The sequence below is a fragment of the Enterococcus sp. S53 genome, assembly GCF_016516865.1.
Taxonomy (GTDB): domain Bacteria; phylum Bacillota; class Bacilli; order Lactobacillales; family Enterococcaceae; genus Enterococcus_D; species Enterococcus_D innesii.
The window spans coordinates 230686-286752 of sequence record NZ_JACVUH010000002.1; the positions used below are offsets into that span (position 1 = coordinate 230686).

Here is a 56067-nt window from a genome sequence, read left to right on the forward strand (position 1 = left end):
AGAAGATTATCTTCGTTGATCATATGTACAAGCCCGCCAAAGCGGGCTATTTATTTACCATGGAAGCTTATTGTTGTTCAATGCTACTTGCAATGATTTTACCATATTAGAAGTCGGGCTGATGACGCCATCTTGCGTTGTGCTCAAAGCTTTCTGCATTGCTTTGATTGTGTTTTTACCGCATAGACCATCAACTGCACCATTGTAGAAACCTTTTGCTTTCAAGCCCTTCTGGATAGCGCGAATCAAGTCAGATCCGATCAATGTCGTATCAAATTGAGCCGAATACAAATTAGCGTTACAAGCTTCTTTGTATTGGTGACTTACTTCTCCGTCCTTATAGGTGTCGTGATACTCTTGCAGACGTGTTGTTACTGCTGGTCCCCATTTACCGTCAACTGACAATTTTGTAAACTGCTCAACGATGTTCGATGATGTATTACCAGATAGCAAGCTGTTCACTTTGTTTTGGACTTTTGTCGCATCGTATCCCGCAGACTTCAATGCCGCATTACGTTTGTCTCCATTTTCCCACAAGCCGTTGATCACTTCTTTGGCAACTGTTTCAATAGATTTTCCGCCCGTTGCTGTGCTTTCTGTTGCTACAATACGGTAGAAATGATGTGTCAGCCGAGTGCTCATGTATGAATCGTGGCTATCAGTATGGATTCCGTTCCAATAATATGAACAATGAATGAAACTCTTATTGTTTAGAAAAATACCTGTATGGCCTCCTGATCCGTTGGATTGACCAGGAGTACCAGCAACAAAAATATCTCCACGTTTCACTTCTGATCGGTTGATTTTTTTCAACTTAGTACCTGACATTGCAAACAATGTTTCTGTGTTCCCCATTGATCCACTAGGCAGAAAACTTCCAGCAATCATAGCCAAAAATACTGCAGATGAACAGTCGTAACTTTTTGGACCCAATCGACTCGTCATTGAGTAGGTTACCTTACCTTCACGGTCATTCATCCATTTAATCATTTGTTCAATACTCATTTTTATTTCCTCCTTTTGACAATATTTTTTTGCTATAATCTCCTTATCAGCAAGTGGTCTGTTGAAATAATTGATAAGGAGGTGTAACTTATGTCTTTAACGAATGAACAACGTGCTCATGATTTGGCTATTGCCGTTGCAAAAGATATTTTAAAAAATCCCTCTTATTTACAATCTGAGGAAACTAAAAATTTTTATGCGATTTATCTAACGGCTTATAAACAATGTTTGACTAATATCAATGCCGATTTTCCAGAAACGGAAACACCTCCGAAAAGTTAACGCTGATATTTTTCTCATAAATATTGCTAGGATCGTGGATAATTTTTACCAACTGTTGCTCTAAGTTGTTTCCGACAGCTTGGAGCAATTTTGCTATTTCCTCTGGTGTTGCTTCGATTACGATTTTCATATCGATCATCCTTTCAAATTAAAAAGAGCAGCCAATTGGCTACTCCTTCTTTTCTGTGAATTCTTGGCCATCGCCGTAATCTGGTTTTTCTTCAGTTGGAATTTCGTTGTTTACTTTTAATCGTTTCATAATAGGATCAAATATATTTGTTCCAACGCCCAGCTTGTTTAAATTCTCTAAGATACTGATTAATTCATTTACCATTTCTAAGGTATAAACACTAATAATCACGGTGACTGAAACAATTCCGGGCAACACTACTGTTAAAGGAACGATCGCTACCATAACCAATAGCAAGGCAAATTTCTTCAATAACCCTGTACTCATCTTTCCTGACTTCAAATCATGATTGGTGTAAGCCTGAATAAATCCTGTCAATACATCAATCGCCATCAGTACTAAAATAAATACCAGCCAAATCACAATTTTCCCATATTCATCTTTCATCATTTCCTGTGCCCACAACAACATTTTCATATCCATATATCTCACTTTCCTTTTCTATTTTTGACATTAAGCAACATAAAAAGAGCAAGCATTACGCTTGCTCCTCCACTTCATTTAATAAGTCATCCTCAATTGCCCAGACTTTTTCTTGAAACTCGTCAACATCCTTACGGCACTCCACGCGATTTTGTCGATACAAATCTTGATTTTCAATCTGTTGATTGATATTCGTATTGCCAGCTGAGTCTGTCGTTACTGTTGCCGAAAAATAAATTACACGTTGACCGTTGATCCTTGAATCTCCAGTGATACTAATTGCTTTTTTAACTCCTAATGCCATGATAGTTTCCTCCAATATTTTTTATTTCAAAAGGGACACTGCTTACTCAGCATCCTTTTTTTCAAATTCATCTAACAATCGATCATAAACTTCGGCATCTTTTCCTGATAGCATGCCATCATAGTCTTTCAAGATTCGAGGAATCTCGTCAAAATTTCGGGCATACATGCCGCCTTCAATAACAACTTCTTCCTCCATGAGGATCGCTTGTTCCTTATTGAATCCAGCTACATCTTTCGCATCCTGATCATCGCCATCTTTTAGTTGCCCATTTTCATCCAACAAACTGAATTTTTCCATGAGTGCCTTTTCTTCATCTGACAATTCTTTGAACGCTTCTCGAATCTGCTTGACTAATTTTGTACGATGACGACTGTCCTTATTTGCTTTGAGCGTCATACTTTCTAAGAAATTGATTGCTGGCGCTAACTCGTTGTTCTTCAATGTGATTTTCATTTGAATTCCTCCATAAAATAAGAGCTAAAAGCTATGCAGCCTCTAACTCTCTTACTTTGTTTTTTAATTGATCGACTTCGTTTTTTAGAGATTGAATTTCTTGCTCATGATCACTAAGGATAACATTTTGATACATGGTTAAACGATCATAAGCTAAACCTTCAACTTGACCAGAAGATCCATACAAAACAACTTCTTTTAATCCTTTTAAATCAAAATCATCAGCCACGAACCCATAATACCTTTGTGCTTTACCACCTCGAGCAATTTCAGCTTTGTCGTACCAAGAAGAAGGTAAAATAGACAAAAATCGTTTTGCTTTAGAAATTACTTCGTCGGCAACTTGAATATCTTCTTTATACTTTCTTGCTGATGTTGACCGGCCTATCGTTCCAGCACTTGTGATAAACATATTTGATGCACTAGAATATGTTCGATTATAAATGGCCATACTCCAAATTCTTGGCGTGCTATCCATTCCTAGTGTTACACCTGCAGGTGCGTTGGAATAATAGCTATCTCCGCCATTGTTTAACTCCAATCGATCGGTTTTCAAGGTCATGTTCGCACCTGAAGTAACGTTTAAATTAATAGTAGTAGTCGTGGCAATTTTGGTATTGTTATATCTTGCTTCAATTGGCGTATATAGTGTTCCTGCTTGATTATGTTTTATACGAACTCCATATTCTCCTTCTATTGATAAATAGTTATTCCCATCAAGTTGCATGACGTAGGTGTCTTTATTACCTGTGACGATTCTTCTTGCTTCAACGGTATTCGTACTAACAAATCTAAGTTTTGCGTTAACTGTGTTGTTGAAATTTACTATGGCGTCCACATTTCCCACACCATACATCTTCCACTCCATATTCGTTCGTGAAGACGTATCTGGAATTTGAAAAATTGGCATAGAAGTTGTATCAGTTGCTGAACCGGTATTTATTGAAAATACCTCTCCTGGCATCTGTACAATAGCTAATCCCACAGGTTCTTTCGAAATATAAATAGGCTGAATTCTAGCTAATTCGTTTGTGCTTCTTCTAAAGTAGATGCTTCCTTTTAGAAGTTCCATACTATATTCACCGGAATCTGACTGAGTAATTTTCCCACCAGTCAAATCAATTGCATTTAAAGTGCCCGACACAATACTATTCGCATTCAAGTTGATAATGTTCACATTCGCTGCATTAAGCGTTCCTGTGGTAATCTTAGTCGCTGAAAGACTACCGATTTTAGCATCAGTGATCGCTGCATCTGCAATCTGTGCAGTGCTAACTGCGAGATTTGCTATCTGCGCTCTACCTATAACACCGTCTTCAATATACGTCTGGCCAGTAATTTGGACTTTGTTACCTGAAATCAAAATACCATCTGTCGAGATATTAATTTGATTTACTACATCATCTTTTGATACTTTTAAATTAATGGTATCCGACAATTGGGTGATCTGGGATTGGTTAGAATTAGTAATATCAAACACTTCAAATTTTGCAACATACCATCGGAATGGAGCTTCAGGCGTAGGATTATCACCAGCAACAGATTGGATATATTGGAATCCAAACGTACTAAATGTTCCACCAGTACCACACTGTACTAAATATGCATACTCAGACCATGTTCCAGTACCTTGTCTAGGCGTTAACCAACGAACTGAACTGCCATCACCTACTTGATTATGTGCATGATACACCGTTCTACCAAATGGTATATTTGCTATAAACCTTATAATGAATTTAGCATTTACACGTGCATCTAGCCGATAATAGAATCCACCAAGTGCTGGACTTGAAGGGCCTTTTGTTTCTATCATCATTCGATAGGCACTGCCAGTGGGTTGAGTTCCACCTGAAGCTAATGGTATATTCTGGCGTGTAAGAACAACCGAACCTCCCGCAGTGTTGTTGTAAGGGATTAGGTTATTTGATCCTTTAAGGAATGTGGGATCCGCTGATAGTTGTAACGATCCTGCCACTCTGCCTTTCCAATCCGTATTCACAGCGGTAGTATTCATTTCGGATACAGTAGAGGTCAATCCATTAGCCGTTGCTTCAACTTGTGTAGCTTTAGTTAAAGCAGAGTTTGCAGTTGTCTCAACGCTTGATATGGTAGTTTTCAGGCCATTCGCTGTTGTTTCGACTTGCGTTGCTTTAGTAAGTGCTGAATCAGCAGTATTCTTGACACTAGCTACTGTTTGAATGGTTCCCTCAACTGTTGACTCAATTTGATTGACTTTAGTAACAGTAGCTACGTTGTCTGGGTCAGGAAACCAACCTAAGTATTTGTTTCCTTCGACAATTACAAACTCTTTGATTCTTACGATACAAGTAATGTTTGCTTGCAATGCTATTGTTATTTGAGGATTGTTCACCCACGTGTCAGTCCTTGTCCTACCGGTGCCTTTTACAATTTGCCATTCGCCTACTTTAGTGAAATCAATATGCCCCATCGGTGCATCCAGCATCGCACCGTTGTTAGTTCTCAAGAAGACGTTGGACCCTGTAGAAGTAGCATTGTTAGAAACTGATTCCACGTAGACCATAATCCCCAATGTGTATTGAGTGTCTGGCTTAAATCTTCCATCTGTGATGTTACGTGATATAGTTGATCTGTTTGTGGATGTACTTTCCTTAACAACTCGTGTGTATGACCCATTTGATGTAATGCTTGTGATAAGCGAGGCTCCCCACCCAATGCTATCATCATAAAAGGAGCTGTTGGGCACTAGATTTCTTGCAGAAATATTGAAGTCATTTTGCCATTCTTCTACACTGGTCAACGTCTGCTTAACACCATCAACGGTTGATTCCAGAACGTTCGCCTTACTCAAGGCGCTATTTGCAGTGTTCGTCACCGTCGCTATGGTTTGTTTTTGCCCATCCACTGTGACGACTAATTCATTTAATTTCTTTGTGGTGCTTGTTGATGTCGTCTCAATATCTGTAATACACCCAGTTAATCCAGTGACTGAGGTTTCAAGCATTGCTGTTCTACTTTCGACAGCATTCGCCTTATTATAGGCTTCGTTAGCTTTACTACTAATAGAATTAACTGTCCCATTGATCGTAGTAACATCAGAAACAAGCCCATTGACATCAATCTGGATTTTATCGGCTTTAGCCTGTGCAGACTGTGCATCAGCTTTTGCTTTATCAGCGGCTTCTTGAGCCTTTTCTCCGGCTTGTTTTGCCTGTTCGATTTCTTTCACCAAATCAGGATCTGTTGCAGTGGATACTTTAAACACCCAATCCAATTCTCCAGAACTATTTTTCTCATATACCCAAATTTCAGTATCTACACCATTTGGCTTAAACCAAATATCGCCTTCTTTTGGATCTATAGGCTCTGTTTGATCGTAGTAATTGCTGTTCCATTTATTGGCACTTAGAAGAGATTCAACATAATCCACTCGTTGATTTAAAGGACCACGGTATCTATAAGTTGCCTGTGAACTTGAATTGGTATTTGCTTTTGATTCTGAAGACATTCCACCATTAAAGGTGATATTGTACGACAGATTAGGGACAGAATATCTAGTACCGTCTTTATCAACAATATAGATCCAGTCTCCTGCTTCCAAAATGGGACTTCCACGCCACTTCAATTCGTAAGGAAAATAATTAAGTGTCTTGACTAGTTCCCACATTTGATTCAAATGTGTTTGAGTCATCACTTTATTCTCAAGCTCAACTTGTGATCCATTGGTAGAACCAACGCGAATGACATCCGTTTCTTCTTCACCGGTTTTAACCGTGATGCCACCAATTCGATAGCTGTTCTCATTTTTAGTAAATCCCTTTAACATGTATGATTCTGGAGTGATTTCAAAGTTTGTGGGGGCTAGTCTTTTTATTGTTAATTCACCCTTGCGATTAAAGCTAGCAAAACCACCTTCAAACTGAGCGATTAAACCGATTGCTTGGCGAAACGTATATCCTACAGGTTTCTGAACCCACTCAGTTCCAAGAGAAGCAAATGAGGCTTGATCAATTTCAACACCTGCTAAATTAGCTATTTCTAACGCAACTTCCCGATATGGCTTAGGATAGGTTAATTTTGATTCATATATTCCTTCCATATATATCATTTTGTCATTTGCAGTAATTATAGTCTTATTACTGTTTCTATCACGCTCAAAGTCTGTTATAAAAAAATGACCTAATTTAGTGAACTGATATTCACCATTAATTAAAATCCCCAACTCTGGTTCAATTTCTAAATCTTCTTTCACTGTTTCAATAATTGTTGGAAAAGCTACCTGAACCGAATTCAGAGGGGTTGAACCAATCTGAAACACTTCACCCGATATACTGCCAGAATTAAAAGAGAGTGAGGTAATTTCCTCACTCCCATAGGTGATATCATTCATTTTTAATCTGATTGACAATTGCCTTGATGTATTAAGCCAAGCAGCTTGAATTTCTTCACTTGTGGCTAACAAATTTCCTCACCTACCTCTCAATAAAACTCATCGTTAAGCCTTCCCACTTTGGCAGTTTATCATGCCAAGAGTATGCTGGAGCCGTTCGATCACCGACATAGAATGTTTTTGTAACAATGCCACCTTCCATGGGATCTGGATAAGTGACTTCAAAAAATACCGGCATCACCGCTTTTAAAATTGGTGAAATTTCTGCATCAGTTAGCGGACCCCACTCAAGGTCCATTTTCCTTTTTGTGGTTAGATAATCACGGGTCATATCACCTTTGGCGTTACGACCAGAATCACCATCAACCGCTTGGATACCAGCTGTAAACTTTTTAGGATTCTTGATCGTAACACCATTTATTTTTAAATATCCAGCCATAAAACCACTCCTTCCTATATGTTTAACTCGGTATACCCAAGCTGTTGATGGTATTTGTTGATTTCTTTAACTGCAATACGTCCGAATTCTTTACCGCCAATATTAATGACAATATCACCATTTGGCGCTTGTGTTGGCGTTGCTCCCAATGCAGAAATAGCATTCATCAATGTGGTTACCATAGATGAAGTGAAGTCTTTCATACCGCCACCTTCATAGTTCATTTGATTGTTGTTACTAAACGTACTGTTAGACGGTGTGAACGTTGGTTCTTGGAACATTTCCGGCAACACTATACTTGAATTGAACATATCCAGCCCAAGATACTTAACGGCTTGTTGAATCAATTCAGCGGCACGTTGTGGTTTCTCTAGTGGAATAACCATCTCTTTCTTGTTTCCTTCGCCCATACGGTATAAACCGTCTTGATTGACTATGCCGCCGTTTTCATAACCTACAATTCTTCGACCAGTTGGTCCCCAACCTCTGTGACCATAAGGTAGGTCATAACGCCAATTTGAATTATTGAAGAAAGCTAACAATTGATGATAGCCATTAAAAATATTTTCATAGCCGCGAAGTTTATAAGCATTAAACGTGGACGGGATATATTGAAGCAGCCCTCTTGCTGGGTTCCCATTTGCCATGTTTATATCCCACACAGCTGAGCTTTGAGTAATACTCTGATTACCACCAGACTCTCTTTGAATTTGAGCGAGAACTCCATTAATTTCAGAACTGCTAATCCGCTGTCCTAGTTTGCTTGCAGCCTGTTTGATTTTCGATGTCCATCCACCATTGCCTACAGCAGCACCACCGATTGCACCAAACAAAGCATTTTTGTCGATATCGCTTGTTCCAAGAGATCCATTGATATGCAAGTGATCGTAGTGGTCATTCTGCGGCCATCTTACCCAACTGCCACTTGATCCAGTACCAGACATTCCTTTACGGTCTCGAACTTTCCCTTGAGTGATTACGTAAGCTACTTTTGATGCAAAGTTATCAAAAACCCAATTGGCAGGAGCCATGTATTTAGATGATCCATTCATACTTGCTGGATACGCAACGTCAATTGCCTGATGCTTCCCATGGGAATGAGGGTCTCCTGGTCTGAAACCAGAGGTGATTCGCATACCTGGATATCGATCGACAGTCTTTTTAGCGATATCGTATAGGTATTTGTATACACCCCAACTTCCCATTGATCCATCAAACGAACTATTTTGTGCTTCATGTCCTGCATCAAATTTTGATTTAAACCATTCATAGGAACCCTCAGCAACAGTTCCAACAGCTCCTTTAGCCATTGATAATGCTGGCTCAAAAGCATTACTTAAATTAACAAATTTGGAAACTGCAGCATTCAATAACTTTTTAGGATTAGATGCATACGACCAAATGTCTGAAGCAATTTCTTTTGCTCCATCCCATTTCTCTTTTAACCATTCGCCTACACCGTTTGCGTAGGCAGGTACGCCATACATTGCGGCAGTCTTTGGACCACTCAACACAGATGTTCCTTTTGGCAAATTTACCATCAAATTTCGCTGTGCCGGGAAGATACCTGTGCGACCGTCTGGCGTACGATAGGCTTCTTGATAGTTAGATCCTAATCCATCATTGACTAAAGCCATTCCACCCGGATGATAATTAGTACCTTTTACGTAATTTGGATATTTAGGTACAGTCCAAGTTTTCATAGCTTCAGCTGCAGAACTTGCGCCAACTTTATTAAGAACCCATTTTATTCCCTTAATTACACCGTTAACTCCGCCTCCGATAACACCAACAATTCCATCAAAGATTTTTCCTGCGCCTTCTTTAACAGACTTAACACCATCTCCCAAGCCTTTACCGATTTTTTCACCAAGTCCTGTAGCCCACCCAGTGATTTTATCGAAAGCTTCAGAAGCATTTTTCTTCATTGTTTCAAATGATCCGCCCATGCTATCTTTTAAATTAGTAAAGGCTGTGCTAGCTTTTGACTTTGCATTGCCTGCTGCTGTTGTAACTTTGTCTTGAATTTCATTCCATTTTTCAACAGTGTTCTTTTTGACATTATTCCATCGATCAGAAACATTCGTTCTCAGTTCTTGCAGACGATTTGATACATTATCTTTAGCTGTTCTTGCTTTGTTTGATACATCTGTAGAAAAAGTGTCCCAAGTTTCTTTTGTATTCTTCTTGATGTCACTCCATCGACCACTAACATTCTTCCAAATATCAGAAGCCTTGTCAGTAACTGTTTTCTTTGCGTTGGTCCAAGTATCACCGGTCCACTTTTGGATGTTCCCCCAAGTATCAGATACAGTTTTCATTATTTTTCCAAATCGATCATCGATTACATCTTTAAGTTCGCCAATAGCTTTTTTAGGATTTTTAACTGCATTTGCAACTTTTCCTAGTACTTCAGCGAGAAACTCAAGGCCTTTAGTCAATGCCTCTAATTGAGTAAGAATTAAAAACTTAGCTACTTGGGATAAAGGAACAATCACGACATCCCAGAACCATTTAAAGATCGGTTTGAAAATCTCAATCACTTGATTTAAAACTTTCAATGCCGCTGAGAACATATCAAAGTATTTAGGAACATAGTCTTCAATGAAGAAGCTTGCTAAAGGTAGTAGAACATTTTTATACAACCACTCAAGACCATCTCCGACATTTTTCAAGATAGGCCGAATCGATTTGAATAACCCATCTATTGCTTTGAGTAATGGTGTGAAATCAAGATTCTTCGCCCATTTTTCTGTGGCTTTGGTCATGCCGTTGATATTACCTAATAAATCATCTACTGCGTCGAGGATCGTTCCGAAGATTGATTCTCCAACTTCCCCTTCTTTCCATGCCTTTTTAAGCTGCTCTGCAATATTACCGATCGTGTTGAAGATATTCGTATAGATTTCAAGGATATTGGCAGCTATACTTTCTCCACGGCCATCGTTCCATGCATTACGAAAAGCAACAGCAACTTCGTTAAGCAATTCAAGGATTCGGTTCCACATATCAAAAATGGATTGAATCAAGCGTGTTCCTCGTCCGTTGTCTTCCCAAGCTCGTTTGAAAGCACCAGCGATATCACCGATTATTCCGAGTATATCTGCAAGCAGGATCAATATATTTTCTATGAAAAGCTGTCCGGTTCCGTTGGTCCAAACTTCCATAAATGACTTGCCGATAGCAGAAGCCAAACCTATTACTTCACCTAATGCATACTTCCAGGCATTGATCACTCTTTGTCCTTGGTTTTTCCACGCATCCTGAAATGGTTTGAAGAAATTCTTTAAAATATTTTGAATATCCTTCATCCATTTAGGCGTAGAATAAGTGCCTGTCGCTGAACCAAAATCAATACCAGGAGCAGAATCTTCTTTCTTTTCATCATCTGTATCCATCGTTAGCTTGTTGATTTGGTCAAATCCCATGAGAGACTTTTGTAGTTTCTTCACTTTCTCATTGGCTTTATTTGCAGAAGACCCAGTATCGTTTAACGCTTGGATATTGTCATACAGTCCACTAGCGCCTTGTTTTGCTGCATCATAGGTTTTCCCGAATAGCATCGTAACAAAGGAAGCCAACTGCCCTGTGAGTTGAGCTACTGTACTCATTAACATATTTAATGCTGGTAAGATTGCCGTGTATATTGGATAAAATGCCGTCATAAGGTTGACTTTGATCTGATTCAACGAAGCACTGAATTGATCGTTCGTTTTCAATGCTGACATCATACCGCTAGCCAGTTTAGTAATTGCGCCACCTAACAGCTGATAAACGACCAATGAAGGTAATAGATATTTCATCGACTGACCAAAAGCATTCGTGCTTCCGGTCATTCGATTCGTTCCAGCTGTAACTTTGTTGGAATTACTAGAAAATAGACTTCCAAACTTTCCAATAAATCCAAGAGAGTTACTCAAGCCATTTCCAACGCTCCCAAATCCGTGTGAAACTGCATTGGACATACGGTTGAATACTCCGCCATATTTAGAAACAGCTCTCTCAGATTGCTTCAACCCTGTGCCTGTCATACTTGCACCCTTAGAAGCATTACCAGTTTGAATGGAGGATTGGCCTAATGCAGAGTTGACTCGTTGGAGAGCCTTCCTCAGCGCTTCTGCACGATCTTCTGTTTGGGAATACTCCTTCTGTAGACGATCATTATCACTGATTAATTTATTCATCTTGATTGATTGTTTTTGAATCTCACCGGACGTTTTCAGTGATTCAGGTGTATCCTCATAGTTCTTGAATCCAGATGTAAAGCTGCCAGTTGGTACGCGTTGATCGTTGTACTCTGCCTTCAACGTCCGAATTCGTTTTCTCATCGCTTCGATTTGTGCTTCGTTTTGGCTCATGCCTTTTGTAATGTTGCCCAGTGAAGAAGGAACTGCATCAAGTTCGCGTTTGATGGTATTCCCCAATCCAGCTGCTTGATCTTTGAACTTCGTCATTTGCGCTTGCGCACGTGCGATTTGTTCATCGTATTTAACGACTTTGCCTGTATCCCCTTGACTCGATGCCGTTTGTCTTTGCGATTTCAGATAAGCAACCTTTTCTTGCGCTGCTTTCGCTTGGCCCATTTTAGCGTTGATCTCATTGACCATCGCATCGATTTCCTTAGTCACTTTCGGGCGAGCTTTGCGGATCCCAGAAGAAAAGTTATCACCAACGGTTTCGGATGTTTGCTTTGTCGATCGTTCGAAGTTGTTAAGCGACTTCTCAAGCAATTGAGTCATCTTGTCTAATTGTTTAGAAAAGTTGTTCGTCCCTTTTTCGATATCCATATTTTTCTCAGTACGATCCATAGAGTTACCGGACATTTGTTGGATTCGACTCATAGCACTTTCGATTTGTGGCAGCACTCGTTCCAAAGACTGCTCAACTCTTGCAGTATTAATATCGAGGAGTACCTCAAGCGTTTCTAATTCCATGCTTTTTCACCTACCTTTCTTCTATGAGTTTTCTTCTCTTTCGTGTTGCATTGATCGCTTGTGCTTGAGCTAAGAATATTTCTTGATCACGCTTCATCGCGTTTTGCTTTGATTCCTCTTCTGTTTTGGCTTCCTCAACGGCTTGCTCAATCTTTTTGATAAAAGGATAAGCATCTTCGAACCCAGGCATGTGTTTAGGGTCGTTAAAAGCATAGATTGATAATTTTTGCTGCGCATAATCAAAATATGCCCTCTCTCTCATTTCATTTTCTTTTATCCGCTTGTTCGCTTGGACTTGTATCATGATTTCCTCAAGAGTCATTCCCCAATACTCAGTAGAGGGGATTCCTGCTTCAACCGCTTGAGGATACATGTGCTCAAGCATTTCAGATAAATTAGAGAAGTTTTTTACAGAAGACTGTCTTCGCTGTTCGTCTGATCCAAAGATTCCCCATCTGTCACTTCGTTCTCCGTCTCTTTCTTTCCGAAAAAACCAGCTTCATCCAAAAATTCATTCACTTCACCAAATAGATCCATAGTCGTTTTCCCAGAATCTAGGTATTGTTCGAATGCTTCAGTGATAACTTTATCCGTTACACCGCTTGTTTTATTTGCCCCTTGCAACACGATCAGCAAACTATTTGATGGAGGCAATTTGATTTCTCCTTGTTTCTTAACGAATAAGCCCATGATGCCTTCATCTAATCGTTTTTCAATTGCTAAAACGGCTTTACCATCCAATCGCAGTTGTAAAGTTAGATCACCTAGTTCGAATGGTGTTGTGTGTGGAAATTGTGCAATATTGTTTTTTGACATAGTTGTTTTCCTCCTAAGATAAAAAGGCTAGTCTTTCGACTAACCTTCTTCTGGTTCTGTTACTGCTAAAACGTGTGTGTCTGTTTTATTTCCGGTGCTTGTTGTCCCTGTGGTTGTATAGGTTCCTGGCGGCACCTCTGCAGTCCAGGTAATATTCCCGGTGTTCGATACGGCCAAACCTGCAGTAGTTGGTGCAATTGTATATTTAACAGTTTTATCAGTAGCATCACTAGGTGTTACAGTTGCTGTCAATTGACGATTTGATGCAGTCCCCGCAACTGCGGTAGATGTCTTCGGTGACAAAGTAACCGACTCGGGGTTGATTACTTTGCCGGCGCAGGTGTCATAGTCGGCCCTTCACTAACAACCACACCTAAGTTAAACCCAATGGCTTGATTGACTTCTGCACCATCAAATTTATAATATGGTTCACCAGTAAATTCTGATTTTAAGCCATCTGGATATGTGATTGTCCAATCGACCGATTTATTCGCTTCAACCAAGGCGTGAATATCACGGAAGTTATCTCCTTGATATACGATCGCAAATTCTAAGTTGTCAGTATCTTCGATACCTTTGATATAAGCTTTCTTTTCTGATCCTAAGTGTGTTACATCCACTTTTTCTGGGTCACTACCCAAAGCTGGGATAGATTTAACTGCTGCTACAGTTTTAGTTGTTGCACCATCTTTGTAGGTTAAGACGGTACCCTTTGATAATAGTCCTGCAAAATCCATGTGTAATTCCTCCTATTTTTTGTAAACATATTTCGTAACATTATCAACTACAGCTGTTACTTCAACGATGATTCGCTTTAGATCAGCTGTGTTAGCATCTTTAGTGGTGCCAGAAAAACCAATACCACTGAATGTGCTTAAAACACTTTCAGCAATACTGGTCTGGCTTTTGTCTCCGTATAATTCAACTGTGATTGTCCATTCTGTTTGTAACTCTTTACCTAATGAATCAATCTGATGTGGCTTGTTAGCTGTCCGGTAGATAGCCAATGGGAATGTATTCCAAGTTGAAGGATAGTCCGTAGCAATCTTCTTGATAGCAGTAACGGCTTGTAATATTTCAACAGTGACTGCCTTCATATTCACTCGTTCCATCACTTCAACTCCCTTAACTTGCGTTGTACATACTCTTTGTAGATTTCTGGTGCTTCACCAATCAAATCTACTAAAGAAGGATACAAGAATGGTCGTGCTGGCTGCCCTTTGGTAATATAGAAGTCTGTACCTTGAACAGTCACACGAGGAATACCGTATATAGCTTCCAAATCAACTGCAACATCTTTTGCTGGGATAAACCATGCTGTTTGCGAGTAAACTGGTGTAAATCCTTCTGGTAAGTCTTTTTGACTAGCTTCACCGACAGGACCAGTACCAACTTCACGAAATAGCGCTTCTTGCTTGTCGGACCAGACACGCCCAACAATTTGGTTTTGTGCATTGATCACAACTTCATTCTTTAAACTTCCCAATAATTCACCACTAGAATATTTCATGCTAGACGACAATCGCAATTCGGCAGCTTGTTTGATCAACTCAGTGATTTCAAAAGTCGCATCCCACATCGCATCATCCAAGATTTGCGGTATTGCTTTGACTTTTCTCCGTAAACTTTCAAGGCCTTTGATTTCAACTCCCACGATTATCATTCCTTTCTAGCATAATGTTCTTATGTGTCGAAAATGTCTGGATAGATTTGATTGTGAAATCTGGCTCTTCATCTTTGCCAACATATACGCAAACGCCGTCTAGTTCGTTCTGTCCCTCGTTGATCTTATCACCTTGGTATTTGCAAGCTTTCATTGTTTCAAGCTTGCTGCCATAGATTTGGGCGTTTACCGAACCGCTTGCCGCTTGTACATTCATACGCAACTCAATCGGATCAAACGGGTATGTGATTATTTCTTCTGCTTCTTCATCATGAGTGACTTTTCGTTTTTTTAAATAAACTGTAATTAGCTCACGTCTTCTTAGTCGCATAGAAACTCACAACCTTTCCTAATCGATATCGATTCAAACCTCGTTGGATAGATTCGGGAATATCGGTGTTAAACGACCTTGAAACGCCACCCTCAGAGCGACTAACTTCTCCTTCGTTACTTTCTTGGTTATAGGCAATCGTGGCTAATTGGCGTGCGTATACCCAAAGTGCATCAATCATTTCTTCACGATTTGTGTAGTCAAGGACGAGAAGTGCTGCATCTTCGACTAATCCCACAATATCTTCGACTTGAAGATTTAAATCTTTGGCTAACCTTTCGGATGCCTTTTTTAGCTTTTCCTCATCCATTGACTTCTCACTCCTCTTCTACTCGCCAGATCCACCAGGCGCAGTAATAGTTGGTGTCCACAATTTGTGTTTGAATTGAACGATACGAACGTTTTTAGCTTCGTATACACGTTCCCAGTTCCCACCCGTAGCCAACTCAGCATTTGTTGGAGATGAACCAGCAACAGATTTACTTGTGAACTTAACTCCACGAGGATGTAACAAGAAATGTTGACGGTTAACCAATATATCATCACCAGCTAATGCATCACGATCTGTTTCAGTAGGGACTGGAGCAGCGCCGTTACCCAAACCAATAGCACCTTGGCCAAAGATGTACGAAGTGAACACTCCGCCAGAATTAGGCATACCGTCATCAACGATCACACGTTTACCCATGTAAATTGGGATTTTTGTGTTGTTTGAATCTAACAAGAATTCAATCAAGTTTTGTTTGCGCAAGTTAGCATATACAGACGAGTGAACAGCAATTGCAGTCAGTTTTTCTTCTGCGTCACCCAATTTGTAGGAAGCATCTAGGAATGTTTCACCAGTAAACGCAGCAGCATTACCTGTTTCAGTAGAAATATCTAAGCTATTATCGCCCATTTTTGTAGTTGCAGCACCAAACACACCTTTTAAAACACTCAATAATGTGGTTTGTTGACGGCGTGCCCAATAAGCTGCAACCAAATCACCAATAGCACGCATAGGGTCGTCACCAGACAGCGCTTTGGATAAATCATTTACTTTCCAAGCTTTACCACGCATCAAGAGAGCGGCAATATCTTGCCCAGCAACGATCTTATCTGTTTCTAAAGATTCGGTATCAGACAACACTTCATCGTCACCAGTCAAATCTTGCCAAAATGGCATATTGATCAACTTACCACCAGCAGTTGCTAATGCATCTAATTCTGGATCCTTCACGACGATTCCCGATTGATACAACGCTGATAATTCAGCAGTACGTTCGATGACGTACCGGTTGAAGACTTCTGGTACAATGACATCTTCGATTTTTGTTTTAGCAGCAAAATACTGCAAGTTCATTTTCAATAAACTTTTTTTCATTTTTTCTCCCACTTTCTATTTATTTGCTAATGCCCGTAAGGCTTTTGCTTTTTCTGGATCTTCTCGCAGCAATCTTCCTTGTTCAGTGAGATTTAGCGTTTCTTTTGCAAATGGATTAACCTCTGTTTTGCTACCAGAAGAATCTAACGGACTATCAATAGAGCTTTTTAGTGCTTGATCAACTGCTTTTTGCAAGGCTGCATCCCAAGCTGCTTTAAAAACTTTAACATCCGCCATTACTTCCTCAGCAGTCTCACCTTGGATACGGTCAGCTAAATCACTCGGAATACCAATACTTTGAAGTTGTTTACCTTTTTCTACAAACAATTGTTGCTTTTGAAATTCTGCTTTTTCTTTTTCAAACTCTGTTCGGTCTTTATCCAAAAGTGCTTTTTGGCGATCTTCTTCAGATAGCTTTGCCAAACGTGCAGCTTCATTTTTTTCTTCTTCGGCTTCTTTTTGCCAACGTGACTTTTTACTTTTGACAATAGAATCGACATCCTTGTCATCTTTGAAGCCAAATTTTTCCTTAATGGCCGCCAATTGTTCTTCATTCAATTCATCGACGTTGAATTCCGGTGTTGTTTGTTCTCCCGGGTCGTCTCCAGCACCGTCTTCTGCGAAAAATTGTATATTCAATGGCATAAAAAATTTCTTGCTTGTTTTCATGATTTGTTTCTCCTTCCATACCTTTTTACGTGGATAAATGCTTGCACTTCCATAGCTTTTATAACGTCATCAATGCTTGGACAAAATAAAAAGCCCAGCGGCTGCTAGACTTCTGACTAATAAGGAACACGAATATTTTCTTGCTTTTTGTATACATCCAAATACATTTCATTCTTATCCCCGTTGTTGGTTACTTCAAAATAAAGTCCATCACCGGAGCGACTAGTTGATAAGAGCGCCTTGTTGTTTTGTAACGCTTTTGCTAGCCAAACCACATACAACTCTTCCTCTTTCAGTGGCGGATGTAGCGATCCCTTTCGTTCATTAAACGCCTTGACGATTGCTTTCTTTGCTGCCGTTACAAATTCTTGATCTCCCATTTTACAAAATCCTCTCTTTTTTCAAAATAACTTTTTACTAGACTTCCGTTTCTCTCAATGCATAACCTACAGTAGAAGTATTATTAAACCTAGCCGAGCGTTTAACGCCTGTAGCACCCCCGATATAATCGAAACTGAAACCTGTTGTGGTTGGTCTAAAATTTTCCACACCTTTGAAATGATAGGTCTGTCCATTATTTGTGAATACGATTAATTCCATTTAACTTACACCTCCATTTCTTGAATTAGTTGATTTTTTGCTACTTCCGTCATTCCTATAGCATTAAGCGACGTACTTTGTGTGTAAAAGGTCGATATAATTCCATTCTGATCTAGGCCAACCACAACAATACTTTCCGCATCTTTAAAGAATTCCTTTGATTGATCCATGAACTCTTCATTGCTGACACCACGTTCTTTCTTTCGTTTCAATTCTCTGAAATCCAAGCAATTCACACTCCCAATATTTTCTTCTTCTGTAAGGCTATTTCTTCATCTGAGTATTTTTCTTTCAGCTTGTCCATCCAATCGTTATAGGTTGTTTCACCTCTGATGGGAATGACTTTACCACTAATAGGATCTAAAGAGTTCCTAGGTAACTTCAGCGTAAGTTTGCTGTACATAACCGCTATTGTTCTACACCAAGGATGAAGTGGCGGATACGTTCCGCTAGCACCGTTTACCTTAGCTTCAGAAACTGGATAAATTTTGTGATCTTTACCTTTGCAGATTTCAGACGTTCGCAAGTCCAGCACAGCTACTAGCATGTACTCTTTTACGCCGTTATCTTGCCAAGCTTTGAGTTTCGCTTGGTTAGCCATGTAATTAGCTTCTGTACGAATCAAACGTCTAGCTACGCCAATAGAGCGGTCAAATTCACTAGCTATTGCCTTAGCCATTTCAAACTCAGACATGCCAGTCATGGATTCAACGGTGAACAATTCTTCCAACCTTGCTGCTAAAGCTTCAGTATCGCCCCACAGTCGCTTAGAATAATTCGATCCATGCCAGTGGCTATCGAGAATGTTCTTTGTATACCTGGTCGATAGTTCCTTAAACTGATAATCCTTCTTATTCCATACTTCGATGACTACGCCATTCTTAGCGTTCTCTTGCGCCTTGCGGATGACTGATTCAGCAGTAGCCTCACGATATGACTCATGAATAGCATCTACATAGAATTCTGTCTGCTTTTCTAACTGAACATCTGCAACTTGCTTAGAAACTAAAAAAGACTTGGCTTTCAAGTCTTCTGCACGAGTGATACGCTCTTTAAATGCTAATGCTTGCAACCTGTTCTTTGCTGCAACTTGTAATTCAGGATCTTTAATCTGTTTAGATAGCTTTCTCAATTCTGCTAACTCTTCAACTGATGTTGTTTGGTTCAGTATCCGTTTAGCTTCATCCTCAGACAGCCCAGATCGCTGCTGAGAGCGAGCAAATAGCTTCCTAACCTTTTGAGTTAAGTACGTCTGTGCTTGCCTATAGGCTTTCGCCACAGCTTCCTCAACTTTGATTGCGCCATCGTTTATTTTTTGTTCAGCATCGACATTGCGGCGTTCCCAATAGGATAGCTTACGTTTCTTTTGAGCCATTTAATCAGCTCCTTATTTCACCCCACCAGTTAAAATACTGATAGAAAATTTTAAAGCTTGCTCTTCGTTAAAACCCTCTTCTAAACATTTATCGAACAAATATTTACCTTGCTTGGCAATATAATCAAGACTTTTTTGCATTTCAAAGAAAGTGGCTTCAATCATTTGATTGTTCTCGTTAAACTTCATTAGTTCTTTTAACTGCTTTTCGTTCATCTTCTTCATCCTCCTGTGGATCGTCATCCAAATCCGAGTGACTATCTTCTGCTTGTACGCCCAACACTTTAGCTTGCAACTTCATGCTTTCTTCTTTTTCTTCTGATAATTGTTTTAGAACTTCGTCGACATCATCAATATCAGGTAACCAGGTTAACAATACTTTCAGTGGTAATATTCCTGCATTATAAGCTTGGACAATTTGATTAATAATATCCGTAGTATTGATAGGCAAATTTGGCTTCAATTTAATCTTAGTACCGGTGGTATCGACAGATTTGTCTTTAATTTTCAAGAAATTTTCGAACACCAACATCCGGTTGCGCAACCCTTTGATCATGTATCGTGATTTAACTGACATCAGCTGTAGCAATCCGAAAAGCTTGTATTTCATGCTCTCCCCTGAAACATTCCCTGCAAAGTTTTCGTCATTCAGATTCGGTACATACGTAACTTTATGAATATCATCTAGAATTGAGTCTCTTAAAACATCAACGCCAGTTTCATCTAACTCTTTAGTTAGATATCCAGCAGCAGTATCTGACGGAGGAGCCGAAGTTTGTAATAATTTTTCTTTCATCAGTTTTTCACCATCACCGTCTGCTAACATAAAGCCTTGTAAAAACATAATTGCATCAACAAATGCTTCTTTATCATTTAATCGATCTGATTGTAATAAGTTGTATGCGTCAATTAAGGTCATTGCCTGTTCAAAATCGCCTTGTTTTTCTTCATTGTTTCGATATTCGATTACAGGTACTGCTCCGAAGTAATGTGGCAAAGCCTTGATTAAGTCATATTCTCCCCATCCTTGACTATTGCATTTGTAAGTTATTACTCGGTTGTCATTATAATATTTAACAAGATAATGAGAAATACCACCTTGCAAGTTAAACACGGGCTGATGATGGACCGCGAACAGAGGGTTTTTGTCTACGGTATCGTCAGTTACCAAGAAAATGCCACGTGGATCAATGCACTTAATCGTAGGCTGCGTCGTTCCATCTTTATTTATCTTAAGGTAAACAAGTTCATAGCCAATGCCAAATGTAGACAAATCTTTTTCTAACTCTGTATCATGCGACACGATGTCTATTTCATCGTATAAATCTAAAATAGGTTTGATATTCTTATCCGAGTCACTGGTGTAGGCGATAGGGTTCCCAACCATGAACCCAACATTCATATCTACTACATATTTGGCATGATTAACGAGTACTTTATTATTTGGTGCAGAATCATTTTCTTTCTCCCGTTTAAGAATATCTTGCTCGCCATCGTAATAATCGGATAGCCTTTCAAGCCGTTGGGTTTGTGTTAAATGTCTCTGGATACAATAGTTGAGCAATTCGGCGCTTGGATTGTTTAAGTCACCCGCCACTTCTCTGTTCACAGCAATTGCCATTTTCTCACTCCTTTAAAAACCAAATTTAACTTTATTCTCTATCACTACTTTTATATTTCGCATATCGTTACTAAAAGCGTATCTAGTCGCATCGATCGTGTGGTTGTCTTTATCTTCAAGACGCGTCTTAGGATTACCATCTTTATCAACCTGATAATCAATATTTTCAAATTCTCTCGCTGTATTAGGTGTTCTTTTAGGGTCAATGCAAATGAAATCCAAATCATCCAACCATTGTTCACCATACTCCACACTATCTGGTCCTTTTTTAACACCTTTTACTCGTAACATCCCTTGCTCATGCACTAATTCATCAATGCTTTTCGGTTCTGCTGAATCAGCAAAGACTTCATCTGAACCATATCCTTTTGCACGTGCTTTACCAGCAAATTCGCGGTTACTAATTTTTACGCCGTAGATTTCATCAATAGCATAGATACCATTTTTTTTCTTGTCGTAGTGCCAACGTACAAATGCCAGCGGATCAGTAGCGTAACCAAAGTCAAGACCGTTGCGAATGTTATCGGAATTCGCCACCATCTCATCAGTGATAGATCCTGGTTCGATTTGTAAGTTGTCAAAAGGAACCACACCTGAACCGATTGCTTCGCCCATATACTCCCATCGATATTTCAACGGCTTATTCTTTCTGACGTTTTCCGCTTCTTCAACAAATTTCTTTGATAAATATGGATTACCAAGATACGTTGAGTGATGAACAAAAGTATTTGAATCGATAAAACTAGATTCATATTTTTTATTAACCCAAGACTGGCGCCGTTTGGGCGGATTGTATGAATAGTAAAAGCTATAATCAAATGGATATACCTTTTTTCGTTGGCTGTCGGAAGTAAATTTCCCTTCCAACTCCTCACGAAGAATAGAGTTCTCGATTGTAGTTACTTCTTCTTCGGTTTTGAATTCTGCTAATTCTTCCCACCAGCCAATAGCTAGAGGATAATCAGCATCTTTGATTGATTTAATTTTTTCAGGATCATCAGCACCAGCAAAGTAAATCTTATTCCCCCTGGGCTTATAGGTGATCTCAAGTTTTGAGTCAACAAAACGAAAAAGATGCCGAACGCCTAAGACGTTTGCAGCACCTTTAAAGTTTGCATAGGATGATTTCAAAATTGTATTTTGTACTTTTCTTATTCCAATTGCAGATACTGGATATTCCATCACATCCAACATGATTCTCATAGGGATATGAAATGATTTACCAGATCCACGTCCACCTTTTAGGACATATCGAAGGTGCTTCTTTTTCTTGGATGCTATCCAGAAGGATTTGAATTGATCAAGTACGATTTCCGAAAGCCTAACCGTCGTTTGTGTCGTCGATATCATCGACAATCACCACTTTCTGTGCTGCGTTGACATCAAGCTTATCATTGAACATTCCCAAATGACGGCCAAGCATTTCTAATGATCTCGTTTTGTCTGCTAATTTAATTTCTCTTTCGACACTCGAGCCTTTTTCTCCCCATGACTCTTTTACCTTGATTGACTGAATGACAGCCAAGTCATCGTCGGATGCATTTTCTAAAACTGATGCATCTTTTGGATCGATTAAATCAGTCGCTTTAATAAATGCAATCTTTGCTAATTCTTGAAGTACTCGGTCTTGATTAATGCCAGTACGGCGTGATCGTTCCGCCATTTTTTGTTCAATGTACGTGCGAACCTTAACTATTCTTAATAGTTGTGATCCTTTCACATCTGCTGTTTTTGGACTATAGCCAGCTCGAATAGCAGCTTGCGTGGCATTTAGGTCAATCAAATACTCATCGGCGAACAGCTGCTGCTTGGGACTAAGTTTGGCCATAAATGCCACACTCCTTTCTGAATTTTATGCAAAATAAAAACCCGTACTAAGACGGGTAACAATTATTGACTTTTTGAATCTAATTCGTTTAGTTGTTTCTTCCTTCGCTCAAGTGTTTCTTTAAGAAAATCCGCTCTTGGACCCCAATCTCCTTCTAAATTAGAACGTGATTTTCCGTTATTGAGATCATAAAGCTCTTGTTCCAACTCTTTAATTGATATTAGCAAGGACTCTTTAGTGTAATTTTTCTTTTCATCCGACATAGAATTCACCTCCAATTAAGGAAATGATACTCCTGACCTAGATTGAAAGCAATAACCAAAAAGACAGCACTAGCGAATTTCGAAATGAGATGCTCCACCTCTTTCAAAAAATTGTGCTGTCTTTCATAATTTTCGACAATATAAGAATATCATGTAAAAATCAATATGTCTGTTGAATCTGTGTTGACAACGTATTATACATTTTTACTAAATCGTATCATCTTCATAATGTCCGCATGTCTGCTTCTTATATATTGATAGGTATATCCTGTTTTTTCAGCTATTGATTCCAGCTTCATGCCATCCACATATTTCATTTTGAGTATCCGCTGATCTAGCCCTTGAAACTTTTCAATCGTATCAATAATATCTTGTCTTTGCTTTTTCAGTTGTTCCTCTCTTGTTGCCAATGATTCAATCACTTCCTTAAGTCTTACCTGCTTTTGTAAAGCTGTCAAAAAAGTTTGATGTTTCGCCAAATCGCCATCTTCGTTGCTGTAGTTTTTCCAACGATATAATTCATTCTCATTTAAATCCAACGATAGCCTTATTTCGAAAAGCTCTTGATCGATCGCTATCAGTGAAGTTACCCATTCATATATGCGAATCACCTTCTTGCATTTTTTACTTTTTGAACGTTCTCATCTTGAAATGTAATAACCGCGTTTAAAAATCCTAGTACAAGTGGATGGTTATTATATTTGTTCCCAAGATCCCCCATAGACTTTACTAGCCATTCCCAGTACTGGTCAGAAGTCACCGGATATTGTTGGGTCACTTGATTAGATTCATTCATCCACTCATGAATATCAGTAAATACTGCACTCCAATCCAATCAAATCCCCTCAATTCTGATATAGATACCTGGTTGATCTGCCCAAAACTTCTCAGCTACCAAACTGGCCACATAACAATCATCTTTCCAGAAGCCTAGATCAGTCATACAGTCCTGCAATAATTTCTGGCTATTATCCAAGTCGGGCTTCGTGTATTTATACTCTCCATTTTGATGGCCATTTATTATAGGAAACAACCACTTCACCATTAACCGAACCGGACCCATGTATTTTTCTTCCGGAACATGTTTGGCCAGATGAGAAGTCAATTTTTGACGTGCAGCCTGCAGCTCTTTCGGCTCATAGAAGTGTGGTTTGCCACTCACCACTGATACCTTCTTTTGTTGGTGAGTCGTTTCTGGTGGAATCATCGGCATGAAAAATTCAATCAAGTTCACCCGCCCACCTTTCGTCATCGGGAATATTTTTGACATATTGGCCTACTTCATAATGCCCATTTACATCTTGAATATCCTTTGCAGTTTCAATTACTTTATCTTTAGCTCTTTGAAAAGCCTGGATCCTTTTCACTTTCCCGTCGCTTCTTCCGGACATAATCAAACTTTCACCACTTAAGAAGAATGCTAGAGCTAACCACTCTTCAGCTGTTAAATCATTTTTCATACAACCACCATTTTCTGTTATTTTATTTTCGAGAACTCTGTAATTTCTGGATTTGTGAAGACCCAATTTTTGTCACGTTTACTCCTTTTATGAATAGCTATCCTGAAAGGAGCTATTCATAAGGAGAACGGACGCTGATGCGACAACGTTTTGAAGCGTGAAAGACTAGTGAATAGCTTACTAGCCTTTCACGGAAAGAATTGTTTTGAATAGCTAGTGAATAGCTTACTAGCCTTTCATTACTCAACAACTTCTTTTTTGTGTAGCATTCCGTCAATTATTTCAAAACCTTCATGTTTTTTTACCTTGTTGTAAACTGACCTCTTGCTTATATCTAAATACTCGGCAATCTCCTCTGCGTCAATAGGACCACCATCCATTGATAAACCACTAAAAGCTGTATCTAGTTCTTGTTTTGATTTCTCGCTACGTGATTGATTGGCTTTCTTCGTGCCTTTTTTCCAACTATCTTTCCCATCTTCATCTAGCTTGATATCTGCCAATGAAGAATCAAGCACATGCAGCGGATATTTGAACCATGCGTTGATCGGGTCAAATTTCGGGAATTCTCGCAACGTCCCATCTATTCGCCATGCTGTTGCCTGTCTGGATAAGCGAACTGCTTGCTGCCTTTCAATCTCTACTTGTTTCAAAATTTCTTGTGATCGAATTGCACTCATCAAATGTTGACCCATGTGCTTCACACTAAATTGATCATCTTGGCTAATTTCCCCATAAGTCGGATTGTATTGTTGGATCGCTCTTAGGTAAACACTGCAGGTAGCTTCGTTTTCCATAGCCATGTAGCGATCCTCAGTGACTGGCAATTCAATCAAGTCCAGTATCGCATCAGGATCTCGTGCAAATACTCCGGATCCGCTCGAACGGTCAATAGAATTCTTTCCACCTTGCGAGCCTTTCGAGTGATGATGACAGTAAATGACGGCACAGTTCAACTCAGTCGCGATTTTATCAAATTGGTTCGTAAACTTAGCCATTTCATGGGCGCTGTTTTCGTCCCCAGTCAATACCTTATAAATCGGGTCAATGATTACGGCCATGTAATTGGATTTTTGAGCCCGTCGGATTAATTTAGGTGCCAGCTTATCCATTGGGCTTGTCTTACCACGCAAATTCCAGATATCAATATTTGATACATTACTATGACCTTGTCCTAATTTTTCGTAGATATCAACGAATCGAACTCTTGCTGATCGATCATCTAATTCCAGATTGACATACAGCACCTTCCCCTGTGCGCAGTCAAACCCGAACCACTGCCGACCTTCTGCAATGGCGATGGCCAATTGGATAAGTGAAAATGATTTCCCAGCTTTCGATGGTCCAGCAATCAACATTTTATGCCCTTGCCGTAGCATCCCTCTAATTAATTCCGGCGCAAGTTCAATCGGTTGATCAAACAAATCGGACAAACTTTCCGGATCCGGAAGATCGTCGTTGACACTTTCGATCCACTCTTTCCATTCATCCCAAGAAGATTTCCCAATATTTGTATCGATGATAAACTGCTTTTTGTCTCCTCTTGTGGCACCTGGCATCCGACTTAGTCTGGAAGGGTTCCTGTTTTGATTGTCATTAGTCAGTCCATTTTTCTTGCAGACATCATAAAGATAATCAACCCGCTTCCGATATTCTGGATAATTGTCAGCATCCACTCTTACGATGGCATGGATCGATTTTCCACCACTGTATAGCATTGCCGTAATAGGCAGCTCAAGTTCTCGCATGATGGCATTTTGTTTTTCTAAGCTCATGTTGTCAGATTCTACTAATGCATAGCGAAATTCTGTAACATTATCATTCTTTACGCCTTTACCATCCATGGGATTGAAACGAATCCACGCACCCGCTTCTGGATTATAATCCCCAAGGACTGATCCTATATCATCCCCACAATGGGTTAATGCTTCAATTAATTGACCTGCTGTTCGGTCAAAAGCGCCTTTGTTCGAAGGCTTCCATTTTCCGTCATCGTCCTGCCACGATTCTACATTATAGGCAACCGTTTCTGATGGTTCGAATAATGTTTCCAGATAACGGATGATCTGTCTTGCTGGCTCCCACTTCACTGGCTCATTGATTTCTTTGCCCTCAATCCAGTTCCGGTCAATAATGACCAAATCATCTTTTTGAAGTGTGCCGTTCCAATCTAATTCATGGCCACCGTCCTCATTTCTAAATGGGGATGTCCAGCCATAATCTTTTGCCAGCTGTGTAATCGTTGCACCAGTGACAGGGTGATTGGTTCCTTCAAAACTATCCCACTTCTTGAAACATTCCCCTGAATGGTATCGTCCGGAATCTTGTTGGCTCCATTGATCCCAATCTAGTGCTGTGTATCCTTCATGCTTGAGAGCCATCCCAACGTTGATCCATTCCTGATAACCTAGCATTGACGGATCCACGTATTTTAATAGTTCTGTTAAATCTAATTTATTTTCCAATTTGGTATCACATGCTTTCTTTGCTATAATAAATTAAAAATGAATTGAGGTTATTTTATGATTGAACTAATACCAACAGTAGTTACTTCGTTTGCAACCGCAATGTCTACCAATGCTTTCAAAGGTGCTAAAGGACCGGCTCAAGCGTTGGATGACATTATGTCTCTTGTTGGTTTCGAAAAACTTCATTTATATGCAGAAAAGAAACGCGTTAAAAATGAAATATACATTAAAGATTACAAAGAGAAAATCGCTCAAGAACTTGTGATAATTCCTGAAGAAAGTCTTCAAGAACCTCCGTTATCAATAGTAGGACCAGCTCTAGAAGCTTCAAAATATTATATTGAAGAGGAAGAATTGAGAACTATGTTTGCTAAATTGATTGCTTCATCCATGGATAAGAGCAAACAAAAATACATTCATCCTTCTTTTGTTGAAGTCATAAAGCAGTTATCTTCAGAAGACGCTGTTTTTTTGAAAGAATTTCAAACTTACACACGTTTGCCTTATGGAAAAATAACTGCAGTTGAAGATAAAAAAAGCACTTCTGACTTTACTAAAAAGATAGAAACGAAAGGAAAGAAGACATTTTTTGAGTTACCACAGCTCCCATCTTGGGAAGATTTTGAAAAAGAGTATGCAACTAAATCCTTTCCATTTATTGATTTTTTCTATTACTCTAAAAATAGAAAAGAGTACCTCCAGAACGAATTCAGTATCTCTTCTATTAATAGATTAGGCTTGATAATAATTTCTCAAGGTGCTAAATTAACAAATCCATTAGTATATGAAGAGATCGAAACAGAATTTACTCTCATGAAGAAACAATTAGAAAAAGATCCTTCAAAAACAAATCTGCCTCGTAACTGTCATTTAATACTCGAAAAGGGCGTAATAGACTTATCTCCTTTTGGTATTTCATTTTTTAACACTTGTATCTAACTCCTTTTTTATAAACGATAATTCTTTCTCAAAAAAATGTTCTAGCCATTTCTCCATCATCTTCATATGAAACCTGATCATTATTGATGTTGTAACAAAAGAAACAAGAACAGAAATAAGTATAATTTTTACCATTTGAATCCCTCTATTCAGTAGTATATTTGCTTGATTCTTTAACTAGGCGTTGTTTTCAGATTGTTAACTAAAGAAAATAATCAGATTTTTTAACTATAGAAAGTCCAAATTCTAAAACTTCTATAACATCGCTATTTATGTTGCCGGATTTTTCTTGGAGAGAATTTTCCGGCTCTCTTAAATCTAATTTGCTTTCCACATGCCTGTTCCTTTCAAAATTATTTTCCCTCTTTTTCATCTATTTTTTTACCAATGATCACTGAAATGACCATAATCGCAACGAACAACGAAAATCCTAATACTGCATAAGCCATAGTCATCCCCCGCTTTCTATAACTTTACGGACGATCGGATCTCGATATAACATTCTGTACTTGAGTGTTTCATGTTGTAGTTGTTCTTGAAGCTTATTGATCTGTTTCTGCTGATTCACAATTGTAATAGTTAGATAACATAGTGCCAGAACAGATAAAATCGTTATGACGATTGTTTTTTTATGATTCATTGGCTTGTTGCTGTTTAATGCAATCTTTATCTGGTTTTAGATGTTTTGACAGTTCTCTCATAGACATTTCTAAAGCTTCCACTTGATTTTTCATCCACTCTTGTACATCTATTTCAGATTTAAAGTTATCCCGATTACTCCACGCCATCTCTAGCTGAACTGATCGTTCTGCAATATCATTTGCATAGTCAGTAATGTAGTTAAACTTCATTTGACTATAACCAAACGCTTTTTTCATTTACTTATTCCTCCTATTCTCTATTACTGAAACACAGAAATCTTACTAATTTTAAACTCTCCCTGAGCGACCATCGCTTGTTCTTCCACATCTTTCTCATTGTAGCCATGCAAATACATTGTTAGGGTTCGACCTTTCCAATCAATATAAATGACTTTGTACATTTTAAGATCCATCACTACACCTCTAATCCGATAGGAACATAAGTTTCAGGAATAACTGTGTTTGGTGTGCGCCATCCGTTAGATGCAATGCGACCGATCATGTTTTTAGCACTATCAAAGGACCACATACCAACGTTCTTAAAGCCACGTTGTTCAAGTTGACGGATTTGTTTCGGTGTCGCAAGGCCTGCTTCTTTTCTTTTATTCAAACGTTCCAAGATCAAGCTTGCCTTTCCGGCATTATCAATTTGATCTGGTAAAATACCCAGTTTTTCTAACGCTGACACCTGTTGATCAGACGGCGGTACCATTTCCCAACCAAAGGATGGTACATAACTCGTTAAATCCTCGGCTTGAATAGACATTTCAAATTGCAGTGGATCCACAAGCTTTTGCTTTCTTCGGCGCATTTCTGCTAATTGTTTTGCCAAGGCTTCCTCACGTTCCGCAATGACATCTTTTTCGGCTTGCACTTCTGCTTCTTCCAAATCCAATGCCAATCCTTGTTCGCCGGCATCTTCAATGTTTTCAGTCATTGTCTGAGCAACCTCATCACTTGAAGCAATCAAGTGTGCTGGATGGCAAAGCTCATGCCGTTCCGTGTGCCAAAGAAAATCAAGCAACAAAAGTTCTTCTTTGCCTTCATGTAATCGAGTTCCACGTCCCACCATTTGACTGTAAAGGGATCGAACTTTTGTAGGGCGTAGTACCACGATGCAATCGACGGATGGACAGTCCCACCCTTCAGTTAACAGCATCGAGTTACAAAGGACGTTGTATCTGTCATTCTCAAAGTCTTCCAAAACTTCCACACGGTCTTTTGAATCGCCATTTACTTCTCCTGCACGGAATCCACGTTCATTTAAGATATCCCGGAATTTTTTACTGGTTTTTACTAATGGTAGAAATACCACTGTTTTTCTATTTGAACAGTGCTTAACCATTTCATCAGCGATTTGATAAAGATAGGGATCCAATGCAGTACCTAAATCTCTTGAAGAAAAATCCCCGGCTTGTTGTTTCACTGCAGTTAAGTCTAATTTCAAGGGAATAGTTAGTGCTTTGATTGGCGATAAAAATCCTTCTTTGATTGCTGCTGGTAATGTGTATTCATAAGCTAAGGACTCGAAATATGTACCGAGGTTTCGCATATCACCACGATCTGGCGTAGCTGTAACCCCTAGTACATTTGAATCCTCAAAATGGCTCAGTACTCTTTGATAACCATCACTAATACAATGATGAGCTTCATCGATGATGATCGTATCAAAGTAATTAGGCGGAAACTGACTTAGTCGCTTCTCGCGTTGCATACTCTGAATGGATCCCACCACGACCCGAAAAAAACTTCCAAGGCTCGTTTTTTCCGCTTTTTCAACTGCTGTTTTTAGTCCTGTCGACTTTTCTAATTTGTCAGAAGCTTGATCCAGTAATTCTCCCCGATGGGCAAGGACGAGCACTCGCTCGCCCGTTCTCACCCGATCTTCGATGACCTTACTGAACACAATTGTTTTCCCGCAGCCAGTAGGCAGAACTAGCAATGTGCGCTTTTTCCCTTCCTGCCATTCTTTTTGGATAGAACTACGTGCTTCTTGTTGATATGGTCTTAATTGCATAGAAAATTCCTTTCTTAAGTTGTATAATTATTGAAAAACAATGGAGGAAAAATATGATAAATAAACTTTTTATAAAAAGTACAGAAAGTAAAAAAACAAAACCGTATTCTCCAAATTCTCTAAATATTTTTGTAGGTCCTAATAATTCTGGAAAGTCATTATTATTAAGAGAAATCTTTCAAAATTTAACGATTAGATATGATGTTCCAGAGTCAGTTTTAATAGATGACATAATCTTATCTACTCCTCCAACAGAAATTACAGATATGCTTCGTAAACAAAACGAGGAGAAAAAGGTTAGCGCTTATGAATCATATATGTACTTTTTTGAAAAAGATCAATACAATAGTCAATATGGTTCCATTCCAATTCGAGAATTCAATGATTTTTCAGAAGGAAAAGTAGATGACTATAAATCCGATAACTATAGACTTTTCAAATATGCTGTATTGCAAAGTAATGTTCTTCTTCTTAGCGGTGCAACTAGGCTCCAGTCAATGGAATCAATGGATTTTTCTACAATAAGCAATACTAGTATTTCAAATACTGTTAATACATTGTTAAATGATGAAACTTTATTGAATACTATGCGCGAATATATATTTGATGCTTTTAGTTTGTATCTAGAAATTTTTATCATTAGCGGTCAGGCAAAGTTCGTCCTATCAAAAAAACCTCTATCTGAAGAATTACGGCTTAGCGTAAGACCAGCAGCAGCCGAATTTTTGCTGTCTAACTCATATAGCTCTGAGAATTCTAGCGACGGTCGAAAAGCTTATCTTGGAATTCTTTCTGAAATAGTTGCTGGTAATCCCAATGTATTACTTCTAGATGAGCCTGAAGCATTTCTTCACCCGCCTTTAGCCCGAAAACTTGGAAATGTAATCTCAAAATTTGTTACCTCTGATAGTGAGAAACAAATCTTTATTAGTACTCACAGCGCTGACTTTATTATGGGATGCTTTGAAGCTCACGTTCCATTAAATATCGTCCGATTAACTTATGAAAATGAAAAATCTACATTCCGTCCCATCGATCAGGACTTACTTATAAAAATAATGAACAACCCATTACTGAAATCAACAAATGTTTTAAAAGCTATTTTTTATCAACGGGTAATCGTTACTGAAAGTGACTCTGACAGAGCTTTTTATGAAGAAATAAACAGCAGATTACTTGAATATAAACCCGAATGGGGCATTAAAGATTGTCTTTTTGTTAATGCACAAAATAAGCAGACAACTGGAATTATTGTCAAAACTTTAAGAGCTATTGGTGTCTCAGCAATTGCAATTGTTGACCTTGATTTCCTAAAGGATGGAAAAGGTGAGTTTGCTGATAAATATCTTGCACCAGCTAATATTCCAGTTCCTTCTTATTCTGGACTTCAAAGTAATAGAACAACTTTAAAAGAAGCATTTGATAAATTACAAAACGAACACGGCTCAACCAAGCCTGAATTCATGAAAAAGGAAGGACTTGAAATCTTAAAAAAATCAAATCCAGAAACCTATCAAATGGGTATGGATTTCATGGATACACTAAATTCTTACGGCTTATTTCCAGTTCCTGCCGGCGAATTAGAATCCTGGATGAAACACCTAGGTGTGCTTGGACATGGATCAAACTGGCTAACAGATGTTTTTGAAAAAATGGGCGATAATCCTACATCTGATGATTTTATAAGACCAACTGAAAATGATGTTTGGGAGTTCATTTCAACTATTAAGAAATGGTTCGATAATCCAGATAAAAAAGGTATGGTTAATTAACTAAGATTTTTTGAATATTAAATTCATACTGTGGTTTTCCCGAGAGTGTTTGGACATACTCTCGGGCTTTTCTTTCACTATCAAATACTTCCAAAATCTCTTTACTCCAACCTGAAATACTATATTTCCAGACAATAAAAACATACATTTGATCTGTCCTCCTAAAATGCTCCCGGTTGGTACCCTTGTTGCGGTTGGTTCGTTGCTGGTGGTTGGGTATAGTTTTGGGCTGGTTGCTGATTTGGATTTGCTACTGGTTGATTTGGATTTGCTGCAGGCTGCGCTTGATAATTTGCTTGTGGTTGTTGGTAAGCCGATTGAGCTGATCCCGGTCGATCATTTAGTTGTTTTGTTGGATCCACATCTTCGGAATAAATCATGTAGCCAGTAGAATTGTATTCATTTCCATTGCTGCCCATTTCTTTTTTAATGGATGTCACGCCAATCGATCCAATCACTGTTTGCCAATTCATTTGCAACTGTTCACCATGTCTCTTTTGACCAATGGCTCCAAAAAACGCTGAAACCATTCCTTCTGTTCGTGAATGCAGAAATAGATTGTGTTTTACGGTCTTGGTTTCCCCTGTTCGAGTGTCAATTTTTAATGTCAAAATTGCTTTATTACACGCTGGCAAAGGATTTTGACTTCTTGAATTTGGATTTGGAGTATGACGTGCTCGTTCAAACTTTTCTACTTTAAACCAGTATTCGCCCGGTTCTAGTAGTACAAACTCACTATCTTGGACAATCGTGTCATCCCAGCTTAATTCTCGTTCTTGTTGAAATTGTTGTGTCATTGATCGTTCCTCCTAAAATTGTTGGTTTTTTCGAATTTCTTGAATCATAGTAAATACTTGTGGCCATGCAGCAACTAGCACGCCATCGATGTATCCCGGATCATAGTTTTGAATCGGTGTACCTGTCGGATAGTACCCTTTTGATTCTGTCGCAACCATGATTTCTGCAGGAATGACATTGTTTATTTTCATCAAATCAACGAGTTGTTGTGGAATCCCTGCATAATCGTCTGGCTCTCGATCAAAATTTGGCTCTGTTGTTACAGATTGTGTTTCCTGAGTCGGTTCGGGCTTGTTTACTAGCGTTTCAACAGTTGCTGGCGTATTTGTTGCAATTGGTTGTTCCGTTACCTGTGGCGCTTGCTGAGACGCGAAAATGTGTGCAATTCCTGCAAAGCCCATATCCAACTCATCCAGTAATCCAAATCGATTTTTTGCATCCCATGCTGGATGGTGGGTCGTATGCATGACACGCTTTCCGCCTTGTGCTTTGAATTTTTTTCCTTTGTCATCCGAAGCGACAGACATCGTTTTGTAGTTGCAGAATAAAACCATATCCGCCCACTCTTTTGTTAAAGGGGCTGTGGTAGCTAGGGTCTTTTTATTACCCAGCTTCAGTTCCCACCGATCATAAGCTCCCATTTCATCTGGTTGTTCAAATTTACGGATTTGGGCATGTGCGGTTAATACAACATTCACGCCAATATCTTTGAGATCAGATAACTTATTGAGTAACCGGCCAAACTCTTCAGCAAGATACGTGTACCCATTTCCATAACCAAAATCTTCGATTCCCTTTTTGCCGTACTGGGAACAAATGTGCTCGATGCATAAACGCTCTGCCCAATCTGCAGTATCAATGATTAAAGTCGCACAGGGCATCGTTTGTTTCACGAAATCGATTTGCTGTAAAAGCATCGACCAGCTCCTAGGTTTATCTAAACGTGCAACGTCCATATTGTCGGTACTGCCTTCCGTATCAATAAATAATGGATTAGGAAACTGAGCAGCCAGTGTAGATTTCCCGATCCCTTCCGGCCCATAAATCACGACCTTTTGTGCCCTTGCAATGACACCTTTCGTAATGTTCATTAAAATTCTCCTTCCTTCCACTTAGGTTGTGGGGATTGCTGAGGTGTAGGTCCGCCCTCAGATGATGCTAATTTATTTTCAGTCACATAGCCATCTTCAATAATGATCTCGCACTCGTCACCTGTTGAAACACGTGTCGCAATTGCCTGTAGACCTTCTTGTTCCAGCCACTGGCCAAACTCCTTCAACGTAACCATGTCCATTTGTTCAAGTTTGTCTAATAGTATGAATCCGCAATCTGGTTTTAGTTTCCGGACGATTGCCGTCGATACTTTTAACTGATCAGATCCGGACATGTTATCCCATTTTTGGCCGTTATAGATCAGCTCGCCATCAGCCACAGAAAGCCCTTGAAGCGGTAGTTTCGCATTAGCTAGAAACGAGACCTTTTCTTCACGAATCGCCGTGATATCATTTGTCAGCACGTCGTACTGATTCTGGTAGTCTTTCGCATCTTCTTCAGCTTTGTCCTTGTCTAAGTTTGCTCGGACTCTTCGATTGATCTCGTCGACTTCTGCGATATTTTGTTGCAGTTCTTTTGTTGATTCATCTTGTAGGTTTTCAGCAGTCTTTTGCGCTGTTTCAAAGTCCGATGTTAATCGGTTGAATTCAATTTGTTCTTTCTGCAGTTGCGCTTGAAGTTCTTCAATCCTCATGTTGATCGCTTGGATATTTGATTTCGATTGTTCCAATTTAAAAGTGATTTGATTGACTTGATTTCGCTTTTGTTGATTCTCACCATTTCTGGCTAAGATCTCTTGTTGCTTGGCAACTAAATCAGCAACTGCAATTGGTTCCTTCGGTGCTTCTGGAAAATATGGCTGCTCTGCTGCAAACTTTTTCTTCTGATCGGCAATTTGGCCAATCGTGTGCCGTTGGTTATAGATTTCTTGTTCCTTGCGTTCTAGTTCGAACAGTTGATCACCCACACCAATAATCTGCAGGAGGATATTTGCTTTTTCCTTGCTAGACGAATCCATAAATTTTGGTAGATCAATGGCTAGCTCTTCGACAAAGCTGTTCAATAAGTTCTGTCCGGCTTTTTCTCCATTGGGATCAATGACCTTCAAATCAGAATTCTTTCCCTTGCGCTCTACGACTAGACCATTGTTCATGACGATATGAAGGTGTGGTGGTGTGACTGATCCTTCCCGATGTGCTTGACTTGGTTTGTATTTATTGCCACCAAGCCCCCATGCAATGGCATCAATGACACTAGTTTTCCCTTGGTTATTGTTTCCACCAACGATAGTTAATCCGCTGGCATTGGGTTCAATCTTTACCGCTTTGACACGTTTAACGTTTTCTAATTCTAATTTGTTGATTTTCACACTCACTCGTAATCACCTCGCATAAAACTTTTTAAGATTTCCGGAATATCGTTTAAATCGTTAGTCACAAATGTATGGCCGATGTTCGTTCCTTCTTCGGTCTTCATTTCTTTTAGTGATAGGAGCGCCGCTTTGCGTAAAATTTCGGCTTTTATCGGACTTTCATTATCTAAATTCCGCTCCTGCAATGCTAATAACAAACCGATTTCTGGTAGACTGCCGGCGACCATCACTTTTCCTTCTCCCTCTTTTTGCATGGTACAAAGTAAAGCAACACCTTCTTTGTGACATTCTTGCTGTAATTCGTCTGCTAAAGCTTGAATTTTTTCGTTCATATTGTTACACTCTCCTTAACTGATAATGTTACATTTGGCTTACACTAGCGGGAACTGGTGTAGGCTCTTTTTGTATTTCTGCAATTTTGGTTCCATCTGCTGAGAAGTACGTATGTGTTTCTACGCCTGCAAAGATTACAACTGTATGAATCACACTTTCTTCTTTGGATTCAATACTGAGCGATCCGGCAGTTACACTTTTTGATTGCATTGGCTGTTCTTTTTGCATGGAGTCTTCCTCCTTCTTCGCATAATGGGCAAATCGAGCATCATTGAATTTCTGCATTGATTGTTTTGATTTCAAACTGGTAGTTCCAGGTTTTACATTGGCAGGAATTCTTCCCTCTTTTCTCAGACGACCAACTTTCTGAACCACTTGCGAATATTGCTTGCCAGTCACTTTTGCTAATTCTTCGTAGTTCGATACATAGCCATTAGAGTCAAACTCGATTGTGTCTAATAAAATGCGTATGTCATCTTCTGGCCAACAACTTAACTTTTGAGGTTTAACTCTTCCGGAGGCTCTGAGTTTTGCGGATTTATTTGAACAAGATCCTTTTGATCGCCCTAGCGCTTCTCCGATTTCCTCATAAGAAGCCCCTTGCTTATACATTGCAACCAACCGCTTTTCTTCTGCAGCAGTCCATGGTCTGCCGTCACTATCAAAAGCAAGTTCCTTTTGAATTTTTGGGAATTTCCCATCTTTTCTCATGTCAGAGATCTTTTTCGTAACTGCTGGAACCGACCTCCGTAATTTCTTCGCCATCTGTTCCGTATTAATGACTTCGTTTGTTTCAGCCATCAAGGCATTTTTAAGAACATATGCAATTTCTTTCGTTGTCCAAGCTTTCAATACGCTCCCTCCTTATTGAGCACTCTTAATTTCAGGAAACCCCTCTTCGAATTTTTTCCAATTATTAAGAACACCGTCATGCAAGTTATTGTGATTGCGCAAAACGTCATCTTTACTAATTGTGACCGCACCAGAGATTTTGTACATGTTGATGTAAATTTTCTTCGGTGTGTCTGTATACCAGTGCAGGACAGTATGGAAACGATCACCGGGTTCGCTAATAACTAGTTGCAATAGTCTATAATCTTGTGTCTTCTTAACCTCCTCAAATCCTTAGTCCGTCAATCTTTTTCTAGTAGTTGCCATGATATTGCTCCTTTCTTATTTTGTTCCAGCTTCCATCAACGCTTGCGATTCGAAGTAGCATTCTTTCCAGTCAATCGTTCGATAGTATAAATCCAATATTTCTGCTTTGGTCATCTACTTCACCACCATAATTTGTATCAGCATTAACAGCAAAATAATATTAAGAATCATGCTCGCATAAGCAATTGCCTGTAACTGTCTAGCTTTGTATAACGGATTGCCGTGTAATGTTGCTAACCATTTCTTTTTCAAACAATTCACCTCAAATCTATTTGCCGATTCAAGCGGCATTGATAAAGTAATTCTTGGTACCTTTTCAGATCTCTGAGCAACAGCTCTCGTTGAGAATCGCTCAGTAAGCTTTTGCGGTCGTGTAGCTGATCGTTTAAGATACGTATTTTATCCTTCGATATGGCGTCAATTAGTAGCTCTTGTTCAAGTGTGTAGGTCATGTTCACACCTCAAAATTCTCAGCTAAGAAATGCTGCAGCGATTCTCTCTCAATCCGAATATCTTGCGGACTCCAAACCTGTATTTTTAATCCCATAGAAATCCACTTGTTGAGTTTTTTGTCTCCGATACCTAAAACATGCTTGATAGTTTCTTTGTTTCCGTACGGTGGTAACTCAAGTGTTTTTGTCAACAGCTTCATGCGATTTTCAATTTCTGCAGTCGAAATAGTAACAATCGCTAAAGCAATTTGTTTCTGTATCAATTCATCTGGTATATGCAATTCCATTAATTCGCATCCTCCTTCAATGCAGCTAAAGCATTTTCGATAGGCTCAATTTGCTTGTCTGGTTTACGCTTGCCGTTCATAATATCGGACATATACGCTCTGGAAATACCGATAGTATCCGCCAACCAATTCTGTGTCTTGTCGTACTTAGCCAACTGGATTCTGACTTTTAAAATAAAATCTTGTGACATACTGTTAACTCTCCTTTCTGTTATAATTTGTAAGCTAATTAAATTCGCTAATTTTTGTTGACAAATATTAAAACTAGTTTTAATATAGAAACATAGTTAAATAAGCACAGAATTATCCCTTTTAAATCAACATTCTTAGTTTGGCGACGTCGAATTGTTTATTTTTAGTTGGGTGTCTTTCTTATTGCTTGTTAGCTTATTAAATTAGCTTACGAACACAGTATATTAAATCTAGATTTAATTGTCAACAGTTTTTCATCTATTTTTACATCTAGTTTTAACTGGGGTCGTAGCGATTCTGGAGGATCGTTAATATGACAGCATTTGATAGGTTAAAATTGCTTTGTGCGAAACAAGGGATTTCTGTAAATGATTTAGAGGAAAAGATCGGAATTGGTAAAAACTCATTGTATTCTTGGAAAAAGAACATACCCAAGGGCACAAATTTATTAAAAGTTGCTGATTATTTCAATGTATCCACCGATTACTTATTAGGAAGAACTGATAACCCAACAGCAAGTCTATCTGGTAAACCTCAGTTTACAGTAGAAGAAGCACTTGAATCAGTCATGAGTAGTGATGGTAAGCCTTTAACTGAACATGACCGTAAAGTTTTAACTGGTATTATTGAAGCGTATCTTGAGAATAATTCTGATGCTGAGTAGGTGGTTTGTTTGGATTTGGATAATGAAGTAAATCAGATTATAGACGAGCTTGGCGTCACTATTATGGAAACGCCAAGACTCGATTCTGATGCAAAGTATATTGCTATTATGAACACAATTGTATTGGATGCTCGCCTGTCTGATCGTGTTAAGCTGTTAAGACTTCTTCACGAATTAGGACATGCAGCTAAACATAAAAATAATTATGTACTTTATAAAAAGACTTTTGCCCTTCATTCTAAAATGGAAAACGAAGCAGAAGAATTTATGATTGAAAAGATGCTTGAAGTAACATTAGGCAATCCGGAATTAGATCCTGGTTCTTTTAATTATGTAAATTTTTTAGAGAGCTACGAAATCGAATTGAGATATGAACCTTTTGTTAAACAATTCATGAGCAAGTACCTCGTCAGACCTAATTCTGACAATATATTTTTTTAATACAAAAGCGAACATACATTCGTTTTCTCAAGAGGAGTGACCATTTTGACTGATAAAGAAAAAGAAATTACTGTTGCTGAGTTAATAAATATTTTGAAAGATGCAAACCTAAATTCCAAAGTTTTATTCTATGGAACCATCATAAGCAAAAATAGCTTTGTAAGTGTAAAAGCCCCAGTCATTAGCGCGTATATATCAGATGAAAAATATAACAATGTACAAGGAGTGGTAAAGCTTTCAGGAGTACAAGAATAATTATATTATGAATTAGATTGGAGATACGTATATGGAAAATATAGAAGTAACAATCTCTCAAACTTGGAAAGGATTACCGATAAAACTGTCTAACATTGTAACCACTAAAGATAATCAATTTCTGAACAACGGTGATATCGCAGCATTTATTCAAATTTTCGGCGATCCTTCTGACTATATAAAGTCTGGAGATTTATTATGTTTAGAAGCTAATACAAGCGGCTACGATGGACACATTTTTAAATATGAACCAGTTGTTGAAATTACAGGCATTAAGCATGTTTTTTCACCTATTTCTCAGTTTATGGAGAGAAAAGAAATCATAGTGGATGATTTATCAGAGGTATCAATTAAGGGAAAAATTTTGTGTTCATTTAGGGGACTGTCCGAGGGTATTTCATTTTTAACTATGGCAAAGGAGGAATAATATGATTAAAGAATATGAAAAAAAAGACGGTAAAAAATATTGGATGTTTAAAGCTTACTTAGGTATTGATCCAGCAAGCGGAAAGAAGATTTATACAACTAGGCGTGGTTTTAAAACACAAAAAGAAGCTAGGATTGCAAAGTCTAGACTTGAATTGCAGGCACAAGATAACAAATATACACCAGAAAAAAATTATACTTTTATAGAGATCCAAAATATGTGGTTTGAAGAATATAAAACTACTGTCAGAGAGAGTACCCTATCAAGAGTATCTTTTCTTTTCACAAAAAATATATTTCCTTATTTTGGAAAAAGAAAGATATCCTCATTTACTGTCGCATATTGTCAAAAAATCGTTAATAAGTGGAAAGATGAGTACTCAACCTATAAAGCCTTAAAGACATACACTACAGCTGTTTTTGATTATGCAGTCCGTATTAATGTAATAAATACAAATCCTATGAAAGATGTCTATATTTCAAAAGGAAAATACCGAAAAAAAGACGAACGCATAAAGTTTTATGAAACAGATGAACTCAAAATTTTTTTGGAAGCTGCTAAACAAGATAATTTCCCTCTATCCTACCCCTTATTTAGACTTCTGGCGTTTACTGGAATGAGGAAAGGCGAAGCTTTGGCACTAACATGGGAAGATATTGATTTCAACAATAAGATGCTAACAATCAACAAAACCATAGCTAGAAACACAAAAAATGAAATCGTGATTAATCATCCCAAAACAGAAGCATCTATTAGAGAAATTTCTTTGGATGATACAACAATTGACATCTTAAAGAAATGGCGACAAGATCAAAGAAAGTACTTATTATCATTTGGTCACAACTCTCTCAGACCTAATCAGATCATCTTTGCATCAAAGAACAACAATTATCTAGATCCACTTAGACCAAATAATATTCAAAAAAGGTTATGTAAAGAAAACGGATTAAAAGATATCACCATTCATGGCTTTCGACATACACACTGTAGCTTACTATTTGAAGCTGGATTGTCCATACAAGACGTGAAAACTCGTCTCGGACATTCAGATATACAGACAACTATGAACATTTATGCTCATGTAACAAAAAAGCAAAAAGATATCTCGGCAGAAAAGTTTGCTAGATACCTCAATTTCTAAAAGTATGGTCAAAAGTATGGTCAAAAAAATAAAAAAAGCGCTGAACCCTTTGACAACAAAGGATACAGCACTAAGAAAAATTATTTAACTGTTACTGAAGCGCCAACTTCTTCTAAAGCTGCTTTCAATGCTTCAGCTTCGTCTTTAGAGATGCCTTCTTTAACTGCTGAAGGAGCTCCGTCAACGACTGCTTTCGCTTCTTTCAAGCCTAAGCCAGTTGCTTCACGAACTGCTTTGATAACTTTAACTTTTTGATCGCCAGCTGCAGTCAATTCTACAGTGAATTCAGTTTGTTCTTCAGCAGCACCAGCATCGCCAGCTCCACCAGCTACAGCTACAGGAGCTGCAGCAGATACGCCAAATTCTTCTTCGATAGCTTTAATTAAATCGTTTAATTCTAAGATTGTCGCGCCTTTTAGCTCTTCGACAATGTTTTCAATGTTCAATGCCATTTTGTTTTCCTCCATTTAAGTAAGTAGTTTAGTTTTTTAATACTGAAAAATCATGCGGCAATTATGCTGCATCTTCTTCTTTTTCTGCCACTGCTTTGACAGCGTAAGCCACGTTGCGGATAGGTGCTTGTAGCACAGATAGCAACATAGAAAGAAGTCCTTCGCGGTTTGGCAATTTCGCCAATGCAGTAATTTCTTCCAATGAAGAAACTTTGCCTTCGATGATACCGCCTTTGATTTCTAAAGCTTTTGCGTCTTTTGCGAAATCGTTAATGATTTTTGCAGGTGCAACAACGTCTTCGTTACTGAATGCTACGGCAGTAGGACCAGTGAATACTTCACCTAAACCTTCTAGACCAGCTTTTTCAGCAGCACGAGAAAGAATTGAGTTTTTGATAACTTTCATCTCAACGTTTGCATCACGCAATTGTTTACGTAAGCGAGTTACTTCATCAACAGTTAGTCCACGGTAGTCAACAACGACTACAGATGCGGCTGCAGAGAATTTTTCACTCACTTCATCAACGATCGCGGATTTTTTAGCGATAGCTGCTTCACTCATTTATATTTCACCTCCTGATTTTGATGGAAGAGTTTCTTCGAAACGAACGGTTCCTTTGTCTTAAAAAAAGACAATAAAAAACTCTATGCCACCGTAGACATAGAGGGACTATTGAAGGTTCTCAATAAACGTCCTCGGTAGGAAATTAAGGCAAATGCCACCTACTGTCTTCGGTACAGTTAAACTTTTAACCTTGACTACCTTACCATAGATAAGGCAGTCAAGTCAATAAAAGTTTTAAATTTTTGTATTAAATTAGAAAGAAGCTTGTTCTACATGGATCCCAGGTCCAAATGTTGTTGTAACTGAGATATTTTTCATGTATTGACCTTTTGCTGCTGAAGGTTTAGCTTTCAACAATGTTTCATGGATCGTTTTGAAGTTTTCGATCAATTTGTCATCTTCAAAAGAAACTTTTCCGATTGGTACGTGGATGTTTCCAGCTTTGTCAACACGGTAAGTAACTTTACCAGCTTTTACTTCGTTAACTGCTTTTGTTACGTCCATTGTTACTGTACCAGTTTTAGGGTTAGGCATCAAACCTTTAGGGCCTAATACACGACCTAATTTACCAACAGTAGCCATCATGTCAGGCGTTGCAACAACAACGTCAAAGTCGAACCAGCCACCTTGGATTTTTTGAACCATATCGTCGTCACCAACGAAATCAGCACCAGCTGCTTCTGCTTCTTTGGCTTTATCGCCTTTAGCAAAAACTAAAACTGTTTGTGTTTTACCAGTACCGTTTGGTAATACAACCGCGCCACGGATTTGTTGATCCGCTTTTTTAGGGTCTACGTTTAATTTGTAAGCAACTTCAACCGTTGCGTCGAATTTTGCAATATTTGTTTCTTTTGCCAAAGCTACTGCTTCTTCAACTGAATAAGCTTTTGTAGCATCAACTTTTTTCAATGCTTCTTGCATTTTTTTGCTTTTTTTAGCCATTTTGTTTCCTCCTTGATGTGGTTATAACGGTAGAACCTCCCACGTGTCCCATATTTTTCAATATGAAGCCGACTGAGAAGCTACTTCCTTAGGGCTGTAATTATTCTACAGTGATCCCCATGCTTCGTGCAGTTCCTTCAACCATGCGCATTGCTGCTTCAACGTCAGCTGCGTTTAGGTCTTCCATTTTCAATTCAGCGATTTCTTTTACTTGATCGCGTGAAACTTTTGCAACTTTTGTTTTGTTTGGTTCGCCTGAACCTTTTTCAACGTTTGCTGCTTTTTTCAACAATACTGCTGCTGGTGGTGTTTTTGTAACGAAAGTAAATGAACGGTCTTCGTATACAGAGATCACTACTGGAATGATCAAACCTGCTTGATCAGCTGTACGAGCATTAAATTCTTTAGTGAATCCCATGATGTTGATACCCGCTTGACCTAGCGCAGGACCTACCGGCGGAGCTGGTGTTGCTTTACCTGCAGGAATTTGCAATTTAACGATTTTTTCTACTTTTTTTGCCACGAGACATACCTCCTTGAGTCCGTGATGTGGTTAATTGGAGATCCAAATTTCTCCTCCCACTTTGGTGATTCATGTGCACACACAAAAAACGTGTGACGAAAGCACACTGGAATATTATAGCATCTTTAAGGAATAATTCAAGGTTTTTCAGCTGATTTTTTCGAAAAAATACTCACCAGCGCTTTTCGTTATTCCTTCGATAAAAAAATAAATAAAAATCCCTTGCTTTTGGTCTGCTTTTTTCATTCTCTCATTTTTTTATGCTACACTACTACTGGAATTCTTCCCTATTCGTTTACTACTATCGAGGTGAAAAAATGGAACAATTAAAATACCGCAGTGTATTTGATATAATCGGACCCATCATGGTGGGTCCCAGCAGTTCTCATACAGCCGGTGCTGCCCGGATCGGAAAAATCGTTCGCAGTATTTTTGGTGAACAACCAGACAGTGTAGATATCCTGCTGTATGAATCGTTTGCCAAAACCTATCGCGGTCATGGAACCGATATTGCGTTAGTTGGCGGTCTCTTAGGCATGGAGCCAGATGACGCTCGCCTAGCAGACTCTTTAAAAATCGCTTATGAGAAAGGGATCGAAGTCTTATTCGTCCCTAAAAAAGAAAAAGCGGAACATCCAAATATGGTCAAGATGATTTTGACAAAAGGTATCCACAAACTATCCGTCACTGGTATTTCGATTGGTGGTGGCAATATTCAAATCTCAGAGCTTAACGGCTTCAAAATTTCTCTGACGCTGGGTACGCCAACTTATGTGATCGTCCATCAAGATGTTCCAGGAATGATTGCGAAAGTAACCAATTTACTATCAGAGGCTCAAATCAATATCGGTACGATGACCGTTACAAGAGAAGCTGTCGGTGATAAAGCCATCATGATCATCGAAGTCGATCAGCGTAATGATCAGCTGGCGCAACAAATCAAAGTTTTGCCGCACGTTTACAGCGCTGCGTATTTTGATTAAAGGAGATAGGAACATGTTCTATACAATAGAAGAACTAGTAACACAAAGTAAAAATTATCCTTCCGTTGCAGAGATGATGATTGCGATCGAAGCAGAAAATACTGGCCGAAGTCGCGAACAGATCCTTGCAATCATGGAAAAGAATTTAGTTGTTATGGAACAATCAGTCGCTGAAGGTGTCTCTGGTGTTAAATCGGTGACGGGATTGACCGGTGGCGATGCGACACGGATGAACGACTACCTTGCTGCCGGTGATTTTTTAAGCGGAGAAACCATTCTACAAGCGGTCCAAAATGCCATTGCAGTCAATGAAGTCAACGCGAAAATGGGCTTGATTTGCGCCACTCCGACTGCCGGTAGTGCGGGTGTTGTTTCTGGTGTATTGATGGCCGTGCGTGAGCGTTTGGCACTGACTCGAGCGCAACAAGTCGACTTTTTGTTTACAGCCGGCGCCTTTGGTCTGGTGATTGCCAACAATGCCTCGATTTCCGGTGCCGAAGGCGGTTGTCAAGCGGAGATCGGTTCTGCTAGCGCAATGGCTGCGGCGGCTTTGGTTTGTGCAAAAGGTGGCACCCCTCACCAAGCGGCTCAAGCGGTGGCGATCACGTTAAAAAATATGATGGGCTTGATTTGTGACCCTGTCGCGGGCTTAGTCGAAGTCCCCTGCGTGAAGCGCAATGCCCTGGGATCTTCCCAAGCCTTTATCTCTGCCGACATGGCACTGGCAGGAATCGAAAGTGTCATCCCACCAGATGAAGTGGTCTTAGCGATGTATCAAGTCGGTCGGCAAATGCCTAGCATTTTCAAGGAAACGGCTGAAGGCGGTCTAGCCATGACCCCAACTGCCCAACGCCTACAGGCAGAAATCTTAGAAGCCAATCGTTGATTTTTTTAGAAATGAACACCAATAAAAACCAACCAAGAACAACCAATCATTGCTTGTTCTTGGTTGGTTTTCATTTTCCCATGATTTCCAGCGACAAAAAGACAAGTAACCCCCGTTTGTTAAACAAGTAACAAATGACATTGGCGGTTTTTCTACTCCCACTCGCCTACTCCATAGCGTTTCTTTTGGGCAACGGGTTTTAATACCTTCACAGGCTCGGAAAATTTAGGTTTTCCTTCTGTTTGATCCAATGGGACTAATGGCTGTTCACTTTCTTGTACTTTCGAGACTGTTTGTGTTTTTTCTTTCTGGGTAGCTGGCACCTGATCGGCTGATTTTTGCCAAAGCTGTTTGCTGAGATCCAACAAGGGAATGATCATCATGGCGACTAACCCGCCAGAAAAACCATTATTATACAAATTCAAGCCACCATGTAAGAAATCAATATTCAGTACCATAGAGGCGTGGACAAAGCCAACCACCAAGCCCCCTTTCCAGCCATAGGCATTCGTTACTGCACAGAGCATCATCCCAAAAATCGCTGATGTGACTGTGACCGTCTCGTTGATAGTATACACACTCAATAGGTTGGCGATCGTCACTCCTGCCAATAAAGGGAGTGAGTTAAAGACATGAGAGCCACAAGCAGAAAAGCCGATGACACAAAAGATCGCACCGATGACAGGTCCATTTAAAACCGCACCAATACTGACTACATAAGCCACCAACAAGAACGTCATCAAGCCCATGTTAATCATGGTATTGTAGACGCCGGTATCACGTAAAATATCGCGTTCGATTTTGCCACTATGAGACCAAATCGCTCGCATATTCAACCGTTTTTTCTTGATCGCCATCAGCGAACCATAGCCTACGAGCATACTTCCTAAAACCAGCATCATGAAAATCAAACGCGGTTGCTGTTCTTGTGACACCATTGTTCGCAGCTCGATCGTTAGGCCAAACATCCGACAGATAGCGGCAACTAGTGTACATAGCATTCCTGAAGTGAACCCCGCACTGTAAAGACTGACACTTTGAAATAGCGCTTGAAAGTACAGTGCCATGGGAACCATCAAAAAACCGGTAAAAATTCCAATGCCATACCCCATCACTAAGCTAAAATAAGGTGGCAAGGAATCATTGAAAGCAAAATAGCTGACGATTGGGGAAACCGATGACCCATAGAGGGCGATCAACAGAAATTTTTTCAATGGTTCGTTCATAAAATACGAATACAGTCGAACGCCTAAAAATATTGGGATAAAATTCAGTAGATTTTTTCCAAAAAAACCATACCCAGTCACCATAAAGATAGCGGACACCGCACCGCCTGTGATCGGCACCCGATAATGATAACAAATCGAGATCGCTACAAACGTCATCAAACTGCTGTTTAATAAAGCCGTCCCTACAGAAGTCATAGCAATATAATCTGTCACAAGATGACTTTCCGAAAATAAAATCAACTTGAGCTCTTCGACTACCACCCTTGGATCGAAAAACAACATGGCAAAGAAAAACAGCAGCAAATTAAAAAGAAACAACAAGCTATACCCATTATGTACAGAAATCATCCCTTTAGTATGGGGATGAAAAACATTGTGAAACTTTACTCTAAAAAAAGTAACTAATTTTGACATAGGACCCCTTCCTCTTATAAAGCGCTTACTCATTTTGAGAAAAAAAGTGGGCCAACGAATTGGTCCACTTTATTCTCATTACTGTTATTTTACCGTAAATGAGCCGTTCATGCTAGTCTATCCAGCAGTTAAATTTTATCTACTTGCTCAAAATCAAGTTCCGTACTGGTTTCACGACCGAACATATCGATGTTCACTTTTAGTTTTTGTTTTTCTTCGTCGATTTCTGCTACTTGACCTTCTAAACCAGAGAACGCACCTTCGATGATTTTGACGGTTTCGCCGATTTCTACTTCTAACTCAACTGTTCGGGTGCTCATACCAATCGAACGCAAAATCGAATTGATTTCTTCTTGTAATAAAGGCGCCGGCTTGCTTCCTGCACCATGAGAGCCAACGAAACCAGTCACACCTGGTGTATTCCGAACCACGTACCAAGATTCATCCGTCATGACCATCTCAACTAGCACATAACCAGGAAAGGTTTTATGAACGATTTCTTTGGTTTTGCCATTTTTTTCTTCTGTTTCCACTTCTTCGGGAACAACGACACGGAAAATATAATCACCCATCCCCATACTTTGTGCACGTGACTCTAGGTTTGCTTTTACTTTGTTCTCGTAACCTGAATACGTATGTAGAACATACCAATTTTTTTCAAAAGATTCCATTTTTTTCGGACTCCCCATCTTTTTGTAAAATAAAAAAACCTCAGCTGCACCGAAGTTTTTCCTCAAAGCGATTATAGCATGATTTGCGATAAATGACTAGCGCTATCAGTAAGAAGTCTTACTTTAGGATCCAATTGAAGACTGTTTGAATCAGTGTGTCCATCACAAAGAACATCAATGCAAAAATAATGGTTGTTTGAATCACCACAAAGGTATCTTTGCGTAATTGTTTTTTTGATGGCCAAGAAACGTTTTTCATTTCTTCAACAACATTTTTCAAAAATTTCATTCGATTCCCTCCTTACTTCGTTTCACGATGCAAAGTATACTGATTGCAATACTTGCAAAATTTGTTGATTTCAAGGCGTTCGCCTTTTTTACCTTCACTGACTGATTTTGAATAGTTGCGGGATCCGCAGACAGAACAAGCCAAAGCAGCTTTTTTCGTTGCCATCTTAGTGTCCTCCCCCTTTTTATAAAGTTTTCCAACACTAAAAATACCACTTATTTAAGATTGTGTCAATTTTTGATTTTCTGTCGTATAAATATAGTTTCTGCTGATTTTGTGGTATGATAATGGTGTTAAATGGGTATTTGGGAGGGAAAATTATGTTATTAAAAACAATGGTTTACAAAAAACGCGATTTAACAACGGTAAAGGAAACAGCTACCTTAGAAGAAGCGCTGGCAATTTTAGAAGAGTCTGGTTATCGTTGTGTGCCTATCCTAGATGAATCAGGAAAGATTTTTAGAGGAAATATTTATAAAATGCACATCTATCGCCATAAAGCAAACGGCGGTGACATGACTTTACCCGTCACCTATCTGCTAAAAAATGCGACGAAGTTCATCTATGTCAACTCTTCATTTTTTAAGGTTTTCTTTACGATCAAAGAATTGCCTTATATTGCGGTACTAGATGAAAACAATCAATTTTACGGCATTTTGACCCACAGCTCCTTATTGAATATGTTGTCACAATCATGGAGCGTTGAGCAAGGAAGCTATGTGTTGACGATCGCATCAACAGGTCAACAAGGCGACTTAGCGGTTATCTCAAAAATAATCGCAAAATACAGCAGTATCGCCAGCTGTATCACACTGGATATCGGCAAAGACGAATTTATTCGTCGTACGATGATCACTTTACCAGCAAACACATCAAAAGAATTATGCGACAAGATCGTTACGCAACTAGAAGCAAAAAACTTCAAAGTTGTGGAGATCGAAGACTTAAAAGCAGAATAAAACAAAAGATCATTCCTTCATTTCTTAGGAATGATCTTTTTCTTGTTTTTTGAGAACCATCAAAGCAAAAAACAAGTTTTCTTTAAACGCGTTTATCAAAACGAACAGCACGATTGATAATATACATCACAGGTGCCGTAATCGTCATTACAATAAATTCACTCAATGCCGTTGTTGCAAATGTTGGCCAGAAAGGCAATGCTAAGGTGATATTTAGCATAATCGCAATCAGGAACATGCTTAATGAAAAAACAATGGTGTTAAATGCCAGTCTTAAGAAAACATTTGGAATCTTCTTCTGTACCAGCGCAGTCGCTCCTAAAGCCAAAAAGCTTCCGACCCCACCGAATACGACATCCAAGATCCCCATTCCAAAGAACAAGTTATACACAACAACCCCGCCGACGACACCCCACATCAATTTTCTGTTGAAAACGACTAAGTGATTCAATCCTTCAGATATCCTGAATTGAATCGCTCCTGAGGCAACTGGTGCGACTAGAACCGTTACAGCTATATAAAGTGCCATGATGATCCCATTCGCTGCGACGACACGCAAACGTTGATTGGTTAGATTTGTTGATTTTTCCATATGATCCCTACTTTCTCCGAGTTTTGATTACGCGGGATGGTTGATGAACCGCGGTGCGCTTCGCACAAGTACTTATTATACACATTAATAGCCATATATCAATGTTAAACTGGCCATTTAATCATCAAATCATCTCGAATTCACCTGACAAAAATTTATGCAGATGGAATTGCTCCCTCTATTCCTTCATTCGTTGATTCAAAGAAACACTTCGCAGCTTTCATTTTCTAGTCCTATTCGACGATCAATGAGTCATCCATCGTCAGATTTTCTAATGGCTTGTGATTCAATCTTTACCCTTGAAAGAGATGGCAAAAATATTATTTTTAGGCCTACCGAAGAGATGAACGATGAAGATGGTGGCTTTATGTTGAAACCTCGCTAAATGAAGACGCATCTCGTGATGGAAGGTTAAATGCTGAATTACTATAAGATCCTCCTAATCTACACACAGTAATCATCTTGAATACGTTAAACATCCCTTTTCGTTAATGGAAAGGGATGTTTAGAATGAATCAGACGATGCAGTTACTTTTTGAACAAAAATAGCTTTCTTCTCGTTGCCTCGTTACTTTTTGGCAAAGCAATTTCTCATAGATGTTTACTCAGCGAATGCCTGCCACACCTCTATTTAGCAGGCCGATAACCAGCTTTATACGCTTCCACTTCCGTCTTGAACATACGAATCGGACTTGTCGTTTTTTTATAGTATTGACTACCCGGTATGTGGTAAATCTTTTGCTTGGACCCTTTGATCAACCCTTTGCCTTGTTTGTCTACGTACTTTTTTAATCCATCTCGAAATGCATCATTCGTCGTTCCAGGTGCTTTCCCACCTTTTTTCACCAGTTTGACCTGGATTGCTTCCAGTTGAAAGCCAAAGCCGGACGTTCCTGAAGACTGCCCGTTTTTCGCCCATCCCATCCAGCCAAATTGTTGTGTATTGACTCGATAATAGACATCATAATACTTAGCGATCTCACCGGTGAGTTTGATTTGGATCGCCTCCAACCGTTGCCCTTTTCCACTTGTACCAGACAGAGTCCCATTTTTTCTAAACGATTTTTCCCATCCTTGTTTCTGAATGGAGGTTTTATATTCAATATTCCCTTTGTATTTTTCATTAGTAATTTTTATCTTGATTGCTTCAAGTCGCTTTGCTTTCCCTGTGGTCCCTGACGTCTGACCATTTGTTTTCCATGATTGCCACCCTTGAGACTGGATATTTGTTTGATAGCTCACACTTGGTGAAGATGCAGCAAAAACTGTCATCGGAAAAACAACGAAGCCAAGCAATAACACCAATAGTATAGAAACTTTTTTCATTTTAACCCCTCCTTATTTTTGATTATGCCAATAATATTGTTAAAAAACAATCTATTTATAAGCAATAAATAATTTTTCATCATTTCAACTCACTTAGAAAATGAACTGCTGGGTAAAGCGTAAAATCAACACTTCTAGAGGGCGTTCCAATTATTGTATTATTTCAAACTCGAAGTTGAAAAATGCTTAGCATCAAACTAGCTATTCAACTACTGATAGAAGGTGCATCTTGACTTACGAAGAAAAATCAGTGTTCGTTTTTCTGAGAATCGAAACGAATGACCGCCTGCATTGTGGTATAATCTAATTCGTTGAAATTTATTTTGGAAGGATGTCATGATTGAACTTATTTGGATTGACCTTTGGCTTAAGAAATGTAAAAACGGGAATCAGTGTATTCCTCTGTATTTTGATCAGTTTTCTTTTGAATCGAGAAACCTACGTCGTATCGACGATCACAGCTGTTTTCACATTAAGAGAAGATCATGAAAACACCGTCAAATACGGGAAACATCGGATTGCCGGTAATAGCTTTGGCGCAATTGCCTCCGTGTTTTGTATAGCAATTTTTAACTTTTTCGGACATTCGTCCTTTATACAAATGATTGCGATCCCTTTAGTGATCATGTTGATGATCGCTTTACTGGTCAAATTTGATTATTCCGAGGGAACAGTTGGTGCTTGTGCCACACTATTGACGATTTTATTTATGATTCCTCAAACTGAATCTTACTTGTATGCTTTTAATCGGATTGTTGATAGTTTTATCGGCATGACGATTGCGATATTGGTGAATCGCTTTTTTCCATTTCCGAATAAAAGTAACGCAGGGACGAAGACGACAACAAATGAGAGTGACTCATTTTAAAAATGGAAAAGAAAAAAACCATCTCAAAACAGCTTTGAGATGGTTTTTTTAAGAATGGATCAGTTACTGAAAAGAACTTGTTGGTCTTCAATTAATGGATAAGAAATCGGTGCATTACCTTCCAAATCTTCTTTATTCATATCAACTGCAACGATTTGACTATTTTCATACGTACGATAGTAATAGATTCCTTTATCTGTATTGCAGCAAGAAGTATAAATCGTGTACTCATAGCGCTCATTGCCTATGTCACAAAGTCCTTTTTGTTGCTCAACCGAACCTAAAATATGGAAGAACTGACTAATGCTTTCGGATTCAGATTCTCCAGAAACCGAATTCAATCGGGTAAAAGCTACTTTGACAAAGCGAGACATCGAAGAAAGATCTCCTGGCAGCCCTAAGCCTCCCATTCCACGACTATATTCATCAAAATCCAGCTTGTCAGAAAAATGAGTTTCCGGAGTTTTCGATGATAACACACGGTAGTTATTCAAATTGAACAATTGATAGTCAAATGGCGGATTATTTGTCAAAACTCCCACCGGATTTTCATGAATATGAAGGCCGTCACTCATACTTTCCACAACGATGGCACTTTTTTTATCAGCAATCATCCAATGCAAAGGCGATAAAGGCAATTCCTCACTAAAATTGATCCGAACGAGATTGACATTAGCTAATAACCCTTTTACCTCTTCGACAGTAGCGCATTGTCCTAAGAGCCATGGGATGAACTCAAAAGGCGTAACATTCTCTTTTCCTTCTTGAAACTCATTATAGAAAGCATTTTCTGGAAAATTCAAACCAGCGATACCTAAGCCTTTTTCGTTGACCGCATCATAATACAGTGGGTATTCAGCGACTCCAGCAGCAATCCCAATCATTGCGTAATGGTGATCTATTTCACTTACTTTGCGAAATTTGAATGGATAATTTCTCGGAGTAATGGTCACTACTTCTTTATAAGAAACATCATAATCAAAATTTCTGCCAAAATAATGATCTTTCGTTACATAAGTTAACGCAGTACACATAATACTTCCTCCTAAAATAAGTTTTTTACACTACTAATTTACTCCTATCGCTTTTTTTTAACAAGGAAAAAGCAATAAATAATAATAAAAATACAATTAAATGATTTAAAATCATTTTAATATACTGTATATAAGGCAATTTCAATCTAGTATTCTTTAGTTAGCCTACCTTCTCGCAAATTCACTTTGATTACAAATTCTTTAGAAGAGCCGTTCAAAAGCGGCGATGATCATAATCTCCACCCTTTTTCCTTTACCTTTCATTAAACTATTTAAATTTCTCTAAAAGGCATCGACAAAACAATGTAAGCGATTGCCCAATATAAAAAATGTGCTATACTATAAGTGTAAGGAGCAAGGATTCCCAGTAAAGCAGACGAAGCAGGTTCTGCAAGAAAAGAATTGTTGTCAACTTAGAAAAAAAGACAAAGGATGTGGGAATTTGAGTTACTCCTTACTAATTGAATAGGATTCGGCGATGGGCATCGTTACCTGAGGATCAAAGTGGACATAAGAACCTTTGAAAACCCAGAAAGCACAATCGTCGAATCTATTTTTTTGCTCTTTTTTTCAGGCATCGTCTCCCCGCCTTCTGTCGAAACATGCTATAATTAAACGCATTGAACGAAAAAACGATATGGAGCTATTCATAAAATGAACTATTATTATCACTTCCTCGTAAACCCTGCCTCAGGCAGTGGAAGGGGGAAAAAAGCGGCGGAGCGTGTGCAAAAAATCCTAAACAAGCATCGTTTCCCCCATCAACTCTATTTAACAAAATCGCCCGGCGACGAACGAAACATCACCCGAAAACTCTTAAAAGAACGCCTTTTGCCTTGGGACGATGTTTATTTAGAAAATGGCGAAATGCTATATCCATTGCTGGTCGTTATCGGGGGAGATGGAACGCTGCACCAAGTAGTATCAGAGTTACAACTTGAACAACAACAAATCCCCGTTGCTTACATCCCCGCTGGCTCAGGAAACGATTTTGCGCGAAGTATCGAGTTGCCGCGGGAACCGGAAAAAGCATTTTGGAAAATTGCGGGTACTACTAAGCCCCAAGAATTGGCCATTATCCACTATGATGAGCAGATCCAGGAGGAAAGCGGCATTGCGCTTAACAATGTCGGTATTGGCCTTGATGCGGCAATCGTCTACACCACCAATCACTCTGTGGCAAAAAGTAGTCTGAATAAGTTTAACCTCGGCTCCTTTTCCTATATCGCTGCAATTATTCGGGTTTTGTTTCGCCAAAAAGGCTTCCCGATCTTAGTTGAGTGTAATGGGCAACAATTCAGTTATAAGAAAGCTTTTCTATGCACTACGACCAACCATCCTTACTTTGGCGGCGGTGTTGCGATCGCCCCAACCGCTTCGGTCAAAGAGAAAAAGTTTGATTTTGTTCTTGTCGAGCGTGTATCGATTTTTAAGATTTTCTGGCTGATCGGTTTACTGATGCGAAAGAAACACATGAATTCACGTTACTTTCACCATCTTTCCACGTCGAAGCTGAGAATTATCTCTACCGTGCCCCAACATGGACAAGAAGACGGTGAGGAAATGGGCCAACGTCCCTTTGATATTACTTTTACAACAGCTAGTCAATTATTTTGGTGCCCATAAAGAAAACGATACAAATCGCTGCTGATTTGTATCGTTTTTCTATACGTTAGATTATTAATTTTTCGCCGAGTTGTATTGCCAACGACGGCTTTTTTCTCTTCCCAAAATAAATTGGATCATTGAAAATACTGCTGCAAATGTTACCAAGACAAAGCCATTGAACCAGAAGGATTCATTGAACCTTTGATTATACGTGAGGGTCTCACTGATCAAGGTATTGTTTTGAACAAACCAATAGGTTGGCGTGAATGCCGCGATTTTATTGACGATATCCGGCAGAAAGTTCGCGGACACAAAGACCCCACCGATAAAACAGCTTCCGGTTATAAAGATATTGCTGATACCGCCGATCGCTTCTGAATTTTTCACAAGAGAGGTGACACAAGCCGAGAAGCTGATGACAGGTAGTAAAAACAAAAACGTGTTCAAAATGTGGTACCAAGCTGCTGTATCCCAGGATGTGCGAATCACTAGTAACACCATCAGTAATAAAAAGCCGAAGGTTAAAAGCAGCGAGTAACTGATTAAGCTTAACAGGATTTTCCGCTGTAGCATCCGCTTTGGAAGAGGCGCACTCTGGTTTCGCTTGCTGATTTCTTGGCGGTTAAAGGCCAGATTGATCACACCAAACCCGCTAAATATTGATAGAAAGAGGCCATATGACAATAAGTTAAAGGTCATGCCTGTTAACATTTTTTTCATTCGTTGACTATATTCTGTACTGAGCTCAACTTGCCCTGTGACGGCTAGCGCTGTTTGTGTTTCTTCTATCGCCTCACTGACTGTTTTGCCTTCTTCTTGAAAAAGTAAAAGCGTCTGTAAGAACGTGTTCACTTGCTGGGTGACAATGGTTTTAGAAAAAGCATCTGGCCGGCTTTGAATCTCGATCGTTGGCATCTGGCCAGCCTCCACTTGTTTGGAGAAATCAGCTGGCAAATGCAAGACAATGTTTACACGATTAAAATAAAGGGCATCGTCAATTTCTTTTTGTGAGGTCCCCTCTAAAGCAACCAAGGTTTGCTTTTCCTTCAAGTACTCCCGAAGACCATCAACGACTGGCGACTCCTCCTCACTGATCAAAGCAATGTTGGCTTCTTGTAAAGAGGTGTTTTCGACGTCGATGCTTTGCGCATAAAAGAACGTGACACCAACTGTGATCAATACTCCAATTAGTAAGTTCGACTTATTTGCCTTCAGCAAAGTCCAAATCGTTTTATAAAGCGTCATAGCGCACCCCTCTTTCGATCCAAGCATTTCCAATTGACAAAAGGACGATAAAGCCAGTCAACCAGAAAAGATTGGTATAAAAGCTACTCAAATCTGTATAGTAATACAATTGATAGAGACTTTCACTGATCAAATTGACGGGATTTACTTGCCCCAGTATCGGCACATGTAGATCAAGCCAATACTTGATTTGTTCCGAGCCCATCATCCCAGCAAAAAAGCTCATTGCCATTGTAACGGAGACCAAAATGCCATCTTTTTGCACCAAATTCATTTTTGGCGTCAGATTTCCAATCAATGTCCCTAGCAAAATCGCACACAATGATCCTAATGCGGCAACCAGCAACAACCATTGCCAACGATCACCAAAGTCTACTTGATAGACAAAACGAAAGACGGCTAAGATAAGATAAATTTCGACTAACACAATCGTAAAACTCGCCGCCAAATTCGCACTTGAAACCAATGTCCGATTCCTTGGTATCAAGGAAAGCCGAATACCATTCGCGGATTGATTGGCTTGCTGATCCTGGACATTGCGGACACCCCACATCGTCCCAAAGAGGATCGCCATCCCGATCAAGGTAAAGAAATAGAAACTTTTGACACTCATGTCACGATCTGCATTCACTTCTTGAAAAGTCGCCTCCTGTTCAAATGCGGCCATAATTGGTGCAAGA

At 39.1% G+C, this 56067-nt stretch carries 69 protein-coding genes and 1 other annotated feature (1 of these 70 only partly in view); of the genes, 13 read left to right on the plus strand and 56 right to left on the minus strand.

The genetic code is table 11. The features are described from left to right. Positions 1-54: 54 nt before the first annotated feature. Entirely contained in the window at positions 55-1005 is a 951-nt protein-coding gene (locus IAE45_RS04025; RefSeq protein ID WP_200125065.1) for a peptidoglycan amidohydrolase family protein, read from the minus strand. A 90-nt stretch (positions 1006-1095) separates the two neighbouring features. Here IAE45_RS04025 and IAE45_RS04030 point away from each other — a divergent pair, with 90 nt between their 5' ends. Then, the gene (locus tag IAE45_RS04030; protein ID WP_200125067.1) at positions 1096-1287 is read left to right on the plus strand and encodes a hypothetical protein; all 192 of its coding nucleotides are present in this window, start codon (positions 1096-1098) and stop codon (positions 1285-1287) included. 169 nt (positions 1288-1456) lie between these two features. Here IAE45_RS04030 and IAE45_RS04035 read toward each other — a convergent pair whose 3' ends face one another. The 30 genes from IAE45_RS04035 to IAE45_RS04180 all read right to left on the minus strand — a co-directional run bounded on the left by IAE45_RS04035 (position 1457) and on the right by IAE45_RS04180 (position 26856). Continuing rightward, complete coding sequence (locus IAE45_RS04035) at positions 1457-1900, minus strand: phage holin family protein (protein WP_200125069.1); 444 nt, start codon at positions 1898-1900, stop codon at positions 1457-1459. Positions 1901-1955: 55 nt separating this feature from the next. After that, positions 1956-2204: a hypothetical protein gene (locus IAE45_RS04040; RefSeq protein ID WP_200125071.1), complete on the minus strand. Its 249-nt coding sequence runs from the start codon at positions 2202-2204 to the stop codon at positions 1956-1958. A gap of 42 nt (positions 2205-2246) precedes the next feature. Continuing rightward, the gene (locus IAE45_RS04045) at positions 2247-2660 is read right to left on the minus strand and encodes a DUF1617 family protein (protein WP_200125072.1); all 414 of its coding nucleotides are present in this window, start codon (positions 2658-2660) and stop codon (positions 2247-2249) included. A gap of 31 nt (positions 2661-2691) precedes the next feature. After that, a complete protein-coding gene (locus tag IAE45_RS04050) occupies positions 2692-7101 on the minus strand; it encodes a hypothetical protein (protein ID WP_200125073.1) in 4410 nt (1469 codons plus the stop codon). Between the two features lie 10 nt (positions 7102-7111). Next, a complete protein-coding gene (locus IAE45_RS04055) occupies positions 7112-7468 on the minus strand; it encodes a DUF6711 family protein (protein ID WP_200125074.1) in 357 nt (118 codons plus the stop codon). Positions 7469-7482: 14 nt separating this feature from the next. Continuing rightward, complete coding sequence (locus IAE45_RS04060) at positions 7483-12402, minus strand: phage tail protein (RefSeq protein WP_200125075.1); 4920 nt, start codon at positions 12400-12402, stop codon at positions 7483-7485. A gap of 10 nt (positions 12403-12412) precedes the next feature. Continuing rightward, on the minus strand, positions 12413-12706 hold the full coding sequence (locus IAE45_RS04065) for a hypothetical protein (RefSeq protein WP_233618941.1): 294 nt from the start codon (positions 12704-12706) through the stop codon (positions 12413-12415). 104 nt (positions 12707-12810) lie between these two features. Further along, positions 12811-13218, minus strand: coding sequence for a DUF6096 family protein (locus IAE45_RS04070; RefSeq protein WP_200125077.1), 408 nt, complete (start codon positions 13216-13218; stop codon positions 12811-12813). 39 nt (positions 13219-13257) lie between these two features. Continuing rightward, positions 13258-13521, minus strand: a complete 264-nt coding sequence (locus IAE45_RS04075; protein ID WP_200125078.1) for a phage tail protein — start codon at positions 13519-13521, stop codon at positions 13258-13260. 20 nt (positions 13522-13541) lie between these two features. Beyond that, positions 13542-13955, minus strand: coding sequence for a major tail protein (locus IAE45_RS04080; protein ID WP_008377743.1), 414 nt, complete (start codon positions 13953-13955; stop codon positions 13542-13544). A gap of 12 nt (positions 13956-13967) precedes the next feature. Beyond that, entirely contained in the window at positions 13968-14330 is a 363-nt protein-coding gene (locus tag IAE45_RS04085) for a hypothetical protein (RefSeq protein ID WP_200125079.1), read from the minus strand. Beyond that, complete coding sequence (locus tag IAE45_RS04090) at positions 14330-14872, minus strand: HK97 gp10 family phage protein (RefSeq protein WP_200125303.1); 543 nt, start codon at positions 14870-14872, stop codon at positions 14330-14332. The genes IAE45_RS04085 and IAE45_RS04090 overlap by 1 nt, the downstream gene beginning before the upstream one ends. Continuing rightward, the gene (locus IAE45_RS04095) at positions 14862-15212 is read right to left on the minus strand and encodes a hypothetical protein (RefSeq protein ID WP_200125080.1); all 351 of its coding nucleotides are present in this window, start codon (positions 15210-15212) and stop codon (positions 14862-14864) included. The genes IAE45_RS04090 and IAE45_RS04095 overlap by 11 nt, the downstream gene beginning before the upstream one ends. Beyond that, positions 15193-15522 carry a phage head-tail connector protein gene (locus IAE45_RS04100; RefSeq protein ID WP_200125081.1) on the minus strand — a complete coding sequence of 110 codons (330 nt, stop codon included), beginning with the start codon at positions 15520-15522 and terminating at the stop codon, positions 15193-15195. Before IAE45_RS04100 ends, IAE45_RS04095 begins: the two co-directional genes overlap by 20 nt. 18 nt (positions 15523-15540) lie before the next feature. Beyond that, positions 15541-16575: a major capsid protein gene (locus tag IAE45_RS04105; RefSeq protein ID WP_200125082.1), complete on the minus strand. Its 1035-nt coding sequence runs from the start codon at positions 16573-16575 to the stop codon at positions 15541-15543. A 15-nt stretch (positions 16576-16590) separates the two neighbouring features. Further along, entirely contained in the window at positions 16591-17244 is a 654-nt protein-coding gene (locus IAE45_RS04110; protein ID WP_200125083.1) for a DUF4355 domain-containing protein, read from the minus strand. A gap of 116 nt (positions 17245-17360) precedes the next feature. After that, entirely contained in the window at positions 17361-17624 is a 264-nt protein-coding gene (locus tag IAE45_RS04115; protein WP_200125084.1) for a DUF6275 family protein, read from the minus strand. A gap of 37 nt (positions 17625-17661) precedes the next feature. Further along, on the minus strand, positions 17662-17844 hold the full coding sequence (locus IAE45_RS04120; protein ID WP_200125085.1) for a hypothetical protein: 183 nt from the start codon (positions 17842-17844) through the stop codon (positions 17662-17664). 5 nt (positions 17845-17849) lie between these two features. After that, entirely contained in the window at positions 17850-18071 is a 222-nt protein-coding gene (locus tag IAE45_RS04125; RefSeq protein ID WP_233618943.1) for a hypothetical protein, read from the minus strand. 5 nt (positions 18072-18076) lie between these two features. Beyond that, positions 18077-19219, minus strand: a complete 1143-nt coding sequence (locus IAE45_RS04130) for a minor capsid protein (RefSeq protein ID WP_200125087.1) — start codon at positions 19217-19219, stop codon at positions 18077-18079. 12 nt (positions 19220-19231) lie between these two features. Further along, the gene (locus IAE45_RS04135; protein WP_200125088.1) at positions 19232-19435 is read right to left on the minus strand and encodes a hypothetical protein; all 204 of its coding nucleotides are present in this window, start codon (positions 19433-19435) and stop codon (positions 19232-19234) included. Beyond that, positions 19398-20840, minus strand: a complete 1443-nt coding sequence (locus tag IAE45_RS04140) for a phage portal protein (RefSeq protein ID WP_200125089.1) — start codon at positions 20838-20840, stop codon at positions 19398-19400. Before IAE45_RS04140 ends, IAE45_RS04135 begins: the two co-directional genes overlap by 38 nt. Before the next feature lie 12 nt (positions 20841-20852). After that, positions 20853-22190, minus strand: coding sequence for a PBSX family phage terminase large subunit (locus IAE45_RS04145; protein WP_200125091.1), 1338 nt, complete (start codon positions 22188-22190; stop codon positions 20853-20855). After that, entirely contained in the window at positions 22162-22668 is a 507-nt protein-coding gene (locus IAE45_RS04150) for a terminase small subunit (RefSeq protein WP_200125093.1), read from the minus strand. The genes IAE45_RS04145 and IAE45_RS04150 overlap by 29 nt, the downstream gene beginning before the upstream one ends. Before the next feature lie 62 nt (positions 22669-22730). After that, entirely contained in the window at positions 22731-22931 is a 201-nt protein-coding gene (locus tag IAE45_RS04155) for a hypothetical protein (protein WP_200125095.1), read from the minus strand. 194 nt (positions 22932-23125) lie between these two features. Then, complete coding sequence (locus IAE45_RS04160) at positions 23126-23542, minus strand: sigma-70 family RNA polymerase sigma factor (RefSeq protein ID WP_200125096.1); 417 nt, start codon at positions 23540-23542, stop codon at positions 23126-23128. After that, positions 23539-23766 carry a hypothetical protein gene (locus tag IAE45_RS04165; protein WP_200125098.1) on the minus strand — a complete coding sequence of 76 codons (228 nt, stop codon included), beginning with the start codon at positions 23764-23766 and terminating at the stop codon, positions 23539-23541. The genes IAE45_RS04160 and IAE45_RS04165 overlap by 4 nt, the downstream gene beginning before the upstream one ends. Then, positions 23767-24159, minus strand: coding sequence for a RusA family crossover junction endodeoxyribonuclease (locus tag IAE45_RS04170; protein WP_200125304.1), 393 nt, complete (start codon positions 24157-24159; stop codon positions 23767-23769). After that, positions 24152-24391: a hypothetical protein gene (locus IAE45_RS04175; RefSeq protein WP_200125100.1), complete on the minus strand. Its 240-nt coding sequence runs from the start codon at positions 24389-24391 to the stop codon at positions 24152-24154. Before IAE45_RS04175 ends, IAE45_RS04170 begins: the two co-directional genes overlap by 8 nt. A gap of 239 nt (positions 24392-24630) precedes the next feature. Then, positions 24631-26856 carry an AAA family ATPase gene (locus IAE45_RS04180; protein WP_200125102.1) on the minus strand — a complete coding sequence of 742 codons (2226 nt, stop codon included), beginning with the start codon at positions 26854-26856 and terminating at the stop codon, positions 24631-24633. A 57-nt stretch (positions 26857-26913) separates the two neighbouring features. Here IAE45_RS04180 and IAE45_RS04185 point away from each other — a divergent pair, with 57 nt between their 5' ends. After that, a complete protein-coding gene (locus tag IAE45_RS04185; protein ID WP_200125104.1) occupies positions 26914-27798 on the plus strand; it encodes a DUF4393 domain-containing protein in 885 nt (294 codons plus the stop codon). Positions 27799-28000: 202 nt separating this feature from the next. Here IAE45_RS04185 and IAE45_RS19170 read toward each other — a convergent pair whose 3' ends face one another. The 4 genes from IAE45_RS19170 to IAE45_RS04200 all read right to left on the minus strand — a co-directional run bounded on the left by IAE45_RS19170 (position 28001) and on the right by IAE45_RS04200 (position 30456). Then, positions 28001-28132 (minus strand): hypothetical protein, encoded by a 132-nt coding sequence (locus IAE45_RS19170; RefSeq protein ID WP_267907342.1) that lies wholly within the window; start codon positions 28130-28132, stop codon positions 28001-28003. Between the two features lie 295 nt (positions 28133-28427). Further along, positions 28428-28676, minus strand: a complete 249-nt coding sequence (locus IAE45_RS04190; RefSeq protein ID WP_200125106.1) for a hypothetical protein — start codon at positions 28674-28676, stop codon at positions 28428-28430. 23 nt (positions 28677-28699) lie between these two features. Then, entirely contained in the window at positions 28700-28852 is a 153-nt protein-coding gene (locus tag IAE45_RS04195; RefSeq protein ID WP_200125108.1) for a hypothetical protein, read from the minus strand. A gap of 2 nt (positions 28853-28854) precedes the next feature. Next, the gene (locus tag IAE45_RS04200; RefSeq protein WP_200125110.1) at positions 28855-30456 is read right to left on the minus strand and encodes a DEAD/DEAH box helicase; all 1602 of its coding nucleotides are present in this window, start codon (positions 30454-30456) and stop codon (positions 28855-28857) included. 53 nt (positions 30457-30509) lie between these two features. Between IAE45_RS04200 and IAE45_RS04205 the strand changes: the two genes are divergently transcribed. After that, a complete protein-coding gene (locus IAE45_RS04205) occupies positions 30510-32228 on the plus strand; it encodes an ATP-dependent nuclease (RefSeq protein ID WP_200125112.1) in 1719 nt (572 codons plus the stop codon). Here the strand turns inward: IAE45_RS04205 and IAE45_RS04210 are convergent. The 8 genes from IAE45_RS04210 to IAE45_RS04245 form a co-directional block, all read right to left on the minus strand. Next, positions 32221-32376: a hypothetical protein gene (locus tag IAE45_RS04210; RefSeq protein ID WP_016613107.1), complete on the minus strand. Its 156-nt coding sequence runs from the start codon at positions 32374-32376 to the stop codon at positions 32221-32223. The genes IAE45_RS04205 and IAE45_RS04210 overlap by 8 nt on opposite strands. Before the next feature lie 13 nt (positions 32377-32389). Beyond that, positions 32390-33025: a hypothetical protein gene (locus IAE45_RS04215; protein ID WP_200125114.1), complete on the minus strand. Its 636-nt coding sequence runs from the start codon at positions 33023-33025 to the stop codon at positions 32390-32392. Positions 33026-33037: 12 nt separating this feature from the next. Beyond that, entirely contained in the window at positions 33038-34117 is a 1080-nt protein-coding gene (locus tag IAE45_RS04220) for an ATP-binding protein (protein WP_200125116.1), read from the minus strand. Then, a complete protein-coding gene (locus tag IAE45_RS04225) occupies positions 34117-35454 on the minus strand; it encodes an AAA family ATPase (protein ID WP_200125118.1) in 1338 nt (445 codons plus the stop codon). The genes IAE45_RS04220 and IAE45_RS04225 overlap by 1 nt, the downstream gene beginning before the upstream one ends. Beyond that, positions 35451-35783 carry a hypothetical protein gene (locus tag IAE45_RS04230; protein WP_200125120.1) on the minus strand — a complete coding sequence of 111 codons (333 nt, stop codon included), beginning with the start codon at positions 35781-35783 and terminating at the stop codon, positions 35451-35453. Before IAE45_RS04230 ends, IAE45_RS04225 begins: the two co-directional genes overlap by 4 nt. A gap of 28 nt (positions 35784-35811) precedes the next feature. Next, entirely contained in the window at positions 35812-36636 is an 825-nt protein-coding gene (locus tag IAE45_RS04235; protein ID WP_200125122.1) for a helix-turn-helix domain containing protein, read from the minus strand. A 760-nt stretch (positions 36637-37396) separates the two neighbouring features. Then, a complete protein-coding gene (locus IAE45_RS04240; RefSeq protein ID WP_200125124.1) occupies positions 37397-37681 on the minus strand; it encodes a hypothetical protein in 285 nt (94 codons plus the stop codon). Then, positions 37681-37872, minus strand: a complete 192-nt coding sequence (locus IAE45_RS04245; protein WP_200125126.1) for a helix-turn-helix domain-containing protein — start codon at positions 37870-37872, stop codon at positions 37681-37683. Before IAE45_RS04245 ends, IAE45_RS04240 begins: the two co-directional genes overlap by 1 nt. A gap of 314 nt (positions 37873-38186) precedes the next feature. On the opposite strand from IAE45_RS04245, the gene IAE45_RS04250 reads away from it, so the two are divergent. Genes IAE45_RS04250 through IAE45_RS04270 form a run of 5 tightly spaced genes read left to right on the plus strand, consistent with a single transcriptional unit; the run spans position 38187 to position 40801 of the window. After that, on the plus strand, positions 38187-38537 hold the full coding sequence (locus tag IAE45_RS04250; protein WP_010749453.1) for a helix-turn-helix domain-containing protein: 351 nt from the start codon (positions 38187-38189) through the stop codon (positions 38535-38537). 15 nt (positions 38538-38552) lie between these two features. After that, positions 38553-38978 carry an ImmA/IrrE family metallo-endopeptidase gene (locus IAE45_RS04255; protein WP_233618945.1) on the plus strand — a complete coding sequence of 142 codons (426 nt, stop codon included), beginning with the start codon at positions 38553-38555 and terminating at the stop codon, positions 38976-38978. 45 nt (positions 38979-39023) lie between these two features. After that, positions 39024-39233: a hypothetical protein gene (locus IAE45_RS04260; protein WP_200125130.1), complete on the plus strand. Its 210-nt coding sequence runs from the start codon at positions 39024-39026 to the stop codon at positions 39231-39233. Between the two features lie 31 nt (positions 39234-39264). Then, the gene (locus tag IAE45_RS04265) at positions 39265-39660 is read left to right on the plus strand and encodes a hypothetical protein (protein WP_200125132.1); all 396 of its coding nucleotides are present in this window, start codon (positions 39265-39267) and stop codon (positions 39658-39660) included. A 1-nt stretch (position 39661) separates the two neighbouring features. Beyond that, entirely contained in the window at positions 39662-40801 is a 1140-nt protein-coding gene (locus tag IAE45_RS04270) for a tyrosine-type recombinase/integrase (RefSeq protein ID WP_200125134.1), read from the plus strand. Positions 40802-40881: 80 nt separating this feature from the next. Here the strand turns inward: IAE45_RS04270 and rplL are convergent, their stop codons facing one another. The 4 genes from rplL to rplK all read right to left on the minus strand — a co-directional run bounded on the left by rplL (position 40882) and on the right by rplK (position 43283). Further along, positions 40882-41253, minus strand: coding sequence for a 50S ribosomal protein L7/L12 (gene rplL / locus IAE45_RS04275; protein WP_003127081.1), 372 nt, complete (start codon positions 41251-41253; stop codon positions 40882-40884). 61 nt (positions 41254-41314) lie between these two features. After that, positions 41315-41815: a 50S ribosomal protein L10 gene (rplJ, locus tag IAE45_RS04280; protein WP_016610861.1), complete on the minus strand. Its 501-nt coding sequence runs from the start codon at positions 41813-41815 to the stop codon at positions 41315-41317. Between the two features lie 65 nt (positions 41816-41880). After that, positions 41881-42007: a sequence feature (ribosomal protein L10 leader region), on the minus strand. A 63-nt stretch (positions 42008-42070) separates the two neighbouring features. Continuing rightward, a complete protein-coding gene (gene rplA, locus IAE45_RS04285; RefSeq protein WP_005229790.1) occupies positions 42071-42760 on the minus strand; it encodes a 50S ribosomal protein L1 in 690 nt (229 codons plus the stop codon). 100 nt (positions 42761-42860) lie between these two features. Further along, positions 42861-43283 carry a 50S ribosomal protein L11 gene (rplK, locus tag IAE45_RS04290; RefSeq protein WP_005229787.1) on the minus strand — a complete coding sequence of 141 codons (423 nt, stop codon included), beginning with the start codon at positions 43281-43283 and terminating at the stop codon, positions 42861-42863. 317 nt (positions 43284-43600) lie between these two features. Here rplK and sdaAB point away from each other — a divergent pair, with 317 nt between their 5' ends. Both sdaAB and sdaAA read left to right on the plus strand, forming a co-directional pair. Next, complete coding sequence (gene sdaAB, locus IAE45_RS04295) at positions 43601-44266, plus strand: L-serine ammonia-lyase, iron-sulfur-dependent subunit beta (RefSeq protein WP_200125135.1); 666 nt, start codon at positions 43601-43603, stop codon at positions 44264-44266. A gap of 13 nt (positions 44267-44279) precedes the next feature. Further along, entirely contained in the window at positions 44280-45152 is an 873-nt protein-coding gene (gene sdaAA / locus IAE45_RS04300) for an L-serine ammonia-lyase, iron-sulfur-dependent, subunit alpha (RefSeq protein WP_077452491.1), read from the plus strand. 152 nt (positions 45153-45304) lie between these two features. Here the strand turns inward: sdaAA and IAE45_RS04305 are convergent, their stop codons facing one another. From IAE45_RS04305 to rpmG, 4 genes are all read right to left on the minus strand, one after another. Continuing rightward, positions 45305-46795, minus strand: coding sequence for a DUF1576 domain-containing protein (locus IAE45_RS04305; RefSeq protein ID WP_200125137.1), 1491 nt, complete (start codon positions 46793-46795; stop codon positions 45305-45307). 128 nt (positions 46796-46923) lie between these two features. Continuing rightward, entirely contained in the window at positions 46924-47466 is a 543-nt protein-coding gene (gene nusG / locus IAE45_RS04310; protein ID WP_005229769.1) for a transcription termination/antitermination protein NusG, read from the minus strand. 118 nt (positions 47467-47584) lie between these two features. Next, the gene (gene secE / locus IAE45_RS04315) at positions 47585-47755 is read right to left on the minus strand and encodes a preprotein translocase subunit SecE (protein WP_005229766.1); all 171 of its coding nucleotides are present in this window, start codon (positions 47753-47755) and stop codon (positions 47585-47587) included. A 12-nt stretch (positions 47756-47767) separates the two neighbouring features. Further along, positions 47768-47920: a 50S ribosomal protein L33 gene (gene rpmG / locus IAE45_RS04320; protein WP_005229764.1), complete on the minus strand. Its 153-nt coding sequence runs from the start codon at positions 47918-47920 to the stop codon at positions 47768-47770. 155 nt (positions 47921-48075) lie between these two features. On the opposite strand from rpmG, the gene cbpA reads away from it, so the two are divergent. After that, the gene (cbpA, locus tag IAE45_RS04325) at positions 48076-48714 is read left to right on the plus strand and encodes a cyclic di-AMP binding protein CbpA (RefSeq protein WP_077452493.1); all 639 of its coding nucleotides are present in this window, start codon (positions 48076-48078) and stop codon (positions 48712-48714) included. An 82-nt stretch (positions 48715-48796) separates the two neighbouring features. Here cbpA and IAE45_RS04330 read toward each other — a convergent pair whose 3' ends face one another. Beyond that, complete coding sequence (locus IAE45_RS04330; protein ID WP_077452494.1) at positions 48797-49306, minus strand: QueT transporter family protein; 510 nt, start codon at positions 49304-49306, stop codon at positions 48797-48799. Positions 49307-49933: 627 nt separating this feature from the next. Beyond that, positions 49934-50632 (minus strand): sunset domain-containing protein, encoded by a 699-nt coding sequence (locus tag IAE45_RS04335; RefSeq protein WP_200125139.1) that lies wholly within the window; start codon positions 50630-50632, stop codon positions 49934-49936. Positions 50633-50972: 340 nt separating this feature from the next. Here IAE45_RS04335 and IAE45_RS04340 point away from each other — a divergent pair, with 340 nt between their 5' ends. After that, positions 50973-51500 (plus strand): FUSC family protein, encoded by a 528-nt coding sequence (locus tag IAE45_RS04340; protein ID WP_200125141.1) that lies wholly within the window; start codon positions 50973-50975, stop codon positions 51498-51500. A gap of 59 nt (positions 51501-51559) precedes the next feature. On the opposite strand, the gene bsh is transcribed toward IAE45_RS04340, so the two are convergent. Beyond that, the gene (gene bsh / locus IAE45_RS04345) at positions 51560-52534 is read right to left on the minus strand and encodes a choloylglycine hydrolase (RefSeq protein WP_096742526.1); all 975 of its coding nucleotides are present in this window, start codon (positions 52532-52534) and stop codon (positions 51560-51562) included. Between the two features lie 654 nt (positions 52535-53188). Here bsh and IAE45_RS04350 point away from each other — a divergent pair. Then, complete coding sequence (locus IAE45_RS04350) at positions 53189-54160, plus strand: diacylglycerol/lipid kinase family protein (protein WP_200125143.1); 972 nt, start codon at positions 53189-53191, stop codon at positions 54158-54160. Positions 54161-54214: 54 nt separating this feature from the next. Here IAE45_RS04350 and IAE45_RS04355 read toward each other — a convergent pair whose 3' ends face one another. Together IAE45_RS04355 and IAE45_RS04360 are read right to left on the minus strand one after the other, a co-directional pair. Next, a complete protein-coding gene (locus IAE45_RS04355; RefSeq protein ID WP_200125145.1) occupies positions 54215-55387 on the minus strand; it encodes an ABC transporter permease in 1173 nt (390 codons plus the stop codon). Further along, on the minus strand, positions 55374-56067 hold the 3' portion of the coding sequence (locus IAE45_RS04360) for an ABC transporter permease (protein ID WP_200125147.1). Its footprint extends 452 nt past the window's final position; only the last 694 of its 1146 coding nucleotides appear in the window; the start codon falls outside the window, past its right edge; the stop codon is at positions 55374-55376. The genes IAE45_RS04355 and IAE45_RS04360 overlap by 14 nt, the downstream gene beginning before the upstream one ends.

What these genes read in the sequence shown, in the direction of transcription:
- IAE45_RS04140 (WP_200125089.1), bottom strand. Translation starts at nt 20,840, where the DNA reads ATGGCAATTGCTGTGAACAGAGAAGTGGCGGGTGACTTAAACAATCCA.
- IAE45_RS04205 (WP_200125112.1), top strand. Translation starts at nt 30,510, where the DNA reads ATGATAAATAAACTTTTTATAAAAAGTACAGAAAGTAAAAAAACAAAA.
- IAE45_RS04230 (WP_200125120.1), bottom strand. Translation starts at nt 35,783, where the DNA reads ATGAACGAAAAAATTCAAGCTTTAGCAGACGAATTACAGCAAGAATGT.
- IAE45_RS04085 (WP_200125079.1), bottom strand. Translation starts at nt 14,330, where the DNA reads ATGGAACGAGTGAATATGAAGGCAGTCACTGTTGAAATATTACAAGCC.
- IAE45_RS04185 (WP_200125104.1), top strand. Translation starts at nt 26,914, where the DNA reads ATGATTGAACTAATACCAACAGTAGTTACTTCGTTTGCAACCGCAATG.
- IAE45_RS04270 (WP_200125134.1), top strand. Translation starts at nt 39,662, where the DNA reads ATGATTAAAGAATATGAAAAAAAAGACGGTAAAAAATATTGGATGTTT.
- IAE45_RS04190 (WP_200125106.1), bottom strand. Translation starts at nt 28,676, where the DNA reads ATGAAAAAAGCGTTTGGTTATAGTCAAATGAAGTTTAACTACATTACT.
- IAE45_RS04130 (WP_200125087.1), bottom strand. Translation starts at nt 19,219, where the DNA reads ATGGCTCAAAAGAAACGTAAGCTATCCTATTGGGAACGCCGCAATGTC.
- IAE45_RS04330 (WP_077452494.1), bottom strand. Translation starts at nt 49,306, where the DNA reads ATGGAAAAATCAACAAATCTAACCAATCAACGTTTGCGTGTCGTCGCA.
- IAE45_RS04220 (WP_200125116.1), bottom strand. Translation starts at nt 34,117, where the DNA reads ATGAACATTACGAAAGGTGTCATTGCAAGGGCACAAAAGGTCGTGATT.
- IAE45_RS04155 (WP_200125095.1), bottom strand. Translation starts at nt 22,931, where the DNA reads ATGTCGGATGAAAAGAAAAATTACACTAAAGAGTCCTTGCTAATATCA.
- IAE45_RS04150 (WP_200125093.1), bottom strand. Translation starts at nt 22,668, where the DNA reads ATGGCCAAACTTAGTCCCAAGCAGCAGCTGTTCGCCGATGAGTATTTG.
- sdaAA (WP_077452491.1), top strand. Translation starts at nt 44,280, where the DNA reads ATGTTCTATACAATAGAAGAACTAGTAACACAAAGTAAAAATTATCCT.
- IAE45_RS04105 (WP_200125082.1), bottom strand. Translation starts at nt 16,575, where the DNA reads ATGAAAAAAAGTTTATTGAAAATGAACTTGCAGTATTTTGCTGCTAAA.
- IAE45_RS04250 (WP_010749453.1), top strand. Translation starts at nt 38,187, where the DNA reads ATGACAGCATTTGATAGGTTAAAATTGCTTTGTGCGAAACAAGGGATT.
- IAE45_RS04100 (WP_200125081.1), bottom strand. Translation starts at nt 15,522, where the DNA reads ATGGATGAGGAAAAGCTAAAAAAGGCATCCGAAAGGTTAGCCAAAGAT.
- IAE45_RS04355 (WP_200125145.1), bottom strand. Translation starts at nt 55,387, where the DNA reads ATGACGCTTTATAAAACGATTTGGACTTTGCTGAAGGCAAATAAGTCG.
- secE (WP_005229766.1), bottom strand. Translation starts at nt 47,755, where the DNA reads ATGAAATTTTTGAAAAATGTTGTTGAAGAAATGAAAAACGTTTCTTGG.
- IAE45_RS04065 (WP_233618941.1), bottom strand. Translation starts at nt 12,706, where the DNA reads ATGATACAAGTCCAAGCGAACAAGCGGATAAAAGAAAATGAAATGAGA.
- IAE45_RS04305 (WP_200125137.1), bottom strand. Translation starts at nt 46,795, where the DNA reads ATGTCAAAATTAGTTACTTTTTTTAGAGTAAAGTTTCACAATGTTTTT.
- rpmG (WP_005229764.1), bottom strand. Translation starts at nt 47,920, where the DNA reads ATGGCAACGAAAAAAGCTGCTTTGGCTTGTTCTGTCTGCGGATCCCGC.
- IAE45_RS04350 (WP_200125143.1), top strand. Translation starts at nt 53,189, where the DNA reads ATGAACTATTATTATCACTTCCTCGTAAACCCTGCCTCAGGCAGTGGA.
- IAE45_RS04110 (WP_200125083.1), bottom strand. Translation starts at nt 17,244, where the DNA reads ATGAAAACAAGCAAGAAATTTTTTATGCCATTGAATATACAATTTTTC.
- IAE45_RS04240 (WP_200125124.1), bottom strand. Translation starts at nt 37,681, where the DNA reads ATGGAATTGCATATACCAGATGAATTGATACAGAAACAAATTGCTTTA.
- IAE45_RS04095 (WP_200125080.1), bottom strand. Translation starts at nt 15,212, where the DNA reads ATGCGACTAAGAAGACGTGAGCTAATTACAGTTTATTTAAAAAAACGA.
- sdaAB (WP_200125135.1), top strand. Translation starts at nt 43,601, where the DNA reads ATGGAACAATTAAAATACCGCAGTGTATTTGATATAATCGGACCCATC.
- rplA (WP_005229790.1), bottom strand. Translation starts at nt 42,760, where the DNA reads ATGGCTAAAAAAAGCAAAAAAATGCAAGAAGCATTGAAAAAAGTTGAT.
- IAE45_RS04025 (WP_200125065.1), bottom strand. Translation starts at nt 1,005, where the DNA reads ATGAGTATTGAACAAATGATTAAATGGATGAATGACCGTGAAGGTAAG.
- IAE45_RS04210 (WP_016613107.1), bottom strand. Translation starts at nt 32,376, where the DNA reads ATGTATGTTTTTATTGTCTGGAAATATAGTATTTCAGGTTGGAGTAAA.
- IAE45_RS04265 (WP_200125132.1), top strand. Translation starts at nt 39,265, where the DNA reads ATGGAAAATATAGAAGTAACAATCTCTCAAACTTGGAAAGGATTACCG.
- nusG (WP_005229769.1), bottom strand. Translation starts at nt 47,466, where the DNA reads ATGGAATCTTTTGAAAAAAATTGGTATGTTCTACATACGTATTCAGGT.
- IAE45_RS04175 (WP_200125100.1), bottom strand. Translation starts at nt 24,391, where the DNA reads ATGAAAAATGATTTAACAGCTGAAGAGTGGTTAGCTCTAGCATTCTTC.
- cbpA (WP_077452493.1), top strand. Translation starts at nt 48,076, where the DNA reads ATGTTATTAAAAACAATGGTTTACAAAAAACGCGATTTAACAACGGTA.
- IAE45_RS04040 (WP_200125071.1), bottom strand. Translation starts at nt 2,204, where the DNA reads ATGGCATTAGGAGTTAAAAAAGCAATTAGTATCACTGGAGATTCAAGG.
- IAE45_RS04195 (WP_200125108.1), bottom strand. Translation starts at nt 28,852, where the DNA reads ATGGATCTTAAAATGTACAAAGTCATTTATATTGATTGGAAAGGTCGA.
- IAE45_RS04335 (WP_200125139.1), bottom strand. Translation starts at nt 50,632, where the DNA reads ATGAAAAAAGTTTCTATACTATTGGTGTTATTGCTTGGCTTCGTTGTT.
- IAE45_RS04215 (WP_200125114.1), bottom strand. Translation starts at nt 33,025, where the DNA reads ATGACACAACAATTTCAACAAGAACGAGAATTAAGCTGGGATGACACG.
- IAE45_RS04060 (WP_200125075.1), bottom strand. Translation starts at nt 12,402, where the DNA reads ATGGAATTAGAAACGCTTGAGGTACTCCTCGATATTAATACTGCAAGA.
- bsh (WP_096742526.1), bottom strand. Translation starts at nt 52,534, where the DNA reads ATGTGTACTGCGTTAACTTATGTAACGAAAGATCATTATTTTGGCAGA.
- IAE45_RS04045 (WP_200125072.1), bottom strand. Translation starts at nt 2,660, where the DNA reads ATGAAAATCACATTGAAGAACAACGAGTTAGCGCCAGCAATCAATTTC.
- rplL (WP_003127081.1), bottom strand. Translation starts at nt 41,253, where the DNA reads ATGGCATTGAACATTGAAAACATTGTCGAAGAGCTAAAAGGCGCGACA.
- IAE45_RS04080 (WP_008377743.1), bottom strand. Translation starts at nt 13,955, where the DNA reads ATGGATTTTGCAGGACTATTATCAAAGGGTACCGTCTTAACCTACAAA.
- IAE45_RS04055 (WP_200125074.1), bottom strand. Translation starts at nt 7,468, where the DNA reads ATGGCTGGATATTTAAAAATAAATGGTGTTACGATCAAGAATCCTAAA.
- IAE45_RS04115 (WP_200125084.1), bottom strand. Translation starts at nt 17,624, where the DNA reads ATGGGAGATCAAGAATTTGTAACGGCAGCAAAGAAAGCAATCGTCAAG.
- IAE45_RS04145 (WP_200125091.1), bottom strand. Translation starts at nt 22,190, where the DNA reads ATGATATCGACGACACAAACGACGGTTAGGCTTTCGGAAATCGTACTT.
- rplJ (WP_016610861.1), bottom strand. Translation starts at nt 41,815, where the DNA reads ATGAGTGAAGCAGCTATCGCTAAAAAATCCGCGATCGTTGATGAAGTG.
- IAE45_RS04200 (WP_200125110.1), bottom strand. Translation starts at nt 30,456, where the DNA reads ATGCAATTAAGACCATATCAACAAGAAGCACGTAGTTCTATCCAAAAA.
- IAE45_RS04070 (WP_200125077.1), bottom strand. Translation starts at nt 13,218, where the DNA reads ATGTCAAAAAACAATATTGCACAATTTCCACACACAACACCATTCGAA.
- IAE45_RS04135 (WP_200125088.1), bottom strand. Translation starts at nt 19,435, where the DNA reads ATGAACGAAAAGCAGTTAAAAGAACTAATGAAGTTTAACGAGAACAAT.
- IAE45_RS04120 (WP_200125085.1), bottom strand. Translation starts at nt 17,844, where the DNA reads ATGGAATTAATCGTATTCACAAATAATGGACAGACCTATCATTTCAAA.
- IAE45_RS04245 (WP_200125126.1), bottom strand. Translation starts at nt 37,872, where the DNA reads ATGTCACAAGATTTTATTTTAAAAGTCAGAATCCAGTTGGCTAAGTAC.
- IAE45_RS04030 (WP_200125067.1), top strand. Translation starts at nt 1,096, where the DNA reads ATGTCTTTAACGAATGAACAACGTGCTCATGATTTGGCTATTGCCGTT.
- IAE45_RS04035 (WP_200125069.1), bottom strand. Translation starts at nt 1,900, where the DNA reads ATGGATATGAAAATGTTGTTGTGGGCACAGGAAATGATGAAAGATGAA.